The organism is Stenotrophomonas humi (assembly GCF_001431415.1).
Classification (GTDB): domain Bacteria; phylum Pseudomonadota; class Gammaproteobacteria; order Xanthomonadales; family Xanthomonadaceae; genus Stenotrophomonas; species Stenotrophomonas humi.
In genome coordinates, this window is the sequence record NZ_LDJI01000026.1 from 57,463 (window position 1) to 114,118 (window position 56,656).

54 protein-coding genes (2 of these 54 running past the window's edge) are annotated in these 56,656 nt (G+C 64.5%); 26 read left to right on the forward strand and 28 right to left on the reverse strand.

The window, feature by feature from the left end; translation table 11 throughout:
• The 5 genes from ABB26_RS13670 to ABB26_RS13690 form a co-directional block, all read left to right on the forward strand.
• On the forward strand, window positions 1-923 hold the end of the coding sequence (locus tag ABB26_RS13670; RefSeq protein ID WP_057635073.1) for a CocE/NonD family hydrolase. It extends 1,312 nt beyond the left edge of the window; 923 of the gene's 2,235 nt are visible here — the last part of the coding sequence; its start codon lies beyond the left edge, outside the window; it ends in the stop codon at window positions 921-923.
• Window positions 924-939: 16 nt separating this feature from the next.
• Entirely contained in the window at window positions 940-1,356 is a 417-nt protein-coding gene (locus ABB26_RS13675; protein ID WP_211261972.1) for a hypothetical protein, read from the forward strand.
• Between the two features lie 45 nt (window positions 1,357-1,401).
• On the forward strand, window positions 1,402-1,740 hold the full coding sequence (locus tag ABB26_RS13680; protein WP_057635077.1) for a tRNA-binding protein: 339 nt from the start codon (window positions 1,402-1,404) through the stop codon (window positions 1,738-1,740).
• A 95-nt stretch (window positions 1,741-1,835) separates the two neighbouring features.
• Window positions 1,836-2,267: a DUF1801 domain-containing protein gene (locus tag ABB26_RS13685; RefSeq protein WP_057635078.1), complete on the forward strand. Its 432-nt coding sequence runs from the start codon at window positions 1,836-1,838 to the stop codon at window positions 2,265-2,267.
• Window positions 2,268-2,430: 163 nt separating this feature from the next.
• On the forward strand, window positions 2,431-2,943 hold the full coding sequence (locus ABB26_RS13690; protein ID WP_057635080.1) for a DUF1993 domain-containing protein: 513 nt from the start codon (window positions 2,431-2,433) through the stop codon (window positions 2,941-2,943).
• A 102-nt stretch (window positions 2,944-3,045) separates the two neighbouring features.
• On the opposite strand, the gene ABB26_RS13695 is transcribed toward ABB26_RS13690, so the two are convergent.
• Together ABB26_RS13695 and ABB26_RS13700 are read right to left on the reverse strand one after the other, a co-directional pair.
• Window positions 3,046-4,878, reverse strand: a complete 1,833-nt coding sequence (locus ABB26_RS13695; protein WP_057635083.1) for an ABC transporter ATP-binding protein — start codon at window positions 4,876-4,878, stop codon at window positions 3,046-3,048.
• A gap of 154 nt (window positions 4,879-5,032) precedes the next feature.
• A complete protein-coding gene (locus ABB26_RS13700) occupies window positions 5,033-6,577 on the reverse strand; it encodes a serine hydrolase (protein ID WP_057635245.1) in 1,545 nt (514 codons plus the stop codon).
• 143 nt (window positions 6,578-6,720) lie between these two features.
• Here ABB26_RS13700 and ABB26_RS13705 point away from each other — a divergent pair, with 143 nt between their 5' ends.
• The 3 genes from ABB26_RS13705 (at window position 6,721) to ABB26_RS13715 (ending at window position 9,159) form a co-directional block, all read left to right on the forward strand.
• The gene (locus tag ABB26_RS13705) at window positions 6,721-7,164 is read left to right on the forward strand and encodes a VOC family protein (RefSeq protein ID WP_057635085.1); all 444 of its coding nucleotides are present in this window, start codon (window positions 6,721-6,723) and stop codon (window positions 7,162-7,164) included.
• 209 nt (window positions 7,165-7,373) lie between these two features.
• Window positions 7,374-8,201 carry a DUF72 domain-containing protein gene (locus ABB26_RS13710; RefSeq protein ID WP_057635248.1) on the forward strand — a complete coding sequence of 276 codons (828 nt, stop codon included), beginning with the start codon at window positions 7,374-7,376 and terminating at the stop codon, window positions 8,199-8,201.
• 46 nt (window positions 8,202-8,247) lie between these two features.
• Window positions 8,248-9,159, forward strand: a complete 912-nt coding sequence (locus tag ABB26_RS13715; protein ID WP_057635249.1) for a DMT family transporter — start codon at window positions 8,248-8,250, stop codon at window positions 9,157-9,159.
• Here ABB26_RS13715 and ABB26_RS13720 read toward each other — a convergent pair whose 3' ends face one another.
• The 5 genes from ABB26_RS13720 to ABB26_RS13740 form a co-directional block, all read right to left on the reverse strand.
• Window positions 9,160-10,320, reverse strand: a complete 1,161-nt coding sequence (locus ABB26_RS13720) for an AAA family ATPase (RefSeq protein WP_057635087.1) — start codon at window positions 10,318-10,320, stop codon at window positions 9,160-9,162. It abuts the gene before it with no gap.
• 77 nt (window positions 10,321-10,397) lie between these two features.
• Window positions 10,398-11,462 carry a GGDEF domain-containing protein gene (locus tag ABB26_RS13725; RefSeq protein WP_057635089.1) on the reverse strand — a complete coding sequence of 355 codons (1,065 nt, stop codon included), beginning with the start codon at window positions 11,460-11,462 and terminating at the stop codon, window positions 10,398-10,400.
• A 91-nt stretch (window positions 11,463-11,553) separates the two neighbouring features.
• Window positions 11,554-12,276 (reverse strand): pseudouridine synthase, encoded by a 723-nt coding sequence (locus tag ABB26_RS13730; protein WP_057635091.1) that lies wholly within the window; start codon window positions 12,274-12,276, stop codon window positions 11,554-11,556.
• A 48-nt stretch (window positions 12,277-12,324) separates the two neighbouring features.
• Entirely contained in the window at window positions 12,325-14,001 is a 1,677-nt protein-coding gene (locus ABB26_RS13735; RefSeq protein ID WP_057635093.1) for a sensor domain-containing diguanylate cyclase, read from the reverse strand.
• 300 nt (window positions 14,002-14,301) lie between these two features.
• Complete coding sequence (locus ABB26_RS13740) at window positions 14,302-16,257, reverse strand: DEAD/DEAH box helicase (protein WP_057635094.1); 1,956 nt, start codon at window positions 16,255-16,257, stop codon at window positions 14,302-14,304.
• A 187-nt stretch (window positions 16,258-16,444) separates the two neighbouring features.
• Here ABB26_RS13740 and ABB26_RS13745 point away from each other — a divergent pair, with 187 nt between their 5' ends.
• Window positions 16,445-16,657 (forward strand): RNA-binding S4 domain-containing protein, encoded by a 213-nt coding sequence (locus ABB26_RS13745; RefSeq protein WP_057635096.1) that lies wholly within the window; start codon window positions 16,445-16,447, stop codon window positions 16,655-16,657.
• Window positions 16,658-16,832: 175 nt separating this feature from the next.
• Here ABB26_RS13745 and ubiM read toward each other — a convergent pair whose 3' ends face one another.
• The 3 genes from ubiM to ABB26_RS13760 all read right to left on the reverse strand — a co-directional run bounded on the left by ubiM (window position 16,833) and on the right by ABB26_RS13760 (window position 20,051).
• Window positions 16,833-18,068, reverse strand: a complete 1,236-nt coding sequence (gene ubiM / locus ABB26_RS13750) for a 5-demethoxyubiquinol-8 5-hydroxylase UbiM (protein ID WP_083490851.1) — start codon at window positions 18,066-18,068, stop codon at window positions 16,833-16,835.
• A 236-nt stretch (window positions 18,069-18,304) separates the two neighbouring features.
• Window positions 18,305-18,817, reverse strand: coding sequence for a DUF4019 domain-containing protein (locus ABB26_RS13755; RefSeq protein ID WP_425477263.1), 513 nt, complete (start codon window positions 18,815-18,817; stop codon window positions 18,305-18,307).
• 100 nt (window positions 18,818-18,917) lie between these two features.
• Entirely contained in the window at window positions 18,918-20,051 is a 1,134-nt protein-coding gene (locus ABB26_RS13760) for a COG3904 family protein (protein WP_057635251.1), read from the reverse strand.
• Window positions 20,052-20,215: 164 nt separating this feature from the next.
• Between ABB26_RS13760 and ABB26_RS13765 the strand changes: the two genes are divergently transcribed.
• The 3 genes from ABB26_RS13765 to ABB26_RS13775 all read left to right on the forward strand — a co-directional run bounded on the left by ABB26_RS13765 (window position 20,216) and on the right by ABB26_RS13775 (window position 23,532).
• Window positions 20,216-21,679, forward strand: a complete 1,464-nt coding sequence (locus tag ABB26_RS13765) for a DNA-3-methyladenine glycosylase 2 family protein (protein ID WP_057635099.1) — start codon at window positions 20,216-20,218, stop codon at window positions 21,677-21,679.
• A gap of 1 nt (window position 21,680) precedes the next feature.
• Window positions 21,681-22,187, forward strand: coding sequence for a methylated-DNA--[protein]-cysteine S-methyltransferase (locus tag ABB26_RS13770; RefSeq protein ID WP_057635101.1), 507 nt, complete (start codon window positions 21,681-21,683; stop codon window positions 22,185-22,187).
• 94 nt (window positions 22,188-22,281) lie between these two features.
• Entirely contained in the window at window positions 22,282-23,532 is a 1,251-nt protein-coding gene (locus tag ABB26_RS13775) for an alkaline phosphatase family protein (protein ID WP_057635103.1), read from the forward strand.
• A gap of 356 nt (window positions 23,533-23,888) precedes the next feature.
• Here ABB26_RS13775 and ABB26_RS13780 read toward each other — a convergent pair whose 3' ends face one another.
• A complete protein-coding gene (locus tag ABB26_RS13780) occupies window positions 23,889-24,794 on the reverse strand; it encodes a DnaJ C-terminal domain-containing protein (RefSeq protein WP_057635105.1) in 906 nt (301 codons plus the stop codon).
• Window positions 24,795-24,922: 128 nt separating this feature from the next.
• Entirely contained in the window at window positions 24,923-25,354 is a 432-nt protein-coding gene (locus ABB26_RS13785) for an Hsp20/alpha crystallin family protein (protein WP_057635253.1), read from the reverse strand.
• Between the two features lie 148 nt (window positions 25,355-25,502).
• Here ABB26_RS13785 and ABB26_RS13790 point away from each other — a divergent pair, with 148 nt between their 5' ends.
• Together ABB26_RS13790 and ABB26_RS13795 are read left to right on the forward strand one after the other, a co-directional pair.
• Window positions 25,503-25,985 (forward strand): peroxiredoxin, encoded by a 483-nt coding sequence (locus tag ABB26_RS13790; RefSeq protein WP_057635107.1) that lies wholly within the window; start codon window positions 25,503-25,505, stop codon window positions 25,983-25,985.
• A gap of 27 nt (window positions 25,986-26,012) precedes the next feature.
• Entirely contained in the window at window positions 26,013-26,591 is a 579-nt protein-coding gene (locus ABB26_RS13795; RefSeq protein ID WP_057635109.1) for a ferritin-like domain-containing protein, read from the forward strand.
• Window positions 26,592-26,719: 128 nt separating this feature from the next.
• On the opposite strand, the gene ABB26_RS13800 is transcribed toward ABB26_RS13795, so the two are convergent.
• Window positions 26,720-28,813: a M13 family metallopeptidase gene (locus tag ABB26_RS13800; protein ID WP_057635255.1), complete on the reverse strand. Its 2,094-nt coding sequence runs from the start codon at window positions 28,811-28,813 to the stop codon at window positions 26,720-26,722.
• Between the two features lie 206 nt (window positions 28,814-29,019).
• Between ABB26_RS13800 and ABB26_RS13810 the strand changes: the two genes are divergently transcribed.
• Entirely contained in the window at window positions 29,020-31,590 is a 2,571-nt protein-coding gene (locus tag ABB26_RS13810) for a mechanosensitive ion channel family protein (RefSeq protein ID WP_161809058.1), read from the forward strand.
• A gap of 80 nt (window positions 31,591-31,670) precedes the next feature.
• On the opposite strand, the gene ABB26_RS13815 is transcribed toward ABB26_RS13810, so the two are convergent.
• From ABB26_RS13815 to arsH, 6 genes are all read right to left on the reverse strand, one after another.
• Window positions 31,671-32,774 carry an MFS transporter gene (locus tag ABB26_RS13815; protein ID WP_057635116.1) on the reverse strand — a complete coding sequence of 368 codons (1,104 nt, stop codon included), beginning with the start codon at window positions 32,772-32,774 and terminating at the stop codon, window positions 31,671-31,673.
• A 94-nt stretch (window positions 32,775-32,868) separates the two neighbouring features.
• Complete coding sequence (locus ABB26_RS13820) at window positions 32,869-33,657, reverse strand: DeoR/GlpR family DNA-binding transcription regulator (RefSeq protein ID WP_057635118.1); 789 nt, start codon at window positions 33,655-33,657, stop codon at window positions 32,869-32,871.
• Between the two features lie 279 nt (window positions 33,658-33,936).
• Window positions 33,937-34,386: a nuclear transport factor 2 family protein gene (locus tag ABB26_RS13825; protein WP_083490843.1), complete on the reverse strand. Its 450-nt coding sequence runs from the start codon at window positions 34,384-34,386 to the stop codon at window positions 33,937-33,939.
• 70 nt (window positions 34,387-34,456) lie between these two features.
• On the reverse strand, window positions 34,457-35,371 hold the full coding sequence (locus ABB26_RS13830) for a type 1 glutamine amidotransferase domain-containing protein (RefSeq protein WP_152982687.1): 915 nt from the start codon (window positions 35,369-35,371) through the stop codon (window positions 34,457-34,459).
• Window positions 35,372-35,441: 70 nt separating this feature from the next.
• Window positions 35,442-36,512, reverse strand: a complete 1,071-nt coding sequence (locus ABB26_RS13835; protein ID WP_152982688.1) for a helix-turn-helix domain-containing protein — start codon at window positions 36,510-36,512, stop codon at window positions 35,442-35,444.
• 290 nt (window positions 36,513-36,802) lie between these two features.
• Window positions 36,803-37,522 (reverse strand): arsenical resistance protein ArsH, encoded by a 720-nt coding sequence (gene arsH, locus ABB26_RS13840; RefSeq protein WP_057635127.1) that lies wholly within the window; start codon window positions 37,520-37,522, stop codon window positions 36,803-36,805.
• A 45-nt stretch (window positions 37,523-37,567) separates the two neighbouring features.
• On the opposite strand from arsH, the gene ABB26_RS13845 reads away from it, so the two are divergent.
• From ABB26_RS13845 to arsB, 4 genes are all read left to right on the forward strand, one after another.
• Window positions 37,568-37,897: an ArsR/SmtB family transcription factor gene (locus tag ABB26_RS13845; RefSeq protein ID WP_057635129.1), complete on the forward strand. Its 330-nt coding sequence runs from the start codon at window positions 37,568-37,570 to the stop codon at window positions 37,895-37,897.
• 9 nt (window positions 37,898-37,906) lie between these two features.
• Window positions 37,907-38,386, forward strand: coding sequence for an arsenic resistance N-acetyltransferase ArsN2 (arsN2, locus tag ABB26_RS13850; RefSeq protein ID WP_057635131.1), 480 nt, complete (start codon window positions 37,907-37,909; stop codon window positions 38,384-38,386).
• Between the two features lie 66 nt (window positions 38,387-38,452).
• Window positions 38,453-38,971, forward strand: a complete 519-nt coding sequence (locus ABB26_RS13855; protein WP_057635133.1) for an arsenate reductase ArsC — start codon at window positions 38,453-38,455, stop codon at window positions 38,969-38,971.
• 13 nt (window positions 38,972-38,984) lie between these two features.
• Window positions 38,985-40,022, forward strand: coding sequence for an ACR3 family arsenite efflux transporter (gene arsB, locus ABB26_RS13860; RefSeq protein ID WP_057635256.1), 1,038 nt, complete (start codon window positions 38,985-38,987; stop codon window positions 40,020-40,022).
• Window positions 40,023-40,202: 180 nt separating this feature from the next.
• On the opposite strand, the gene ABB26_RS13865 is transcribed toward arsB, so the two are convergent.
• Window positions 40,203-41,420, reverse strand: a complete 1,218-nt coding sequence (locus ABB26_RS13865) for an MFS transporter (RefSeq protein ID WP_057635135.1) — start codon at window positions 41,418-41,420, stop codon at window positions 40,203-40,205.
• A 68-nt stretch (window positions 41,421-41,488) separates the two neighbouring features.
• On the opposite strand from ABB26_RS13865, the gene ABB26_RS13870 reads away from it, so the two are divergent.
• On the forward strand, window positions 41,489-42,292 hold the full coding sequence (locus tag ABB26_RS13870) for an AraC family transcriptional regulator (RefSeq protein ID WP_211261973.1): 804 nt from the start codon (window positions 41,489-41,491) through the stop codon (window positions 42,290-42,292).
• 84 nt (window positions 42,293-42,376) lie between these two features.
• Here ABB26_RS13870 and ABB26_RS13875 read toward each other — a convergent pair whose 3' ends face one another.
• From ABB26_RS13875 to gpmA, 5 genes are all read right to left on the reverse strand, one after another.
• Complete coding sequence (locus tag ABB26_RS13875) at window positions 42,377-43,894, reverse strand: serine hydrolase domain-containing protein (protein WP_057635139.1); 1,518 nt, start codon at window positions 43,892-43,894, stop codon at window positions 42,377-42,379.
• An 86-nt stretch (window positions 43,895-43,980) separates the two neighbouring features.
• A complete protein-coding gene (locus ABB26_RS13880) occupies window positions 43,981-44,799 on the reverse strand; it encodes a helix-turn-helix transcriptional regulator (RefSeq protein WP_152982689.1) in 819 nt (272 codons plus the stop codon).
• Between the two features lie 274 nt (window positions 44,800-45,073).
• The gene (locus tag ABB26_RS13885; RefSeq protein ID WP_245626226.1) at window positions 45,074-45,763 is read right to left on the reverse strand and encodes an alpha/beta hydrolase; all 690 of its coding nucleotides are present in this window, start codon (window positions 45,761-45,763) and stop codon (window positions 45,074-45,076) included.
• Window positions 45,764-45,947: 184 nt separating this feature from the next.
• Complete coding sequence (locus tag ABB26_RS13890) at window positions 45,948-46,832, reverse strand: alpha/beta hydrolase (protein WP_057635142.1); 885 nt, start codon at window positions 46,830-46,832, stop codon at window positions 45,948-45,950.
• 165 nt (window positions 46,833-46,997) lie between these two features.
• A complete protein-coding gene (gene gpmA, locus ABB26_RS13895; protein ID WP_057635144.1) occupies window positions 46,998-47,747 on the reverse strand; it encodes a 2,3-diphosphoglycerate-dependent phosphoglycerate mutase in 750 nt (249 codons plus the stop codon).
• A gap of 105 nt (window positions 47,748-47,852) precedes the next feature.
• Here gpmA and nfi point away from each other — a divergent pair, with 105 nt between their 5' ends.
• From nfi to ABB26_RS13915, 4 genes are all read left to right on the forward strand, one after another.
• Complete coding sequence (gene nfi / locus ABB26_RS13900; RefSeq protein ID WP_057635147.1) at window positions 47,853-48,503, forward strand: deoxyribonuclease V; 651 nt, start codon at window positions 47,853-47,855, stop codon at window positions 48,501-48,503.
• A gap of 160 nt (window positions 48,504-48,663) precedes the next feature.
• Window positions 48,664-49,524, forward strand: coding sequence for a pirin family protein (locus ABB26_RS13905; RefSeq protein WP_057635149.1), 861 nt, complete (start codon window positions 48,664-48,666; stop codon window positions 49,522-49,524).
• Window positions 49,525-49,795: 271 nt separating this feature from the next.
• Window positions 49,796-50,515, forward strand: coding sequence for an aquaporin Z (gene aqpZ / locus ABB26_RS13910; RefSeq protein WP_057635150.1), 720 nt, complete (start codon window positions 49,796-49,798; stop codon window positions 50,513-50,515).
• A 215-nt stretch (window positions 50,516-50,730) separates the two neighbouring features.
• Window positions 50,731-51,219, forward strand: coding sequence for a hypothetical protein (locus ABB26_RS13915; protein WP_152982691.1), 489 nt, complete (start codon window positions 50,731-50,733; stop codon window positions 51,217-51,219).
• A 169-nt stretch (window positions 51,220-51,388) separates the two neighbouring features.
• On the opposite strand, the gene ABB26_RS13920 is transcribed toward ABB26_RS13915, so the two are convergent.
• Entirely contained in the window at window positions 51,389-52,237 is an 849-nt protein-coding gene (locus ABB26_RS13920; protein ID WP_057635152.1) for a pirin family protein, read from the reverse strand.
• A 237-nt stretch (window positions 52,238-52,474) separates the two neighbouring features.
• Between ABB26_RS13920 and ABB26_RS13925 the strand changes: the two genes are divergently transcribed.
• Entirely contained in the window at window positions 52,475-54,541 is a 2,067-nt protein-coding gene (locus ABB26_RS13925) for a carbon starvation CstA family protein (RefSeq protein WP_057635154.1), read from the forward strand.
• Window positions 54,541-54,765 carry a YbdD/YjiX family protein gene (locus ABB26_RS13930; RefSeq protein WP_057626620.1) on the forward strand — a complete coding sequence of 75 codons (225 nt, stop codon included), beginning with the start codon at window positions 54,541-54,543 and terminating at the stop codon, window positions 54,763-54,765. The genes ABB26_RS13925 and ABB26_RS13930 overlap by 1 nt, the downstream gene beginning before the upstream one ends.
• 156 nt (window positions 54,766-54,921) lie before the next feature.
• Here ABB26_RS13930 and ABB26_RS13935 read toward each other — a convergent pair whose 3' ends face one another.
• Together ABB26_RS13935 and ABB26_RS13940 are read right to left on the reverse strand one after the other, a co-directional pair.
• Window positions 54,922-56,172, reverse strand: coding sequence for a DUF819 family protein (locus tag ABB26_RS13935; RefSeq protein ID WP_057635157.1), 1,251 nt, complete (start codon window positions 56,170-56,172; stop codon window positions 54,922-54,924).
• 160 nt (window positions 56,173-56,332) lie between these two features.
• Window positions 56,333-56,656 carry the final stretch of a DUF819 family protein gene (locus ABB26_RS13940; protein ID WP_057635262.1) on the reverse strand. Its footprint extends 921 nt past the window's final position, so only the last 324 of its 1,245 coding nucleotides appear in the window; the start codon falls outside the window, past its right edge; it ends in the stop codon at window positions 56,333-56,335.

Sequence of the window (56,656 nt, forward strand, 5' to 3'; positions counted from 1 at the left end):
CCGGCTACTTCGATGGTGCGCAGATCGGCGTGCTGCACTATTTCCGCGAGCACCTGCGGCACCATCCAGATGCCGACCATACGCTGCTGATAGGTCCCTACCAGCACTTCACGATGCAGACCGGCGTACCGTCAACGGTGCAGGGCTACACCACCGATGCGTCGGCACGCATCGACCTGCAAGCACTGCGCCTTGCCTGGTTTGACCATGTGTTCAAGGGTGCGGCCAAGCCTGCACTGCTGGCCGACCGCGTCAACTGGCAGGTGATGGGTGCCGACACTTGGCGCCATGCGCACACGCTGGATGCCATGCCCGCACAGATGCTGAAGCTGCACCTGGTACCCGGAACCGAAACGGACATGCATCTGTTGGCGACGCAGGCACAACCCAATGAAGAGATTATGCAGCGCATCAATTTCAGCGACCGCAGCGATGCTGCCAAGCCGATGCCAGCGGATTCGGTAAACACTCAACTGGACCCGCGTGCGGGACTGGTATTTGCCAGTGCACCGATGGCGCAGGACACCGAGCTGGCTGGCGCATTCAACGGGGTTCTGGATTTCAGCATCAACAAGCACGATGCCGATATCGTCATCGGCATCTACGAGCGCAATGCCCAAGGCGAGTATCTCGATCTTGGCTGGTGGCTGCAGCGTGCCAGCTACAACGCCGACCGCCGCCATCGGCAGCTGCTGGAACCGGGTGTGCGGCAACAGCTGGAAGTGAAGGACACCCGATTGCTCGGCCGAAAACTCCCAGCAGGCAGCCAATTGGTGGTGTCACTGGGCGTGGCCAAGCAAGCGGACCGGCAGCTCAATCTTGGCAGCGGCAAGGAGCCGGCCGATGAAACCATCGCCGACGCCGGTGCGCCAATGGAGATCCGCTGGTACGGCAGCAGCTATCTTGAGCTCGGCGTGCGCTGATGCACTGCGGACCACCTTGCACCCCCACTTCTGCTTCAACGGCTTACCAATGCGCAAGCAATATCACTTCAGACAATCCGCAGATGGCCTGCTGGCCTGGGACGTTCATCGCCTGATCGATCTTGCGGCCCCCCTGCCCATCGAGCAGCTTCCCGTGAATGAAATCGCCGAGCTGGACGAACCTTATTGGTACGACAACGAAGGTGACACGCCCAGCGGGCGCTCCATCGCGATGCACATGCAGCTGGTGAATGCGGCCGACCTGGCCTACCCGATCATCCTTTGTCCGCAGGGGCGGCTGATGGACGGCATGCACCGTGCCGTCAAGGCGGTGGTGCTTGGCATCGACAGCATCCAGGCCCACCGATTGACGGTGCTTCCCGCGCCTGACTTCATCGGCGTCGATCCAGATGACCTTCCTTACGACGATTGACCTGCCCCTGCCGCCACAACGAAATTCTCAAACGACAGATCTTTCATGCAAACCATCGATTGGAATGACTTCACCAAAGTAGAGCTGCGCGTCGGCCGCATCACCGCCGCCGAGCCGTTTGCCGAAGCCCGGAAGCCGGCCTATATCCTGCAGGTGGATTTCGGCCCGGAGATCGGCACCCGCAAATCCAGCGCACAGATCACCGCGCTCTACACGCCTGAACAGCTGCTGGGTCGGCTGGTGGTGGCGGTGGTGAACTTCCCGCCCAAGCAGATCGGCCCGATCATGTCCGAATGCCTGGTGACCGGCTTCCACAACAGCGACGGCCACGTCACGTTGTGCATCCCTGAACACGACGTCGCCCTTGGTACGCGCTTGCTGTGAGCGCACTCCGCTGGCGTGACCGAATAAACACAATCGATCACGGCAACGCGGTATAAAGCCGCGATCCTCCCTTCGCCGCATGCACTGGAGCTGCCATGTCCAAGTCTGATGGATTCACCGCCGAAGAACGCGCCGCCATGAAAGAGCGTGCCAAGGAACTGAAAGCCGAGGCCAAGGCAGGCAAGCTCAAGGCTGAAGGCGAAGCCGACATCATGGAAAAGATCGGGCAGATGCCATCGGCCGAAGGCAAGATGGCCCGTCGCCTGCACGACATCATCACCGCCACGGCTCCCACGCTTTCACCAAAGACCTGGTACGGCATGCCGGCATATGCCAATGCGGACGGCAAGGTGGTGGTGTTTTTCCAGGGGGCGAGCAAGTTTGGCGCGCGGTACTCCACGCTGGGCTTCAATGACACCGCCATGCTGGATGATGGGCAGATGTGGCCAACGGTTTTCGCACTGGTCACGCTGACGGCGGAGGTCGAAAAGAAGATCACCGCACTGGTAAAGAAAGCCGTGCGCTGATTCCATCCGGCACTGAACCTGGGCGGACCATGCATCGCACGCGCCGCTACGGCATGTATGAACCGTAGCGGCGACAGGGCGGCAGCGGACGGCCTATGCTAGCGGGGTTTCAGCATGCGCGTGGCAGCTGCCACGCCAGTCACCCCTCCAACGGAATTCCATCATGTCCCTTTCCATGTACAGCGCCTCGATTCCCGTTCTCAAGCAGATGCTCTCGGCCTTGTCCGACGTGCTGAACAAAGCCGAAGCCCACGCCACTGAAAAGAAGATCGACCCAAATGCGTTCCTCGGTGCGCGCCTGTTCCCGGATATGTTCCCGCTGGTGCGCCAGGTGCAGATCGCAGCCGACTTCGCCAAGGGCATCAGCTCGCGCCTGTCCAACACCGACGTGCCGTCTTGGCCGGACAACGCCGATGCCGGTTTCGCCGAGTTGCAGGAACTGATCGCCAAGGCACTGGCGCATGTCAGCGCCTTCGCACCGGAGCAGTTCGACGGCAGCGAATCGCGCGAAATCGTGCTGCGCGCCGGCACGCCGAAGGAAAAGAAGCTGCAGGGCAATGTGTACCTGCTGCAGTACGGACTGCCGCAGTTCTTCTTCCACGTCACCACCGTCTACGCCATCCTGCGCCACAATGGCGTTGATATCGGCAAGCGCGATTACATGGGCAGCTACTGAGTCTTCCCGTAGAACGGGACGCCGCCACGCGGCGTCCTTTGGCGCTTCAGAAGCAGGCCGATGCGGTTGTCCCGCATCGGCCTCTCCGTAAAAGCAGAAGCATCAGCCGTCGACGGCCACGAATCCACCGGTCTGCCGCGCCCAAAGACGGGCATACAGGCCACCGGTCGCGACCAACTCGGCATGCGTGCCCGTTTCAACGATCCTGCCCTGGTCCATCACCACCAGCCGGTCCATGCGCGCGATGGTGGAGAGGCGATGCGCAATCGCGATCACCGTCTTGTTGCCCATCAGCTCGTCCAGGCTGTCCTGGATGGCGGCTTCCACTTCCGAATCCAATGCCGAGGTCGCCTCGTCCAGGATCAGGATCGGCGCGTCCTTGAGCAATACGCGGGCAATGGCAATGCGCTGGCGCTGGCCACCGGACAGCTTCACGCCACGCTCGCCGACATGCGCGTCGTAGCCCCGCCTGCCCTGCCCGTCCACCAGCGCGTCGATGAAGCCATCCGCGCGGGCCTTGGCCACGGCAGCACGCAGCTGTTCGTCCGTGGCATCCGGGCGCCCGTACAACAGGTTGTCGCGGATGGAGCGATGCAGCAGCGAGGTGTCCTGCGTCACCACACCAATCTGCGCACGCAGGCTTTCCTGGGTGACGCGGGCGATGTCCTGGCCGTCGATCAGGATCTGCCCGCTTTCCAGGTCATACAGCCGCAGCAGCACGTTCACCAGGGTGGACTTGCCCGCGCCGGAGGGCCCGACCAGTCCGATCTTCTCGCCCGGCTTCACCGCCAGATTCAGCCCGGCCATCACCCCACCGCGCTTGCCGTAGTGGAAGTGCACATTCTGGAAATCCACCGCGCCGGCCGTCACCTTCAAGGGCGCGGCGTCGCTGCTGTCCTGCACGGTCAGCGGCTGGGCGATGGTCTCCATGCCGTCCTGCACGGTACCGATGTCCTCGAAGATGCCGTTCACCGTCCACATGATCCAGCCGGACATGTTGTGGATGCGGATCACCAGGCCGGTCGCCAGGGTGATGGCGCCCACGCTGATCAGGCTGTCGTTCCACAACCACAATGCCAGGCCACACGTTCCGACGATCAGGAAGCCGTTGAGCACCGCAATCACCATCTCCAGGCCGGTGGTGATACGGGTCTGCCCACGATGCTTCTCGGCAAGTTCCTGGATCGCATCGGCCACATAACGCTGCTCATGGCCGCTGTGTGCGAACAGCTTGAGCGTGGCGATGTTGGTATAGCCGTCGACGATGCGGCCCATCGCCTTGGAGCGCGCTTCCGAGGCTATCCATGCGCGCTGCTTCATGCGTGGCACGAAGTACACGCCGATCCCCACGTACGCCACCATCCATATCGCCAGTGGCAGCATCAGGCGCCAGTCCACCTGCGCGAACAGATACAGCGCGGTACCGGTGTAGACCACGATGTACCAGAGCGAATCCACCATCTGCACGGCCGATTCCCGCAGCGACGTGCCGGTCTGCATCACCCGGTTGGCGATGCTGCCGGCAAAATCGTTGTGGAAGAAGCTCAGGCTCTGCCGCACCACGTAGTTGTGCATCTGCCAGCGCGAACGGTTGCTCAGCCCCGGCACGATGGACTGATTGACCAGCAGATTGTGCAGCGCCACCAGCAGCGGACGCGCCAGCAGAGTGATGCCGGCCATCCACAGCAGTTCACGGGCATTGCGCTGGAAGAAATCACGACCCGGATTGTCGGACAGCATGTCGACGATACGGCCCAGGAAGTCGAACATCGCCACTTCCACCAACGCCAGCAACAGGCCTGCGATCAGCGTGGCCAGCAGCACCGGCCACACCGGCGTGAGGTAATGCAGGTAGAAGCGCACCACACCGCGTGGCGGCTGGCGCGTATCAACCGGCGGGAATACGGGAATCAGGGATTCAAACCAACGCAACATCGCCACGGCCCGCAAAAACAGAACAGGCCGCGATTGTCCCATCGCGGCCTGTGTTGTGTCTGTCTACGTGGCAACCGCGAAGCTCGTATCGATCAACGATTCCGCCGGAAGCTTGATCGTCCAGCGTCCCAAGGCCGCTCCTGCGGCAGTAGGGTCACTCCGCCTTCGGCTTCAACAGCAGGTCCTGGAAATCGAAGCTGAAATCGGTCAGCGACGACACCGCCTGCATCCGCACCTCACGCACCTTGCCGTCCGGGTCCAGGCTGAAGTTGACGAAGGCATCCGCGTTGAGCGAGCGGTTGTCCCAGCGCACGATGAAGGTGTCGTGCTGCCAGTGCTCCATCGTGCCGACCAGGTCGGCAGTGGCGCCGAAACGCAGACGCAGCTTGCCAGCCTTCTGCTCGACGAACACGTCACCGTACCAGGCGTCACGGTAGGTGCCCGCATAGCCGGACAGACGCAGCGACGGTTTGGACTTGGCATCGCGCGCGGCCTCGTGCTTTGCCCAACCTTCATCGGCATTGCCCTGCGCCTTGGCCACGCTGGCCGCATAGGCCGCTACCCAGTCGTTGCCCTGCGCACCGAGCATGGCATCGAGCACGCTCATGGTGATGGCGTTGAACGCAGCGCCGGATTCCTGGTTGGTCAGCACCACCACGCCCAGGTTCTGGCCCGGCACCAACGTCAGGCGCGACACCTGGCCCGGCCAACCGCCGGTGTGCCAAACCAGTTTCTGCCCACGGTAATCGCTCAAGCTCCAGCCTTCCGCATAGCCTGCGAAGTTCGGGCGCGCCGCTTCAAGCTCCGGCACCGACGGCTTGGGCACCACCTGCGGGATCTGCATCTGCCACATCTGTTGCTGGGTCTTCTCGGTGAACAGCGGCGTGCCGTCGGCAAGCTTGCCTTCGGCCAGTTGCACGTTCATCCATTTGGCCAGGTCATGCACGCTGGAATAGATGCCACCGGCACCGGCGTTGTTGGACCAGGTCAACGGCGGCACCGGGCGCAGGTCGGTGAAATCGAACTTGGCATGGCCAACGGCGGCCTTGTCACCGGGCTTCAGGTGGTCGGCGTTGTAACGCGTGTCGGCCATGCCGACCTTGTCGAAAATGCGCTGCTGCAGGAAGTCGGCGAACGACTGCCCGGACACCTTCTCGATCACCTGCTGGGCCACCGCATAGAGGATGTTGTCGTAGGCGTAGCGGTCACGGAAACCATTCTTCAGCGGCACCTGCGCCAACCGCGCCACGACATCGGCATTGCTGTAGGTAGTGGTCGGCCAGAACAACAGGTCACCGGCCCCCAGGCTCAGGCCGCTGCGGTGTGAAAGCAGGTCGCGGATACGCATGTCGCCCGTGACATAGGGGTCGGACATGCGGAACGACGGCAGGTGGTCGATCACCCGGTCGTCCATCTTCAGCTTGCCGTCTTCAGCCAGCAGGTTCAGCGAGGTGGCGGTGAACGCCTTGGTGTTGGAGGCGATGGCGAACAGCGTGTCGGCCTGCACCCGCTCGGGCTTGCCCAGTTCACGCACGCCCCAGCCGCGCTCCAGCACCACCTTGCCGTCCTTGACCACGGCAATCGCCACGCCCGGCACATCGAACTGCTGCCGTACACGTTCAACCGTGGCATCCAGCTGCTGCAATTCCGCAGGCACTGCGGCCTGCTGCGCACCGGCCATGGGTGCCACCACGCCCATCGCGAGCACCAGCCCGCTCCCAAACCACTTGTTCAATGCACTCTCCCGTTGAATCCATGCCGCCCATGCCAGGGCCAGCCTTCTCGCGATGGTAACGCGGCCGCGCCCACCCTCGCCTCCTGCGCACTTGCCGGAGCACCGCCATGGACCTCGCCGCACACACCACCGCCACCATCATTCCCTGCCTGCGCTACCGCAACGCCCCGGCCGCCATTGACTGGCTGTGCAAGGCGTTCGGCTTCCAGCGGCATGCGGTGTACCAGCAAGGGGATGTCGTCCAGCATGCGCAGCTGGTGTTCGGCAGCGGCATGGTGATGCTCAGCTCGGTCACGCCGGGCGAATGGGGCAACAACATGATCCAGCCCGACGAAGTCGGGGGACAGGAAACGCAGAGCGCCTGCGTGATCGTGAGCGACGCCGATGCCCACTACGCACAGGCCAAGGCGGCCGGCGCGGAGATCCTGATGGACATCGCAGATCAGCACTATGGCGGCCGAGGCTATGCCTGCCGCGATGTCGAAGGCCATCTGTGGTGGTTTGGCACCTACGACCCGTGGAAGGAGCCGGCTTCCACGGAAACGGCGTAGGCCACGCGGCACACCGCGGCATGACCGGAAGGGCGCAACAGCGCCCCTCCGGCGTGCGCTTCAGGGCCCGGGTTACGTGCCATCCACCGAATGAGGAAACAGCGCGCGGCGCACGCGATTTCACGACGGAGACTGCTCCCATGGAAGCGCGACACGGGTACATTGCCAGCATCGCGGCCAAGCCCGCTCCCAACCCTGCAGGCCTTGCCTTGAACGATCTGTTCGCCCCCCTCCCCGGCAAGTCCGGCATCCATGCCGGCATCGGCGGCTGGGTCTATGCGCCGTGGCGCGGCGGCATGTTCTATCCCACAGGGCTGGTGCAACGCCGCGAGCTTGAATTCGCCAGCCGCCAGTTGACCAGCATCGAGATCAACGGAACCTACTACGGCACGCAGAAGCCTGCGGTGTATGCCGGCTGGCGTGAGGCGACGCCGGAGGGCTTCGTGTTTTCGGCCAAGGCACCCAAGCGCATCGTCACGGCGCGCAGACTCGCCGGCACCGGCGCGCAGATCGACGACTTCATCGACGGCATCAGCCACCTGGGCGACCGGCTCGGCCCGCTGGTATGGCAGTTCGCGGCCGGACGCACGCTGGACCGCGACGATGTCGCTGCGTTCCTGGCCTTGCTGCCGACGCAGGTGAACGGCCGCCGCCAACGGCATGCGCTGGAAATCCGCGACCCGGCCTTCCTCGACGCCCAGACCGTGGCCCTCGCGCGCCAACACAATGTAGCGCTGGTCTACACCGATTCACCCGAGCATCCCAATGCAGCCGACCTGTGCAGCGACTTCGTCTACGCACGGTTGATGCGCAGCCGCGACGAATACCCTACCGGTTATCCGCTACCCGAGCTGGCGCAATGGAACCAGCGCGCGCACGCCTGGCGCAATGGGCAGGATCCGCAGGACCTGCCGCATGTCGCCCCGCCTGCCGCCGCAGAAACACCGCGCGAGGTGTTCATCTATTTCATCAGCGCCGCCAAGCACCGCAACCCCGCCGCTGCCACTGAATTGCTGCGCCTTTGGGACCAAAGCTGAAGCACCGCGCGCGGCGATGAACAGGCACTTCGGCGACAATTCCCGCATGTCGAACCCTGATACGCGCAAAGCGCTGCTGCAAATTCATTTCTGTGTCCTGCTGTGGGGCATCACCGCCATCCTCGGCAAGCTCATCACTCTGCCCGCACTGCCGCTGGTGTGGTGGCGCATGCTGCTGGTGGTAGTGATGCTGGCGCTGTTGCCGCGCGTCTGGCGCGGGCTTTCCGCGCTTACGCCACGGCTGGCGCTGGGCTATGCCGGCGTCGGCGCGCTGGTCGCGCTGCACTGGCTGACGTTCTACGGCTCGGTGAAGCTGGCCAATGCCTCGGTCGCGGCGACCTGCATCGCGTTGGCACCGGTATTCACCTCGGTCATCGAGCCGTGGATCGCGCGTCGACCGTTCCAGATGAAGGAACTGGCATTGGCCATCGTGGTATTGCCGGGCGTGGCCCTGGTGGTCGGCGGCGTGCCCGACGGCATGCGTCTGGGCGTTGCGGTGGGCGCAGCGTCGGCATTGCTGGTTGCCCTGTTCGGCTCGTTCAACAAGCGTCTGGTCAGCCATGCCGACCCACTGACCGTCACCGCGCTGGAGCTGGGCGCCGGTACGCTCACCCTGACGTTGCTGGCGCCGGTCTTGCCGCTGTTGCTGCCTGCCCTGGCCAGCAACCTGTGGGTACTGCCCAACCTGCATGACGGGATCCTGCTGCTGGTGCTGTCCGGTCTGTGCACGCTGCTGCCGTTCGCCCTGGCGCTGGTCGCCCTGCGTCACCTCAGCGCCTATACCGTGCAGTTGGTGACCAACCTGGAGCCGGTCTATGCCATCGTCCTGGCCGCAGTGTTCCTGAGCGAACAGCACGAGCTGACGCCACAGTTCTACCTGGGCGTGGCCATCATCCTCGGCGGTGTGTTCCTGCACCCGCTGCTCAACCGTCGCCGCCCCGCAGTCGTGGCCGACTGATCAGCGCTGGGGCCAGTACCACGCAGGCGCATCGAGATTGCCCATGCCCAACACCCGGGTCTGGCTGAACTCCTTGTGCAGCCGGATCGCGTTGCAGGCAGGGTCCTCCTGCAACGCGGCGATCAGCCGCGACGCATGCGACACCACCCACAGCTGGCTGCGCGCGGACGCCTTGATGATCAGCCGCGCCAATGCCGGCAGCAGGTCCGGATGCAGGCTGGTTTCCGGTTCGTTGAGCACCATCAGCGGCGGCGGGCGTGGCGTGTACAGGGCCGCGATCAGCAGCAGGTAGCGCAGGGTGCCATCGGACAGCTCACTGGCCGCCAGCGGGCGCAACAGGCCCGGCTGCTGGAACTTCAACGACAATCGGCCGTCCCAGCCTTCGATCAACACCCGCGCGCCGGGAAACGCGTCGTCCAGCGAGCCCTGCAGCCCCGCCTCATCGCCGATCTCGATGATGGTCTGCCAGGCGGCAGCCAGGTCATGGCCGTCATCGCTGAGCACCGGCGTACGAATGGCCATGCACGGCTGCCGCGCTGGCGCCGCAGCGTCCGAGCGGAAGTGATCATGGAACCGCCAGCGCCGGATGTATTCGCGCAGCGCCAGTACCTCGGGCATGCGCTGCGGGTCGGCCAACTGTCCGAACACACTGTCGAACGATGACAGGTGCTCTTCCACCACCTCCCAGCCACGCCCGGCACGTCGTCGCACCACGCTGCCACGGCGCTCGACCAGTACATTGCCGGCGCGCAGAAACGGGCCCGCCCACAGGCTTTCGCACTTGATCTGAGGATCGCGGTCGAACATCGACGCGCTGGCCACCGGCAGTCCCAGATCAATCGCATAGCCGAAATCCTCGGCGGAAAATCCCAGCCGCAGTGATACCGGTTCACTGCGCGCAGTGCCCTGCACCGGCACCTCGCCCATGACCATACGCCGGCTGATCCGCTCCGGCCCCGCCCACAACGCAGACGCCAGTCCGCCCTCGCCGGCCAAAGCACTGGCCACCCCATTGCGTGCGGTCTGCGCCAACAGACGCAACGCGCGGTAGAGATTGGATTTGCCGCTGCCGTTGTCGCCGGTGACCAGATTCAAGCGGGTCATCGGCACCACCAGTTCATGCAACGAGCGATAGTTGGCAACCGCCAGGGTCTGCAGCATCGGAGTTTCTCGACACACCGGGAATCACCGCAGCGTAGTGGCCCGGGGTCGCAGCAACCGAGATCGCGTGGCCGGCCTCAGTCGGCCACCACCACCCGGTCGCGGCCCTGGTGTTTGGCCTGGTACAGCGCGGCATCGGCGCGCCGCAGCGTGTCCTGTGCCGTCTCACCCGGGCGGTGCGCGGCCAGACCAATGCTCAGCGTGATCGGCAGGCCGACCGGCAGCAGGCTCACCGATTCGCGCAGGTACTGGCACTGCAGCTCGGCCTGCTGCATCGGGGTTTCCGGCATCAGGATCACGAACTCCTCGCCGCCATAGCGCGCGGCCATGCCACGCCCGGCGAACTGGGAACGCAGGGTGCCGGCCAGTTCGGTGAGCACCCTGTCACCCTCGTCATGCCCATGGATGTCGTTGACCATCTTGAAGTGGTCGATATCGACGATGGCCACTGCAGGGGTAACCGCCATGCCGCGCTCGATCGCTTCGGACAACGCCGCCGCCAGCGCGCGGCGGTTCGGCAACCCTGTCAGCGGGTCGGTGCGGGTCTGTTCGGACAGCTCCATGTTGAGCTGCTCAAGCTGTTGGTAGTACTGGGCCAGGTGCGCCTCGTACCAATCATGCTCGGCCCGGTGGTGGTCGATCTGCTGCCGCAGCACCCGCATCTCCAGCAGCTTGCCGACCTGTCGCGACAAGGCCTGCAGGGCTTCGGCCTGCTGCCCGCCAAGCACCCCGGGGATCGAGTCGAACACGCACAGCGAGCCCAGCGCATAGCCGTCGCTGCTCAGCAGCGGCGCGCCCGCATAGAAACGGATGTGGGGCTCCCCCAGCACCGAGGGATTACCGGAAAAGCGCGCGTCCTGGAGCGCGTCCTCCACCACCGTCAACTGCAGCGGCTGCAGGATCGTGTGCGCGCAGAACGCTTCCTCGCGCGGTGTCTGGATGCCTTCCAGGCCCTGCAGTGCCTTGAACCATTGCCGGTCATGATCAATCAGCGTCACCGCGCCCATCCGGGTGCCGCACAGGGCGCGGGCAATGGTCACCAGATCATCAAACCCCTGCTCGCGGTCGGTGTCGAGGATGCGATAACGCTGCAGGGCAGCCAAGCGCTCGGCTTCATTGACGGGCATCGAGGGTTTGATCATGCGCAGCTCCCGGCTCTGGTGAAGGGGGCACCTTCTGAACGCGGAAAAGTCTAGCCGCACCGCGTGCAAGGCGCGGTGAGGCGGTCACACTTCACCACTCGCGCTGTTGCGGCAGCAGGCCGCGCAGCTCCTGCTCGGAGAGGTTGCGCCACTGGCCGGGCTTGAGTGCGCCGATCTTGACGTTGTCGATGCGCACGCGGCGCAACTGGGTGACGCGGAAACCGAACTCGCTCGCCATCATGCGGATCTGCCGGTTCAAGCCCTGCTCCAGGATGATGCGGAAGCCGAACTTGGCGATGCGCGAGGTACGGCACGGCAGGGTCATCTGGTTGTGGATGCGCACGCCACGGGCCATGCCACGCAGGAATTCATCGGTGACCGGCTTGTTCACCGCGACCAGATATTCCTTCTGGTGGCCGTTTTCGGCGCGCAGGATCTGGTTGACGATGTCGCCATTGCTGGTCATCAGGATCAACCCTTCCGATTCCTTGTCCAGGCGGCCGATCGGGAAGATGCGCTGCTCATGGCCGACGAAGTCGACGATGTTGCCCTTGACCGCGCTTTCGGTGGTGCAGGTGACGCCCACCGGCTTGTTCAGAACGATGTAGACGTGCTTGCGGCCGGTGCTTTTCTGGACCGCGCGCGCGCGCAGCGGCTGGCCATCCACACGGACTTCATCCCCCTCGCCCACCACCGCACCGGTGCCGGCAGCGATGCCGTTGACGGTGACGCGGCGTTCGCCGATCAACCGATCGGCCTCGCGGCGGGAACAGAAGCCGGTTTCGGCAATGTGCTTGTTGAGTCGAATTGTCATCGGCGGATTATCCGCCATCGCCACCGGCCCGAACAGCGCGCGGCGTGTTCAGTCGGCCAGTGGCGTGTCGCGCGCATCCACCACGCGGTTGCGGCCACTGCGCTTTGCCCGGTACATGGCATTGTCGGCACGGCGCAGCAGCGCGGCAACGTCGTTGTCGTCTGGGCGCAGTTCGGCAAGGCCGATGCTGGATGTGACCACCAGGCCATCGTGGTCCAGCCCGGCCGCCTGCAGGCTCACCCGCTCACGCAGCTGCTCCAGTCGCGGCAGGGCGACATCGGCGCTGCTGCCGGGCAGCAGGATCAGGAACTCCTCACCGCCCATGCGGATCACGTCACTGCGGTTGCGCACGCCCGATTCCAGCGTGCGGGCCACCGAGACCAGCACCTGGTCGCCCACATCGTGCCCGTAGCGGTCGTTGATCTGCTTGAACAGGTCGATATCCAGGAAGCCGATCGACAGGGGCTGCCCGTTCAAGCGCGTTTCCAGCAGGTACTGCTCCAGCTGGCGTAGCCCGGCTCGTCGATTGGGCAGCCCGGTCAACATGTCGGTATCGGCCAGCTGGCGCATCTCATCGCGCTGTTGGCGCATGTGGCCAAGGCTGCGGTTGAGCGAATAGGCCGACATCATCAGGAACCAGGTCACCACCAGCTGCGCCGCTTCGACGCGGTATTCGACCAGCAACCGGTTCCCTGAAACGTCGGCCAGCATCAACATCAGCAACGGCACCACGGCGACGATTCCGTCCACCACATGGTAGTGACCACGTCGCAGCGACACGAAGCCGACGCCCAATGCGATCACGCAGGCCGCGGCGAACACACCGTCCAGTGCAACCGCCGTCACCGCCAGCATGTGGTGGGACATGAACGGCGTCAGCAGCGCCACCAGTCCCAGTGCGGCGGTCATCCAGAGCATTGCGCGGCGCGAATTGCGCACCGCTCGACGACCGCCACACAGACGCCACAGCATCCAGATCATCACTCCGTAGCTCAGCGCGGAGATGGCCACCATCCACACCGGGGCAGCGCGCCCCACCGGCAGCCATGGCTCCGGGTACCCGCTGAGCCCACTGAGTATCGACTGCCAGACCACCAGCAATACGCAAACCAAGGCATAGGTCAGAAAATCCCGGCCGCGGGTGGTGAAGTACCCCATCAGCGCCGACAACGCCAGCGCCAACGCGATGGCGATGCAAGCCGTACGAATCAGCAGGCGGGCGGTATCGCTCTGCTGCACCGGACTGGGCGCGCCCAACCGCACGGTGGGAATCCAGCGCGATTTGAGCGGCGGCTCCCACGCCACCAGGATCGGATCGGTATTGCCCGCTTTGGGCACCATCACCATGCCGATGCCGGCACGGAACCGCGAATCACGGGTGCGCGCATCCTGCATGTGCCCACACACCTGGCGTTCGCCGTGGGAAATCATCACCTCACCGGCAAACACATTGAACACATCCAGGGCCTGCGGTGCTCCGGGCCAGCCGCCCACCGGCGGCTGCACCTGGATGACATGGGTCAGCCGCGCCAGGATCTCGGGGGTACAGACACGCACCGGCGCCTGTTGGTCGGTCGCCTCGCCCAACAACAGGAAATCACGATCAACCTGCAGCGCCTGCGCCATGCCGGCCACCGGCCACAGCAACACCAGAAGCAGTATCAACAGCCGCACCGCCCAGGCGCGACTGCTGCGCCCTCCTTTTGCCCCCCCGCCGTCCGCCATGACTTCCCTTCTGCGTCCCCCGACGCAATCGGGCGGATTATCGCAACAACACGGTGATGGCGATATGTGAAGACGCGAGGTGTGTTCAGCATGCCCCGGCATCGGACGGGCCTCTCACACGTCGTCCGCCGCCCGTCGATCGCCGCCAAGCTGCGCCGTGCCGGCACCGGACAGTGTGCGGCACTCCCCACCACCCGCAGGGAAGCCTCCTGAACACCGCGCGGAACAAAAAAGCGAGAGACAAAAAAAGACAACCCCGCGGATGCGGGGTTGTCCTGGTCAGCCGGGTTGTCGCCAGGCTTAGAAGTTGCGCGGACCGCGCGGCTTGAAGCCGTCACGACGCGGATGCGCTGCCGGCGCACCCGGACGCAGACCCGGGCGACCGCCCGGCTTCTTGTCGAAACGCGGCTTGGACGGCGGCGCGGAACCTGCGTCCTCACCCTCTTCCAGACGGCGCATCTGCAACTGCTGGCCGGACACCCACACCTTCTTCAGGTGCTGCAGGACGTCGCTGGGCATGTCCGCCGGCAGGTCCAGCACCGAGTGGCCATCATGGATATCGATGCGACCGATGTAGCGGCTTTCCAGGCCTGCCTCGTTGGCGATGGCGCCGACGATGTTGGCCGGCTTCACGCCGTGGGTGTGGCCCACTTCGATGCGGTAGGTCTCCATGCCCGATTCCGGCGCGCTGCGCGGTGCCATTTCGCGACGCGGACGCTCGTTGAACTCGCCTTCGGCACGCGGCGGGCGCGGTGCGCGCTCGCCACCGGCGTCATGACGCGGGCCACGCTCAAAACGCGGCTCGAAGCGTGCGGGACGTTCACCGCGCTCGCCACGGTCATCACGACCACGCGAGAAACCACCGTCACGGTCACCGCGCTGCTGACGCTCCGGGCGATCGTTGTGCGAGGGCTGGCGCTCACGCACCTGCGGGCTCAGCAGGAACGGGGCATCGCCCTGCAGCAGCTTGGCCAGCGCAGCGGCGACTTCGACCGCCGGCACGTTGTTTTCGTTCTCGAAACGCTGCACCAGGTCGCGATAGAAATCGGTATCGCCACTGGCCAGCGTCTGGCTGATGCGCTCCATGAACTTGGACACGCGGGTGTCGTTGACCGCATCCACGCTCGGCAGCTGCATTTCCTCGATCGGCTGGCGGGTCGCGCGCTCGATCTGGCGCAGCATGCCCTTCTCGCGCGGGGTCGCAAACAGGATCGCATCACCGCTGCGGCCAGCACGGCCGGTACGGCCGATACGGTGCACATAGCTTTCGGTGTCGTACGGGATGTCGTAATTCAGCACATGGCTGATGCGCTCCACGTCCAGGCCACGGGCAGCCACGTCGGTGGCGACGAGGATGTCGAGCTTGCCTTCCTTCAGCTGGGCGATGGTGCGCTCGCGCTGGGCCTGCTGCATGTCGCCATTGATGGCGGCGGCGGCCAGGCCACGGGCCTGCAGCTTGCCGGCCAGTTCTTCAGTGGCAGCCTTGGTCCGCGCGAACACGATCATCGCGTCGAACGGCTCCACTTCCAGGATGCGGGTCAGCGCATCGAGCTTGTGCATGCCACTGACCCACCAGTAGCGCTGGCGGATGTTGGCCGAGGTGGTGGTCTTGGAGGCGATGGTCACTTCCACCGGGTCACGCAGGTAGGTCTGCGCGATGCGGCGGATCTGCTGCGGCATGGTGGCCGAGAACAGCGCGACCTGACGGCTTTCCGGCAGCTTCTTGAGCACGGCTTCGACGTCGTCGATGAAGCCCATGCGCAGCATTTCGTCGGCTTCGTCCAGGACCAGCGTCTTCAGCTCGGACAGGTCCAGGGTGCCGCGATTGAGGTGATCGATCACGCGACCCGGGGTACCGACCACGACGTGCACGCCGCGGCGCAGGGCCGACAGCTGCTGGCCGTAGGGCTGGCCGCCGTATACCGGCAGCACGCGGAAGTTGGGCATGGCCACCGAGTAGCTCTGGAACGCTTCAGCCACCTGGATGGCCAGCTCACGGGTGGGGGCCAGCACCAGCACCTGCGGCTTGGTGGCGGAAAGGTCGATGTTGGACAGCACCGGCAGCGCGAAGGCACCGGTCTTGCCGGTACCGGTCTGCGCCTGGCCGAGCACGTCGCGACCTTGCAGCATGGCGGGAATGGTGGCGGCCTGGATGGGCGACGGCGACTCGTAGCCAACAGCGGCTACGGCTTTCATCACAGGCTCTGAGAGGCCGAGATCTGCAAACAGCAGCGGCGCGGGGGATTCTTGGGTCATGGGAACTCCGGGGGCACCGCCGCGAACGGGCGGGCGAAAAGACGCATATTGTGCGCCCTGAAACCCCTTGCTGTCGCGTGGGGGCCGAATGTCCGTTCAGCTGGCGCCCACGCCCCAGCCGCTGGGACGCCCCGATGGGCGGACCATTGGCGCACAATAGCGCCCGATTTTCTCCCTGTGAAGACCCATGCAGCGCATCGATTTCGAGCTTGACCGTGAATACGTGGAACTGAAGCAGCTGCTCAAGCTGACCGACCTGGTCTCCAGCGGCGGCGAAGCCAAGATGATCATTGGCGAAGGCCAGGTGACCGTCGATGGCGAGGTCGAACTGCGCAAAGCCTGCAAAATCCGCACCGGCCAACGGGTTGTGCTGGGCGAAGTCGAGATCCACGTGGTGTGACCGGCGGGCAATGGGGAGCCGGAAATGAAGGATCCCGCCGCCGTTGTACGCGTGCGGCCCGGCCTACGCCCTGCCCACGCGAACGACACTGTATCCAGCCATCCTCCATTTACGGCATCGAGCAGGGAATGAAAGATCCACCGCCTGCCCGCCCGTGCAGCGCGCGATCCATTCCCTAGCCCTGCAATCGGCTCCGCACCCAGCTTTCCACCATTCCCGGTTCCCGGTTGCCCGCCCCCTGCCGTTGCGTCAAATGGCCGGCAATCAGTTTTCTGAACGGCACGACCCCGTGCGCGGCCCGCAATGCGGCTCCGCGCAGCAGCCGGGCCGGCAGGCGGCAGTCGTTGTACAACGCGGCGATGGCATTGGTGGCCTCGTACAACGGCCGCGTCGCCAGCCGGTGGCCGCGCTCGTAGCGGGCCAGCGGCGCCGCCGCACCGATATCACTGCCCTGCCCTGCGGCCTCGTTGATCAACTGCGCCAGTCGCTGTTGGCTTTGCAGGCCGAAGTTGAAGCCGTGCGCGGTGACCGGATGCATGCCCACCGCCGCATCCCCCACCAGCGCGTAACGAGGGCCGACGAAGTGATGCGCATACACGCCGACCAGCGGATAGACATGACGGGTCCCGAGCGGCTGCATGTCGCCCAACCTGCGCTCGAAGAAACCGGTGACGGTACGGCCGAACGTGGCCTCATCCATCGCCGCCAGCTCCTGGATCTGCTGCGGCGGCAGGGTGATCACCGCCGACGCCTGGTTGCGCGGCAGCGGCAGCATGGCCAGGGTGCGGCCATAGCCGAACCACTCCCAGGCTTCATTGCGATGCGGACGTTCGCACTGCAGGCGGCACACCATCATCGACTTGCCGAAATCACGCATCTGCGCGCCGATGCCCATCATCCGTCGCGTTGCGGAGAAGCGGCTGTCGGCGGCCACCACCAACCGCGCCATCAGACGACGGCCGTCGGACAGGGTGACGGTGTTGTCCGTGCTGCCGGTTTCAATGGCGGTGACCGAGGTGCCATCCAGCACTTCCAGGCCGGCCTGACCCTGCACCGACTCCCACGCGGCACGCCGGATCAGATGGTTGGGCACCAGCCAGCCAAGCTGGTCCACGTTCTCGCGCTCGGCGGCAAAGCCCAGCGCGAACGGCGATGTGCCGTTCATGACCCGGGCACTGCGCAGCGGTGAGATTTCCGCCGGATCAATGCGCTGCCACAGCCCCATGGCCTGCATGAGCTGGTGCGAGGCATGGGTGAGTGCGATCTCACGGCCGTCAAAGGCCGGCTCCGCCAACGCAGCGGCCGATTGCGGCTCGACCACGACCACCGACAAGCCACTGCCCGCCAGGCTGCGGGTCAGGCTCAATCCGGCCGGGCCGGCCCCCACCACCAGTACATCCACCTTGCGCATTTCAGACTCCGCCATGGCATTGGCGCCCAGCCTAAACAGGCGGGTGTAAGGAAACATTGATCTGGATCAGGTACAGCGCAGAAGGAAGCCAGTGAGCAGGCGCGAGGAATGAGCAGCGGCATCAGCCGGCCTCCCGCTTCTACGGCCGGGGCAAGCGCCGCCACGGCGATGCTCACCCTACGAAAACGAAACGGGCACCTTGCCGGTGCCCGCTCCCGAACCGGTGGCGCCTGCGATCAGTTGTTTGCGGCGCGGAGGCTGTAACCGGAGGCGCGCCAGACTTTGTCTTCGTCCAGGCGGAATGACACCAGTTCGCGTACCGGCTGCGCATTGTTGGCAAACCGCGTGGGGAAGCTGACGTTGACGTAGATGCCTTCAGGCACCGCCGCGCCGGCCGGGTATTGCACCCGGGTGATCGAGGGCTTGCCCCGTGAAACCAACGTACCCAAACGGTTGCGATCCGCGCTGACGTTGCTGGCGAACTGATCGCGTGTCACCGCCTTGCGGGCCACCGCCGATGCGCCGTCCCAGACCTGCGCGGCCTGGTTGGAATCGACCAGCTGCGCCACCCGCTGCGCAGCAAGCCCCATTTCCTCATCCTGCCGGGCCAACTGCGCCTGCTGGGCCGCACTCAGGACCGGACCCGGACGCGCGGAGGCCGCTGCGGCAGGAGCAGGAGCCGCCTGAGCCGGTGTTGTCGGTGTCTGCGCCATCAGCGCTCCGACTGGCAGGCAAAAGGACAGGACCATCAGCACACAACTGGGACGCATAGCTCTCTCCACGACGCTGTCAGTTGAACGGAAGCGCCATCCAATCACGAAATCGTGCCCTTCACACAAACAGCGAGGTTCAGTTCCGCTGCGGGGGGACAGCCAGCTGCGCGGCGGCCGGTGCCGAGGTGGCCGATTCCGCTGAGGGTATCGCCACCGGCTCGGGTACCAGCAAGGCCGTGCCGATCTCCGACAACGGGCTTTCGTCCGGGCACACGTCGTCCGGGAATCCGAAGCGTTCCTTCAGGGTCTGGCCGCAACTGTTGACCGTCTCCAGGTCGACCCCTTCCACCTTGCATTCGCGATCGAAGGCAACCAGGAACGCATCCTTGCGACGCACGAAATCGTCACCGCATTTGCGCATCTGCTTGATCCGCTCCAGATCGTCCTGCACGGCATTGGTGCCGTCCAGGCCGAACTGCTTGAGCTCATCATTGGTCAGCAGGCGCAGGCTGCGGTTGGGTACGGTCATCATCAGATCGGCCACCCCCACCGCCACGCCATTGCGCTGCAGATAATCCTTCACGTTGTCGTAGACCTCGTGCAGCTCCTTGTTCAATTCCGCACGCGACGAGGCGGTGGAGCTGATGCGCATCATCCTGTGGATGCCCACCTTGCCGGAGATCAGCCGGTTGTCGCCGGCGGCCAGCACGAACACGCAGGCGCTGTGACAGATGGAGCCTTCGCGCACCCAGATGGTCCAACCCGATGCACCGATGTTGTCGCCGGCGACGATGGCGGCTTCCACCTGGCCGCCACTGGAATCCAGGTCAAGGATGCGACGGCTGATCTTCATCGCGTCCGCCACCACCGCCAGCCGCGACACCAGCGCCGTGAAGGACGGGTTGATCTTGCCGGCGTAGCGCACGCGTACCAGTCCACGTTCCTGACAGGGTGCCAGGGCCGCATCCACCGACGCGCGGTCCAATGCCTCCAGCGCGATGCCATCGCCGGCCTCGCCTGCGTAATCGGTATCGCAGCTGACCCAGGCCTTGCCGTTCTCCAGTGCGACCTCAGGCCATTCGCGGCCCTTGCTCGGCAACACCGGCGCGACCGGCGCGGGCGCATCCGCCGCATTGATCGAGACCATATGGTCACCATCGGCGGCCAATGCCGCGGCAGCATCCGCCACCGGCTTGGCCACCGGTTCCTGACGATTGCAGGCCACCAGCCCGAGACACAACAACGACAACCAGCAGAATCTGGGCAACATGGCGCGCAAGAGCTTCCCTACTACGGCGCAACGGGCGCCGGAAAGCACACAGTCTAGTGCGGCTGGCCGTTCCCGCTGCAATCCTCGCTAAACAACGGATCGTCATGAGCATTGATGTCCGGAATTGACCAGTGCAGCGCGCGCAACGGGCCTAGACTGGCCGCATGCACACACCGTCCATGCCCACCCACGATCAATGCGAACAGGCCCGACTGGCCCGCGATGCGCGGTTTGACGGGCTGTTCTTCACCGCCGTGCGCTCCACCGGCATCTATTGCCGGCCGGTGTGCCCGGCGCCGCCGCCGCGCCCGCGCAATGTCAGTTACTACCCGAGCGCCGCCGCTGCCACCGCCGCAGGCTACCGGCCCTGCCTGCGTTGCCGGCCGGAACTGTCGCCCGACGACGCCAGCCTGCTGCAGGACCACACCCTGCACCGCGCCCTGACCCTGCTCAACGAGGGCATCCTGCAGGACCAATCGGCCGCGGCACTGGCAACGGCGATGGGCCTGAGCGCACGCCAGCTGCAACGCCTGTTCGTCGCCCGTCTCGGCGCCACCCCGGCACAGCTGCATTCCACGCGGCGCCTGCTGCTGGCCAAGCAATTGCTGACCGAAACCGCCTTGCCGGTCACCCAGATCGCCCTGGCAGCTGGCTTCAACAGCCTGCGTCGCTTCAACAGCGCCTTCCTGGAAGGCTGCGGCATGCCGCCCAGTGCGCTGCGCTGCCAACGGGGCGTGGTCAACGGCGGCGAGCCGACCCTGCGCCTGGCTTATCGGCCGCCACTGGATTTCAGCGCGATGCTGGCGTTCCTGCGCAAACGCTCACTGCCGGGCATCGAATGCATCACTGAAGACAGCTACCAGCGGGTGATCGTGGCCAACGGCAGCGCCAGCCTGATCCGCGTCACCGCCGACCCGAAGCGCCCGGAGCTGCGCCTGCAACTGGGCACCACCGATCCACGTGCCATTCCCGCGATCGTCGCGCGCGTGCGCAGGGTGTTCGATCTCGATGCCGACCTGACCACCGTGCATGCCAGTCTCATGCACGAGCCATTGCTCGCGCGCGGCATCGCCCAGCGCCCCGGCCTGCGCATTCCCGGCGGCTGGGACGGCTTTGAAGTGGCCGCACGTGCGGTGCTCGGCCAGCAGGTCAGCGTGGCGGCGGCCACCACCTTGGCGCGACGGCTGGTGGATCGCTTTGGCGACCACTTGCCCGGCATGCCGGAAGGCCTGGACCGCCAGTTCCCGGCGGCGGCCACGCTGATGGAGGCACCGCTGGAATCCATTGGCCTGCCCCGCACCCGCGCGGCCACTCTGCGCGCGGTGGCACGTGCCTGCGCCGAGGGTCGCCTGGATTTCAGCCGTGCGCAGACGCTGGAGCATTTCGTCCAACACGCCACGGCCCTGCCCGGCATCGGCCCGTGGACCGCGCACTACATGGCACTGCGGGCGATGGGCATGCCCGACGCATTCCCCGCCGGCGACCTGGTGCTGCAACAGGTGCTGGGCGAAGGCCAGCGTCTGAGTGAACGTGCCACCGAGGCACGCTCTCAGGCCTGGCGCCCGTGGCGTGCCTACGCGGTGTTGCACCTGTGGCATTTGTCTGCCGAACCGACCAAGGAGTCCTGACATGACCCTCTATTACGACCGTTTCGATACCCCCATCGGTCCGCTCACGGTTGCCGTCGATGAGAACGGCGTACGCCACATCCTGTTCGCCGAGAACCGTCATGACGCCAAGGGGCGCGAGCAATGGCAGCGCGACCCGGAGGCCGTGGCCGAGCCGCGTCGACAACTGCTGGAATACCTGCAGGGCAAGCGTCGTCAGTTCGACCTGATCCTTGCGCCGGCAGGCACCGATTTCCAACTGGATGTGTGGCAGATGCTGGCGCAGATCCCGTTCGGCGCCACCTGGAGCTACCGGGAACTGGCCGAACGCATTGGCAAACCCACCGCCACCCGCGCCGTTGGAGCCGCCAATGGCCGCAATCCGCTGCCCATCGTGCTCCCGTGTCACCGGGTGATCGGCAACAACGGCGCGCTTACCGGCTTCGGCGGCGGCTTGCCAACCAAAGCTGCGCTGCTGCGACTGGAAGGCGTTGGCGTCGAAGCCCCGCTGGCGGATCTTTTTTCCTGAGTTGTTCGCCTGAAGCGAGTGACCAGCAGTCCCGGGACAGCAGGAGTAGGCGCAGAAGCGCCAAAGCGTCACGCGCCCGATTTATCATGGCGCGATGATTTCGATACGTTTTCCCATTGCTGCACTGTCCTGTGCCCTGCTCGCTGCATGCGCCTCCTCACCTGCGCCAGTCGCTCCGTCACCGACGCCGCCAACCGTGCTGCTGCTGTCCATCGACGGCTTGCGTGCGGACATGCTCGACAGCGGCAACAGCCCCAACCTGTCGCGACTGGCACGCGAAGGGGTGCGCTCGGTGGGCATGCGCCCGTCCTATCCGTCATTGACCTTCCCCAACCATTACACGCTGGTCACAGGCCTGCGCCCGGACCGCCACGGCATGGTCCACAACAGCATGAATACCGACGCGCTAGGCAACTTCCGCGTCGAAAGTCGCGAAGCCGTACGCAACCCTGCCTGGTGGGAGGGCGGTGAGCCACTGTGGGTCAGTGTCGAGAAGGCCGGTTACAAGAGTGCCACCTGGTCCTGGCCCGGCAGCGAAGCACCGATCCACGGGCTGCAGGCACAGCAGCGCCATCCCTATGACGACAGCGTGCCACTGCCCGAACGCATGCAGCAGGTGCTGTCGTGGCTTGAGGGCACGCCGGACGCGATCAAGCCACGCTTCGTCGCCGCGTACATGGAGCATGTCGACAAGGCAGGCCACAGGTACGGCCCGGACTCCCCCGAGTACACCGCCGCGCTGCGCCAGGTGGATGCCGCCATCGGCCTGTTGATCGACGGCATGGCCGCTGACGGCTCACTGGACAACACCAACATCATTGTCGTCTCCGATCACGGCATGGCCACGGTCAAGCAGGACCAGGTGATCACCCCGGCCGACATGATCGCGCCGGAACTCGCGCGTACGGTTTCCGTTGGTCAGTCGATTGGTTTCGCCCCCCTGCCCGGCAAACACGCCGAAGCCGAAAAAGCCCTGCTCGGGCGCCATGCGCACTACCAGTGCTGGAACAAGGCGCAGCTGCCCACACGCTGGCACTACGGCCACAACCCGCGTGTGCCGCCGATCATCTGCCAGATGGACGAAGGCTGGGATGCGGTGACCCCGGCCATGCGCGCCAAGCGCGCACCCGGCAACAGTGGCTCGCATGGCTATGACCCGGCACTGCCGTCGATGCAGGCGGTGTTTGTCGCGCGTGGCCCGGCGTTCGCACAGGGCAAGCAACTGTCCGCATTCGACAACGTGGATGTCTACCCGTTGTTGACCCGGCTGATCGGGATCCCTGCGCAGCCGAATGACGGTGACCCAAAGGCACTGGAGCAGGCGTTGCGCGTATCGGACATGTGAGGCCGCTTTAAAAGCCCCGCTCCTGCCTGCGGGTTGAGGGGCAACGGTTGCGAACCACTGGTTCGCTGCCCCACGAACCGCCTGGCGCTGGCGCAACGGCTGGGGTGAGGGCGCTTTTGGAGCCCGTAGCGCAAAAGCCCCTCATCCGCCCCTTCGGGACACCTCGCTCGGCGCCCCGGCCGCACACAGCGTGCATGGCGTTCAGTCGTGCATAAGCCAGTGGCGCGCAAGCCCCATGCCTTCACCACGCAGGCGGGAGAAAGGAAAACTCCGGGCTCAGGTCAGCCGAACGTCTGCTCCCGCTACGCTCAAGCATTCACTGCGCCCGCCTTCATCCACATCTCAGAACGTCACCCTCAAACGCTATCGCCGAACGCCTTCGCCAGCTCACGGTAAGCCGCATGCTGCGCCTCGTTTTCCGGCACCGGCGCGATGACTTCAAGTTCAACAATCTGGTCACCGTCAGTCGGCTTGCCCGGCAGGCCACGGCCACGCAGACGCAGCTTGCGGCCGCTGTCCGAATCGGCCGGCACCTTCAATTCCACCGGACCACCGAGCGTGGGCACGCTGATGCTGGTACCCAATACCGCCTGCCATGGCGTGACCTGCAACGTGTACAGAATATTGCGGCCGTCCACCTCGAACTGCGGGTGCGCGGCGTACTCGACTTCCAGCATCAGGTTGCCGCCACCGCTGCCCTGCCCGGTCAGACGGATCACCTGGCCCGGGCGGATGCCCTTGGGCACGCGCACATCCAGCTGACGACCATCGACGGTGATGCGCAGAGTCTCGCCGTTGTAGGCTGCCTCAAGCGGCACCGACAGCTTGGCGCGGGTGTCGCGCATCGGCTGCGGGCCGGCGCTTCCGCCAAAACCGTTGCGGCCGCGCGGGCCACCACCACCGCCGCCACGCTGACGGGCGAACAGGCTTTCAAAGAAATCACTGAAGCCGCCGCCGGCTCCACCGCCGCCGAACACCTCCTCGAAATCAAAGCCCTGACCACCCCCGAAATCCGGCGGTGCCTGGAACTCCTCGCCCGGCCGATAACCCTGCGCACGCAGCTGGTCATATGCCTTGCGCTTGGCCGGGTCACGCAGCGCTTCATACGCCTCGTTGACGGCCTTGAATTTCTCTTCCGCGCCGGCTTCCTTGCTGACGTCCGGGTGGTACTTGCGTGCCAACCGCCGGTAAGCAGTCTTGATCTCCGCATCGCCGGCGGTGGGCTCCACGCCCAGCGTTGCGTAGTAATCCTTGAATTCCATCCTTACACCTCTGCAAAAAAGTCAGGCCCGCCGCCTTTCGGCAACGGGCCGTCATGCAACCGGCAACCGCCGTGGCGCCATTCTAGCGGGCCACGACGGTCATGCTGGTGGAAAGATGCTCACACCGCTCAGGCAGCGGTCGCCGATTCCACCTGGATGCGCCGGGGCGCGGCCTCGCTGTGCTTGGGGATGCGGATTTCCAGCACACCGTTGTGGCTGCGCGCGACAATGCCCTCCGCATCGGCGGTATCAGGCAGCGTGAACCGGCGATTGAAGGCACCATGGCCCCGCTCACTACGCGAAAACAGCTCACTTTCGCCGGCCGCAACCGCAGCACGTTCACCCTTTATCGACAGCACGCCCTTGTCCATCTGCACCTCGATGCCGGACGGCTCCACGCCGGGAAGATCGGCCAGCAGCACGAACTGTGACGCTTCTTCGCGGATATCCACGGCAGGCACCCAACCCTCACGCGCCATGGCGGGTGTTTCCAGCAATGGTGCAAGCAAGTGGCGGATCTCGGACTGCGTCGGCCACTGGCGGTAACGTACGATGCTCATGATGTCCTCCTGCTTGGTAGCGGCCGGCAGACCACTGCGGTGCTGCCGTTCCATGCCCACCACGTATTGTGTGAAGGTGGCCTTTTCAAGCCGTTGACGCTGCGCTTCCCCCGCATCACTAAACTTCAATTCAGATTAGGAGTCCGCAATGTCCATCCAAGTTGGCGATCGTGTTCCGGAAGTCACCCTCAAGCGTCTGCGCGAAGGCCTGGAAACGATTGACACCTACACCCTGTTCGACGGGCGCAAGGTCGTGCTGTTTGCCGTGCCCGGCGCGTTTACCCCAACCTGTTCGGCACGTCACCTGCCCGGCTATGTCGAGCATTTCAACGATTTCCGCAGCCGCGGCATCGAAGTGTTCTGCATGGCGGTCAACGACCCGTTCGTGATGCAGGCCTGGGCCAAGACGCAATCGGTGCCGGATGGCCTGCAGATGCTGTCCGATGGCAACGGTGAATTCACCCGGGCATTGGGGCTTGAGATGGACGCCAGCAGCTCCGGTATGGGCATCCGTTCGCGTCGCTTTGCGCTGTATGTAGAAGACGGCATCGTGCGCGCCAGCTTCATCGAGGAGCCCGGCCAGTTCGAGGTTTCCTCCGCCGAGTATGTGCTGGAGCACCTGCCCGGATAATTCCCCAAACAGAAGGAATGGCCAGCCATGAGCAAGCAGCCCGCCACCAGGAAGACGCCTTCAACCGCACTCCCTGCAGGCATCAGTGATCGCAGGACCCTGCGGGCCAACGCCCGCAAACGCATTGAAGATGGCGCTGTCACGCCCACTTACAGTGCTGATCGCAAAGCGGTGATCAAGCTGCTCAATGATGCGCTGGCCACCGAGTGGGTCTGCGTGCTGCGCTATTACCGGCACTACTACATGGCCAAGGGCATGCTCGCCGATTCGGTCAAGGCCGAGTTCCTGGAGCACGCGCAACAGGAGCAGGCGCATGCCGGCCTGCTCGCAGAGCGCATCGTGCAACTGGGCGGCGAGCCCGATCTTGACCCGGACACCCTCACCGCCCGCTCGCATGCCGAGTACAAGAAAGGCGGCAACCTGCGCGACATGGTGCGCGAGAACCTCATCGCCGAGCGCATCGCCATCGATAGCTACCGCGAGATGATCAACTTCATCGGCGACAAGGACACCACCACCAAGCGCATCCTCGAGCAGATCCTGGCGCAGGAAGAGGAACACGCCGACGATTTCGCCGATCTGCTGGAAGGCTGGATCGGCGAGTAGTCGCGACGGGTCAGCGCGCAGTCAACATGCCTCAACCCGGGTACGCTGCGTGCAGCAGCCCCTAAAAAAGCAGAAGGCCCGGCAATGCCGGGCCTTCTGTGTCTTTCAGCAGATAACCATCGCCGCAATCACCAGATCACAACGCGCTTGTCGTCGGCGCGTACCATCGCATCGCCGGCCTTGCACTGGAACGCTGCCGCGTACGACGGCATGTTCGACGGGGCGCCGTTGGCACGGAAGTTGGCCGGTGCGTGCGGATCGGTGTTCAGACGCACGCGCAGCTCGCCGTCGGTGAAGTTGCGGCGCCACACGGTCGCCCAGTTCATGAAGAAACGCTGATCCTGCGTGTAGCCGTCCACCGGCACGTTGACCTTGGCATCTTCCTTCAGCGCCATCTGCAGCGCGTCGTAAGCCACGGTCAAGCCACCCAGATCGCCGATGTTCTCGCCCAGGGTCAGCTTGCCCTTCACGTTCACGCCCGGCAGCGATTCGTAGCCATCGAACTGCGCGACCAGCTGGTCGGTGCGACTGTTGAACGCGGTGCGGTCGGCATCGGTCCACCAGTTGTCGAAGTTGCCGTTGGCGGCGAACTGACTTCCCGAGTCGTCGTAGCCGTGCATCATTTCGTGGCCGATCACCGCACCGATGCCACCGTAGTTCAACGCCGGGTCGGCCTTGGCGTCGAAGAACGGCGGCTGCAGGATGGCGGCTGGGAACACGATCTCGTTCTTGGTGGCGTTGTAATAGGCGTTGACGGTCTGCGGGGTCATGCCCCACTCGGTCTTGTCCACCGGCTTGCCGATCTTGCCCAGCATGTAGCGGTAGTTGAACGCCTGCGCGGCCTGCATGTTGCCCAGGTAGCTGTCGCCATTGGTGGTCAGGCCCGAGAAATCACGCCACTTGTCCGGGTAGCCGATCTTCGGGGTGAAGCTGGCCCACTTCTCCAGCGCCTTCTTCTTGGTGTCATCCCCCATCCACGGCAGACCTTCCAGGCGTGCCTTCAGTGCCACCGACAGATTCTCCACCAGGTGCTGCATCGCCACCTTGGATTCGGCCGGGAACACCGCGTCCACGTACAGCCGGCCCAGTGCTTCGCCCATCGAGCCGTTCACCGACTCCAGCACGCGCTTCCAGCGCGGCTGCATTTCCTGCTGGCCGCGCAGGGTCTTGTTGAAGAAATCGAAGTTGGCCTGTTCGAAGTTCTTGCTCAGGTATGGCGCGGCGTTGTCCACGGTGTGGAAGCGCAGGTACGCCTGCCAGGTGGCGGCCGGCACGTCGGCCAGCATCTTGTCCACTTCGCCGAAGAAGCCCGGCTGGGCCAGAGAGAACTTGTCCTTGGCCGGGATCTGCAGCGTGTCGAACAATGCGGTCCAGCTGAAGTTCGGGGTCTGCTTGTCGGCGTCGGCCGCGCTGACCGGGTTGTAACGCTTGGACGGATCACGCAGTTCGATGCGCGACAGCGAGGCCTTGGCCAGGCGGGTTTCGAAATCCATCACTGCCTTGGCCTGCTCCTTGGCCTGCGCGGCATCCACGCCGGACAGGGTCAGCAGCTGCTCGATGTAGGCCACGTAGGCGTCGCGGATCTTGGCCTGCGATTCGTCGAAGTAGTAACCCTTCTCCGGCAGGCCCAGGCCGCCCTGGCCGACGTAAGCGATGACGTTGGCCGAATCCTTGAAGTCCGGGCTGGCGTACAGCGCGAACAGGAAGCCGTTGCCCTGCGCGTAGCTGTCACGCAGGTAGCCGCTCAGCGCGGCGCTGTCGTTCAGCGCGGCGATCTTGTCCAGTTCCGGCTGCAGCGGCTTGATGCCGGCCGCCTCGATGGCCGCCTCGTCCGAGCCGGTCTTCCAGATGTCGCCGATCTTGGCTTCGTTGGAACCTGCCGCAGCCTTGCCAGCGGCGGCCTGCTGCACCAGTGCGTGCTGCACTTCCAGCGAGCGCTCGCGCAGGATCTCGAAGCTGCCCCAGGTGGTCTGGTCGCCCGGTACCGGGTTCGCGGTGAGCCACTTGCTGTTGACGAAGCCGTTGAGGTCGTTACACGCCTGCACGGCCGGATCCAGATCCGCGGCGTTGAGCGAGATCAGCTGGGTCTTGATCTGCGACTGATCGAACGCCGCCTTGGCGGCTTCCGCCGGTGCAGCGGGCGCTTCGGTCTTGCCGCAAGCGGCCAGCGAGGCGGCGATTGCAACCGTCAGGGACAACGGGACGAGCTTGGAAAACGACATGGACATCTCCGGCCAAACAGGGAAAAAGGCCATGCAACTGCATGGCACAACCGTTGAGCGTAGGTGATCACGGCCACAGACGGATAGGCCAAAGGTCACGCAGCAGCGTCACGGCAGACGCCGCAAAGTGCCACCTAAGCCAACAGAGCACTGGCGTCCTGGCACGAGGGCGGCCACACATGCCGCCCTCCACCAACAGCCAGACCATGAGCACTTCCCAACACTGGCTGGCCATGCCCGCACCCGCCGAACGCACGCTGTGCCAAACTCCGGCAACGTGGATCGGAGCGTCCACCTGCCGGGAGTCGCCCATGCATTGGCTACGCGCAGTTGTGTTCTGTTTCGCGGCGGCCTGCTGCCATGTCGCCCACGCACAGGCAACGAATCCGCCCGTCCCGAGCACGACGGTCGCGCCTGCATCGCCGACGGCAATCACTCCCGAACCCATCGATGCCGCATTGATCGTGACCCGCGCTGATACCGACGAGCGCCTCGCGATCTCGGCCATCGAGCTGGCCGGCCAACCTGACCCCATCATCGCGCTGGCATCCCCACTGGAGGCGATCACCCGTTCAGTGGACCAGCGTCGACAGGCCTTGTCCCCTGCCCAGCTGCGCAGGGTGCCGATCATGCGCCTTGAAAGCCTGGATCGACATTGGCAGTTCGACAGCAAACGGTTCGCGCGCTGGCGTGATTCGCTGCAGATTGCCACCACCCCCTATGCCGAGGACGCTGCCGAACTCGCTCAACGACGTGCCAGCTGGCAAGCCACGCGGCAACAGCCGAGCGCCATTCCACCGCTGCTGCTCAGCCGCATCGACGCCTTGATAACCCGCTTGACCGAGGCCGAGCAGGCACTTGCAGGCCCGCTCGCAAGGCAGATGGAACTCAGCGCGCGCGCCAATGCCATGGAAGCACGCCTGCAATCAGGCCACGCTGCGGTCACCGATGCCATCGGCTATCTCGACCATCAGCTGCTGCAGGTCGACTCCCCACCGCTCTGGCAGATCGATACAGATTCTCCCGACCAGCGCGCAGTGGCCAGCGACGCGCTCAGCTCGGGCTTGCAGATCGAACTCGAATTCAGCCGTGCCTATCAAGGCGAGCACCGCCACACACAATTCCTGTTCCACGCCATCCAGATACTGCTGCTGCCGTTGCTGCTGTGGGCCCGGCGCTATGGTCGCCGGGCGGAGATCAACAACAGCATCGAAGCCGCCACCCAGCGCGTGCTGGCGCGGCCCTGGTCAACCTGGCTACTGATGTCCACGGTCGCAATGCTGGCACTGGAACCCGATGCGCCACTGCTGACCCTGCAGGCGGGCATGTTGTTCGCATTGATCCCGGTGCTGCGCCTGCTGCCGCCCGGGAGCAAGCGTCTACTTGGGGACTGGCCTTTGGTCGCATCGCTGCTGTATCTGCTCGCAGGACTGGGCTTCTTCTTCCTGTCGAGCAATGTAGCTTTCCGCCTATATACGCTGGTGCTGACCCTCGTGGCCATGTTGTTGACCGGTTTCGTGCAATGGAAGGCATACCGCGCCGGTCACGCACGCACAACTGGAAGGACCGGGCAGCTACTACGTGCAGCGGCGTGGGTCGCGCAAGGCCTGTTCGCGCTTTCCCTGCTTGCCAATATCATTGGCAACCGCACGCTGGCGGAAATGCTGACCAACGCGATCATCGACAGCGCCTACTTCGGCCTGCTGCTCTATGTCGGCATCGCGGTCTTGCTCAGCTTGTTGCACCTGCTGCTGAGCAGGCCCAGCCTGGCGCGTTACCGGCTTACCCGCGATCACGCGCCACCATTGCTTTCACTGCTGGCTCGACTGGGCGTTTTTGTGGCCATTGTCGGTTGGATGATCTATACGATGGACAGCTTCCGCATCCTGCGGCCGACCTATGCAATCCTCGGCAAAGTGCTGTCGCATGAATTCTCCTTTGGAGAATTCAGCTTGTCGCTTGGCCATGTACTGGCCTTTGTCGCGGCAATCACCATCGCCTTCTGGGCGGCCCGGGTTACCCGCCTGCTGCTGCAGGACATACTCCAGCATGGCACCAGCGTGTCGCGCGGCATCGGCAACAGCATCGCCTCCCTTGCCTCGTATGCGGTATTGATGCTGGGCGTTGTGATCGCGCTGTCAGCGGCTGGCTTCAAGGGCAGCCAGCTGGCGCTGCTGTTCGGCGCATTGGGCGTTGGTATCGGGTTTGGCCTGCAGAACGTGGTCAACAATTTTGTTTCTGGCTTGATCCTCATGTTCGAGCGACCGATCCAACCCGGCGATGTGGTCGAGGTCGGTCCCATCAACGGCCGCGTCCGTGATATCGGCATGCGTTCCACCCGCATCAAGACCTTCGAGGGCGCCGACGTGGTGGTGCCCAATGGCACTCTGCTGTCCGAACCGCTGGTCAACTGGACGCTGCTCGACCGCAATCGGCGCATGGAAGTGAATGTTGGCGTTGCTTACGGCAGCGATCCGAAACAGGTGCTTGAACTGTTGTCCCGCTGCGCCGAGCAGACGCCCGGTGTCGCCACCGAACCTGCAGTCGTCGCGTTGTTCGTCGGCTTCGGTGCCAGCTCGTTGGATTTCAGCGTGCGCGCCTGGACGCGCGACTATGACCACTGGCTCAGTATCCGCAGTGCGCTTGTCACCAGCATCCACACCGCCTTGCAAGAGGCCGACATCGAGATCCCTTACCCGCAGCAGGATGTACATGTGCGCAGCCTGCCGACGACACCACCGGTCCCATCGATCGACCCGCCGCCAGCGACTGCGTGAAGGCGGCCCCGACTGCAAGCTCAAACCCCGTCCACAGCCACCTGCACCGGTATAGGCACTGCCCGACCAGATAACCGTGCTCAACGCAACCGCAGCAACGAACCAGTCACCGCAACAATCGCAAGCGCTGCCGCAGCCATCAGGAACGCGGCCTGCAGCGACCACTGCTGGGCGATGAAGCCAATCGCTGCGGGGCCCAGCAGTACGCCCGCGTAGCCCATCGTGGTGACTGCCGGGATGGCGACGCTCTCCGGCATGCGGGTCTGCCGCCCGGCCAGACTGAACATCACCGGCACGATATTGGCGCAGCCAATGCCGACGAGCGCGTAGCCCAGCAAGGCCACGCTGAAACCCGGCACCAGGGTAGCCAAGATGAAGCCAGCACATGCCAGCAGACCGCCCACCAGTACCGCAGCACTCGGGCCAAGCCGGTTCACCAGCCGATCACCGAACAGGCGTGTGGCCGTCATGGCGATGTTGAACGCGACAAATCCCCACCCCGCGTGCGCCAGTTTCACGCCGCGCACCTCATGCAGGAACACCGCGCTCCAATCCAGCATCGAACCTTCGGCGAGAAAACTGATGAAGCACACTGCGCCGATCACGATCACCACGCCGCGCGGCAACGCAACGCCGGCTCCGCCCTGCTGCGCACGCTCGCTGCGCCACCACCGCGATGACGACACGGTGAGCGCCACCACGCCGGCAGCCACCACGCCGGTCGCCAACAAGGCGCCAGCACCGATCGACAACAGCAGCGTCACCAGCGCTGCGCCGGACAAGGCACCAATGCTGTAGAAGGCATGGAAACCAGACATCATCGCGCGCCCGGATTCGCGCTCCACCACCACTGCCTGGATGTTCATCACACAGTCCATTGCACCGATACCGGCGCCGAACACCAGCAACACGATGCCAATGCCAAGTGGCGTTGCCGCTACCGCCAATAGCGGCAACGTCATGACCATCATCAGCACCGTCACCAGCATCACCGGCCGACAGCCATGGCGGGCAGCCAGCATGCCGGCCAGCGGCATGGACAACAGCGAGCCCAGGCCAAGACACAGCAGCAGCACACCCAGCATCGCGTCATCAAGACCCGCACGGGCCTTGGCAAAAGGCACCAGCGGTGCCCAGCATGCAATCGCAAACCCCGGAATGAAAAAGGCGGCACGCGTGGCCATCTGCTGGCTGCGCTGTAGAGATGGCGAATGGGTCACGTGTGGTTCCTGGACTATGGACTGCTGCTGGCGCTTGTGGACGCAGGGAAAGGCTGAATCAGGCCTTGGCCACGGGCACACGTCCCAGGCGGGGCGCAACAGCTGCCAGCCGCTCCTGCATTTCGACCGCGACGCGGTCACTGATCAACAACTGATCGACCTGCTCGATACCCGCAATGCGGAAGCTGCCGCGCGCGCCGACTTTTTCGCTGGCGGCGACGATCAACGTCATATCGCTGGCGCGCAGCATTGCCTGTTTGAATGCGCACTCTTCGGCATTGATGCCCCAGATGCCGGTCTCCGGATCCAGCGCGCACACGCCGGGAATGCAGACATCGGCCTGCAGTTGGGTCAGCTGCTGCAGCGCGATGGATCCGATGGCAGCACCACTGCGCGGATCGATCCGCCCGCCAATCATCATCACCTCCGCAGCCTGCGCACCAGCCAGGGCATCCGCAACGGCGGGGGAATTGGTGACGACCGTCAGCGCGGTGCCACGCAGCGCGCGGGCGATCTCGACATTGGTGGAACCGGCGTCCATCAGCACCACCTGCCCGGGCAGCAACAACGATGCGGCGTGTACGGCCAAAGCGCTGCGCTCCGGATCATGCCGTCCTACCCGCTCAGGCAAGGCATCGAACTGCGGCGTCGGCAGCAAGGCACCGCCGTAGACACGCCGACACAGTCCTTTACTTGCCATCTCGCGCAGGTCACGGCGGATGGAGTCCTCGGAGACGCCGAATGCGGCAACCAGCTCGCTGGCCACCACGCGGCCATGGCTGCGGAGCTGGTCGAGGATGCGCTGCTGGCGCTCCTGCGGGAGTACGTCGGGGCGGGAAAGGGTCATTGTTCACGGGGTTTGCGGCGGCTCAGCTGCAAGTAAGCCGGCAAGGCACGCAACGATCTGATGTCGGCTGATGCCGACAATCATGCACAAACAATTAAAACCGTGCAACAAAATGCATAGAACCCCTAGCCGAGCCCCGCCTGCCCACCACGTGATCGGCAGGGAACCCGACTGATTCAGAGCCCCACTACCGGTTCAGGCGCGCCTGAAACACCGCGCCCACCACACTTTCGGTCGGGCACGGTGTTTCAGCGCAATGCGCTGGGATCAGTAAATGCCCTACGGCGCCGCCGGCTTGGATTGGCCGCTCCACGATTTGCTCACGATCATCCATTTCCCGTCGATCTTCGACAAAGCCAGGTAGTCCAGCCCATCCCATCGTGGATAGTCCAGCGTCACTTTGACGATTGCCGCATCCCGGCCCACCTCCAGGATTTCGTAGCTGCGCTTGCGCAGCGCTTCGTCGGCTGCGGGCTTCCCCGTGAATCCGTTTGCCCACTCTTCTGCGGACTGCGTGACCACGCTGCCCCGCGGGGCGGAGTAACCAACCACCACGCCGTCCCGTCTAAGCACTTCAAGGATCAGATTGGGGTCGCCTGACTCAAACCCACGCATCATCTTCTGCATTACCTGGTCTACTGCGTCACGCTCGCTGTCATTGGCGAGCGCCGACACGGAAAGGAGAAGGAGCGCTCCTGCAAGAACCATGGATTGGATCGGTTTTTTCATGATGTTTCCTGGAGTTGTTGGGGTACGACGCTTGGCCTGCCTCACCCGGCATCGGGTGACGTGTCACAGATCAACCTTTCACCGCACCGCGGCCTGACTGCTGCCCGGTTAGTCTGCGAAGAACATCGACGACGGCCTCCGCTACCGGCTTTGCGGATGCGTAGTTCTGGCCAGTAACCACTCGACCATCGATCTCGATGTACGGGTCCTCACTATCCAGCGCATGGAACACGCCGCCGCGGTCTTCGACCGTTTTCCGGATCAGGAAGGGAAATTCCTTGAAGTAGGCAGCGTCCTGCCTTTCGTGCTCTTCGGGAAAGCCGCTGATGCGCTTGCCTGCCACCAGGTTCTGCCCGCTGGCGAGCTTGAGGTTCACAAGTCCCGCCGTGCCGTGACAAACGGCTGAGATCACGCCGCCATTGCGCTCGTAAACATGCATGGCGATGCTCTGCAGGACGGAATGCTCGGGCACGCCGTAGATCGCGTTGCTGCCGCCGACGTAGTACACCGCACGGTATCGGGCGGGGTCGATCTGTTCGGGCTTGGCCGTATTCCTAAGCCCACGCATGACCTCCTCGTCCTCGATGCGAGAGGCAACATCCTCGCTGACATACTCATCGAGGATCGGCACGTCGCCACCGTCGGGTGAAACGAAGTCCACCACGTACCCAGCGGCCTTGAACGTATCCCACGCATGCACAACCTCACCGAAGCTGATGCTGGCCGGCAGCAGCGATGTGCCATGGACCTTGCTGCTGGCAAGGATGAACAGGATGCGCCCCTGACTGTCGCCGGCGGCAGCCGGGATGACGGCCTTGGCGACAGGCTGGATCGTGCCCGCCCACGCGGCCGGAACACCGGCCTGTGTTCGACCGGAAGTGACCTGCCCTGCGACGGCACTACCCGCATGGGCGTCGGAAACACCGCCCAGCCAAGCGGTCAGCAGAAGCAGGAGTGTGTGTTTGATGAAGCGGGAAGTGTGCATGTACGCCAGCTCGATGGTCGGAGCGGCGACTCTATGGTGTTCCTTTGAAATCAATGTGTTGCATTTTAGTTCAGGAGTGCTGGAATCGATTCCCGGAGTCGTTTCCGGCCGCCCGGAACGCCGCAGGCGTGACCCCTCCCCACTTCTTGAAGGCGCTGTGGAAGGTTGACATCGATTGGAAGCCTGCTTCTTCGGCCACCGCTTCGAGAGGCTTGGTGGGCGACTGTCGCAACAGCCGTTTTGCCTCGACCACGCGAAGTTGTGTCAAGTACTGCTTGAAGGAGGTCTGGTTGTTGTCGTTGAGCAGCTGCGACAGCCGGGTTTGGGGCATGCCCAGTCGACGGGCAAGCCGGGGCAGGGTCAACCCCGGGTCCAGGTGCAGCCGCTCCTGCGCCATCAACTCGGCCAATGCCTGCAACTGCACGGTCGCCTCTGATTCGGGAATCCGGCGATCCTGGTAGGGCTCGATCGGCGCCTGCCCGGAACGCAGGCGCAGATAGACAAGGACGCTCGAAGCCAGGATGAAAGTGAAGGACAACGCACCCACAATGTAAGAGGTGTAGCCAGCGGTGTAGTACGCCGCCCAGATCAACCAGATGCTTACCAGCGCCCCCAGCATCAGCCGGCCGGATGCGGTGCCTGCAAGCCGTGTGCGATGCAGATACACCTGGATGGTGGCAAGCAGCAGATAGCCCAGCCACGCGTAATTGATGCCCGGCGTTATGACATGACGCCACAGCTCGGCATTACCGGTATAAGGCAGGAAAACGTTCACCGCCACGATGAGCAGCAGCAAGCCGGCGATGTGCCAACGGTCTGCACGTCCGAGGCCGGGGCTATCGCTCTGGCTTGAGCGCACCAGAAAGAACAGGCACGGCCCGATCATGAAACATGCAGTCAGGCCAACCTGGAGGACGACTCGCGGAATGTCCGACCAGAAATAGAAAGCCACGGATTTCCCGGTTCGCACCCCTACGGCCAGGATCAACAGCGACAGCCAACGTTGCGTGGGCTTGCCCTTGGCCTGCCACCAGAGGAACGAGGCTGCACCGACGCCACTGAAAGCGCCAAGCATGGCGAAGAAGAACAGGAAGTGCTGACTCAGCATGATCGACACGTCGAAGAAGAGGAATCTCGTCACGCTGTGATCGCACGGCGAAGCTGCGATACACCCTTGCGGCAAACGAGCAGAGGGACATTCTTACACTACGTCGATCAGTTGCATGCGCTGGCGCAGCTCCAGGAAGGCAAGCCACGGCATGTGTCGCATCCTGCTTGCCTGGGTGCTGCCCTGGCAAGCAGGATGGACCTGTCGGGGGTTGTTCGAGCCAGCACCATTCGAAACCGCCCTGCGCTGCCGCATAGTAACGATGCCCCGCAGAAACGCCCGACATGGGCCGGGCCTTCCGTGTCATCAGCCAGGCCGACCGCTCACTCTTCCATCGTCTCTATCACTCCCGCAGCGCGCGCCAATGCCGCGGCCTCGGCCGCTCCCTTGCGCTCGCTGTAGCGATCAACCAGGTAGTCGCTGCGACCCCGCACCATCAACGTGAATTTGATCAGCTCTTCCATCACGTCCACCACCCGGTCGTAGTACGGCGACGGCCGCATGCGGCCGTTCGCATCAAACTCCTGCCACGCCTTCGGCACCGACGATTGATTGGGGATGGTGACCATGCGCATCCAGCGGCCGAGTACACGCAGCGCATTGACCACGTTGAACGACTGGGAGCCACCGCTGACCTGCATCACCGCCAGCGTGCGGCCCTGCGTGGGGCGCACGCTGCCCTCCTCCAGCGGCAGCCAGTCGATCTGGTTCTTGAGCACGCCAGTCAGCGTGCCATGCCGCTCGGGTGACACCCAGACCTGCCCTTCGGACCATTGCGACCATTCGCGCAACTGCTGCACCTTCGGATGATCCTTGCCGCAGCTGTCGAGCATCGGCAGCTCGTGCGGGTCGAACACCCGCGTTTCGGCCCCGAGTTGGCGCAGGATGCGCTCGGCTTCCAGTGCCAGCTTGTGGCTGTAGGACTCCGGCCGCAGCGAGCCGTACAGCAGCAGGATGCGCGGGCGGTGGCCGGGACCGTTGTCGGCCAGCAACTCGGCTTCCGGGTCAGGAAGATGCTCAAACAGGATGTTGGGAAGATTCATGGGGGATATCTTGTTGCGCCTCGATAGTTCGACTATTCTAGAAACATGGAAATGAATCAGGCAATAAGCGCGCTCAACGCACTCGGCCAGGCCACCCGCCTGGCCGCTTACCGGCTGCTGGTGGAAGCCGGCCCGGACGGGCGCATGGCAGGCGAAATCGCCCAGGCCCTGTCGGTGCCCAACGCCACGCTCTCCTTCCACCTGAAGGAGCTGCTGCAGGCCGGCCTGATCCACAGCGAAAGCGTCGGCCGCAATGTCTGCTACCGGGCCAACTACGACGCCATGAACGCGCTGCTCAGCTATCTCACCCACAACTGCTGCGCCGGTACGCCTGCCGCCGACTGCGACGTTGCCACCAGCAATAACTGCTGCTGAGCCAACCCCATGACCGCATGCATCCGCGCCGCTACGCCTGCTGATCTGGCTGCGCTGACCGCGCTGCTGGCGTCAGCATCCCTGCCCGTTGCGGACCTGGACGGCCAGCGCATCCACTTTCTCGTCGCCGAGATCGATGCCCAGTTGGTTGGCGTCATTGGCGTGGAAGCACTGGTTCCGGAGGGATTGCTGCGCTCGTTGGCGGTATCGCCGGCCCTGCATGGCAGCGGCCTTGGCAGGCGATTGGTGCAGGCACTGGAAGCTCATGCCGCACATCACGGCATCGAGCACCTGACGCTGCTGACCGAAACCGCTGCACCGTTCTTCAGCCGCCTGGGTTACCTGCAGCAGCCCCGCGAGCAGGTCACCGAAGCCATTCGTACCACCTCCGAATTCCGCGCCCTCTGCCCTGCTTCGGCGATCTGCATGCACAAGCAACTGGATCCGGCGCGGAGCGCCCCTGACATATCCGCAGCAGCTCCGCGCTGACGCCTGCACAAGTCCCGCTGGCACGCGTGCGGGAGTGAAGCTTTCCCCATCACTTCTGGAACCACCATGACCATCAATGTTCTTTTCCTGTGCACCGGCAACAGCGCACGCAGCGTGCTGGCCGAAGCAACATTGCGCGCCTGGGGCGGCAGTCGTTTCGCTGCATTCAGCGCCGGCAGCCAGCCCACCGGCAGGGTCAATCCGCTCGCGCTGGCCCAGCTCTCGGCCGACGGCATCAGCAGCACCGGCCTGCGCAGCAAATCCTGGGATGAGTTCACCGCTGCCGATGCACCGCGCATGGAGCTGATCATCACCGTTTGCGATTCCGCTGCGGCGGAGAGCTGCCCGGTCGTGTTCGGTGACTTTCTGCGTTCGCATTGGGGGCTGCCCGACCCCGCTGCGGTGGAGGGCAGTGACGCCGACAAGCAACAGGCTTTCGCGCAGGCCCACGACATCGTCAAGGCGCGCCTGCGGGCACTGCTGGCACTGCCTGCGGAGATATGGACGGACCGCACGCGCTTGAAGGCGGCGTTGGACCAGATCGGATTGATGCAGCCGCAAGGCGAGGCCGACGGCCATGTCTGATGCGGCACCGCGCATGGGAGGCTTCGAGCGCTACCTGACATTGTGGGTCGCCGTGTGCATCGTCGTCGGCACCGCGCTCGGCCACATCTTCCCTGCCCTGTTCGCACGTCTTGGCGGCATGGAAGTGGCCCGGGTCAACCTGCCGGTGGCGGTGCTGATATGGCTGATGATCATCCCGATGCTGCTGAAGGTGGACTTCGGTGCCATGCGTCAGGTGGGCCAGCACTGGCGCGGCATCGGCGTCACCCTCTTCATCAACTGGGCAGTCAAGCCGTTCTCGATGGCTTTGCTGGGTTGGTTCTTTCTGCGCCACGTGTTTGCCGCGTGGCTGCCCGCCGGACAGATCGACTCGTACATGGCCGGGCTGATCCTGTTGGCGGCAGCGCCGTGCACCGCGATGGTGTTCGTATGGAGCAACCTGTGCCGCGGCGATGCCAATTTCACCCTGAGCCAGGTGGCGCTCAACGACGCGATCATGGTGCTGGCATTCGCGCCATTGGTGGCATTGCTGCTGGGCCTGTCGTCGATCACCGTTCCGTGGGCGACGCTGGTGTTGTCGGTGACGCTGTACATCCTGATCCCGATTGGATTGGCGGCAGGGTTGCGGCACTGGCTACTGGCATGTGGTGGCCCTGAACGCCTGCAAGGCGTGCTGCATCGTCTTGGGCCCATCTCGCTGAGCGCATTGCTGCTGATGCTGGTCCTGCTGTTCGGTTTCCAGGGACGGCAGATCATCGAGCAACCGCTGGTCATCGCCATCCTTGCCGTACCCATCCTGCTGCAGGTCTATTTCAACGCCGGGCTCGCCTACCTGCTCAATCGACGCCTCGGTGTTGCCCACTGCGTGGCCGGGCCATCGGCGTTGATCGGCGCCAGCAACTTCTTCGAACTGGCCGTTGCCGCTGCGGTCAGCCTGTTCGGCGTGCACTCCGGCGCCGCGCTGGCGACCGTGGTCGGCGTGCTGATCGAAGTGCCGGTGATGCTGACCGTGGTGGCCATCGTCAACCGCTCGCGTCGCTGGTATGACGCAGGAGTCGTCCCCCGACCGTAACGTGCTTCGCGGCTCACGTTGCTCCTGCAAGGAATGCATCCCCCGCAGGTGCAGCCTTGGCCGCGAAACTTGTGATGCCTGATCAACAGCGCGGCCAGCAATCTCTTGATTGCTGGCCGCATGACGACTCGACCGCAAGGTGCTTCGCGGCTCACGCCGCTCCCACGAGGCAGCGCCGGATCAGGAACTGCGGCGATTGGGCAGGAACGCTGCCACCATGCCCAGTAGCGGCAGGAACGAAATCACCTTGTAGACCCACAGGATGCTGGTGTGATCGGCCAGCACGCCGAGCACCGCGGCACCCAGGCCGCCCATGCCGAACGCGAACCCGAAGAACATTCCCGACACCGCACCGATACGGTGTGGCATCAGTTCCTGCGCGTAGACCAGGATGGCCGAGAACGCCGAGGACAGCACGAAGCCGATGATCAAGGTCAGCACCGTCGTCCATTCCAGGTTTGCGTAAGGCAGGATCAACGCGAACGGTGCCACCCCCAGAATCGACGCCCAGATCACCGGCTTGCGGCCGATGCGGTCGCCCAGCGGGCCACCGAGCAAGGTGCCCGCGGCCGATGCCGCCAGGAACCCGAACAGGTGCAGCTGCGCGCTCTGCACGGTGACGCTGAACTTCTGCATCAGGTAGAACGTGTAGAAGCTGCTCAGGCCGGCGATATAGAAGTACTTGCTGAAGATCAGCACCAGCAGGATCGCGATCACCCAGGCCACGGTGCGTGACGGCAACCGTGATTCGGTATTTGCCATGACAACCTTCGGCTTGGCTGCACTGACCACCAGATGCTGCTGGTACCAGCGGCTCACATACATCAGCAGGCCAATGCCCAGCAGCGCCGCACCGCTGAACCACGCCACGCTGCGCTGTCCATTGGGTGCGATCACCGCCGCCGCCAGCAGCGGACCAATGGCCGTGCCCGCATTGCCACCCAACTGAAACACCGATTGCGACAAACCATGGCGGCCACCCGATGCCAGGCGCGCGATGCGCGAGGACTCCGGATGGAAAATGGCCGAGCCGATGCCCACCAGCATCGCCGCCACCAGCACCATGCTGAAGTTCGGCGCGTAGGCCAGCAGCAGCAATCCGCACAACGTCGAGGTCATGCCCATCGGCAGCGAATACGGCGCAGGCTGCTTGTCGGTACGCAGGCCGATCAGTGGCTGGAACAAGGACGCGGTGAGCTGGTAGGTCAAGGTGATCATGCCTACCTGGGTGAAGCTCAGGTTGAACTGCAGCTTGAAGATCGGATACAGCGCCAGGATCAGCGACTGCATCATGTCGTTGACCAGATGCGAACTGCTGATCGCTGCGAGCACACCCACGGCAACCGGGCGACGCGAGCTGGCGGGTGACGCAGCAACCGATGGAGCGGGAGATGACATGGCAGAACCACGGAAGGGGGGAAGTCGGACGCATGGTAGAGTCGTCGCGAACGCCCTTCTTGCGCGATATGGTCATACACTCTCTCGAAAAGGACACCCCCCTTCGCGCCGGCAAGCGCCGCCCCCTGCCGGCCGGGCCGGAGACCGCGGTGTACTGCAAGGCCCGCGACTACAGCGCGGACACGGTCATTCCGCTGCATCACCATCCCGACCGCCATCAGCTGGTGTACGCCGAGTCGGGCGTATTGGTGGTGCGCGCGGGCATGGGCCGCTGGGTCGTGCCCAGCACCCGTGCCATCTGGATGCCCGCCGGAACCGGCCACCAGGTGCACTGCATCGGCTTGGTGCAGATGCGCAGCCTGTACATCTCCCCTGCGGCGATGTCACAGCCAGCGGCGGGACCTTCAGCGGTGTCGATCACCCCGCTGCTGGCCGCCTTGATCCGCACTGCGGTGACGGTCAAACAACCATATCGCGAGGACTCCCGCGATGGCCGCTTGATGCGTTTGATCCTGGATGAAATGCAGACCCTGCCGGTGCTGCCGCTGCACCTGCCCGAGCCCAGTGACAAACGGCTGCGCATGATCGCCCGGCAACTGGAGCGTCGCCCGGATGATGCGTCCACGCTGCAGGATTGGGCCGCTCGGTTGAAGGTGGATGTGAAGACCATCCAGCGCCTGTGCGCACGCGAACTGGGCATGACCTTCGGCCAGTGGCGGCAACAGGCGAGATTGCTGCGTGCATTGGAACGGCTGGCCATCGGTGAGAAAGTCATCGACGTTGCACTGGCGCTCGGCTATGAAAGCCCGAGTGCGTTCACCACCATGTTCAAGCGCCGCTTCGGGCTGACGCCGAGCCAGTTCTTTCGTTGACGTGACCGGCGCGGCGTCAGGGGCGCGATAGCAAAGTCGCTCCTACGTTTAATGCTGGCTTCATTGCCGAACCCAGCAGCTCGATCACCTCAGATAACGCTCACCATCAAATTCAAAGCCGTTCACCTGCCCCTGCGCATCACGAAGGAACCGCAACGGCTCCACCGCATCCAACGGCCCGCCCTGCGCACCGAACAGATCAACAACCGCCGGCTGCAGCTCACGTTCCAGTACACCGATCCGCAGGCGCAGGACACCGTCGTCTTCACTGATAAGCGCGTCAACCGGCAGCCGTTCACCACGGAAACGGCCGACATGGATCGCACGTTTCTCTCCGGTCGGCTGCCAGTTCCAGCCCTGCCAACGTGGATCGGCACGTTCCTTTTCCTGGCGTGCGCGCATGCCGGCAAGCTGCTCGGCAACCCGCTTCGGGTAGGTCTGCTGGCGTGTCTGCGCCCATGATGCGGCTTCCGAGTGATCCACCAGGTACTGGAAGAACTGCACCACCGTGCGCGATGTCAGCCACCCGGTAGCGTTGTCGGAGTTGGAAAACACGCCGATGCCCACGCCCAGGTCTGGCGAGAACGCCATCATGCTGCGGGCACCGGTGTAGCTGCCGCCATGGATGTAAAGCGTGTGACCTTCAAAATCACAGACGTTCCAGCCAAACGCATAACCGTTGCAGGGAAGTTCGTAGGCGTTGCGCGCTTTGGGGTCCACCTGCACCCCGATGACATGCGCCGCGTCGATCGCCTGCGCATTGAATCCCGCCGGCACCGGCGCGCCCAGCTGCACACGCAGCCAACGGCCAAGATCGCGCGGCGAGGTCATCATGCCGCCGGCCGAATGCATGATCGCGTCAGGTTTGGGCAGCACCACCTGCCAACCACGCTCCTGCCCCAGCCACTGGTGGTTGAACGCCAACTGCGCCGAATCGAATGCCGAGGTACGCGCTGCGGTCTCATGCAGCTGCAACGGCACGAACAGCTCTTCCTGCAACCAGTCCTGCCACCGCTTTCCGGTGCGCTGGTAAAGGATGGCGGCGTAGATGTTGTAGCCCAGGTTGTCGTAATCGAAACCGGCCGGGCGCGCGCTAGCCAACATGGACAACAGCTGCGGGTACAAGGCCGGGTCCGGTGCGCCGATGTAGGCCTCCAGCGTAGTGAGTGCATCGGCGCTCAACGGCACCCGGTGGTTGAGCAGGTCCGCCAACGTCCATTCGGCCGGATCGACGCCAGCGGGCAACCGCAGCTGCGGCCAGTGCTCGGCCAGGGTGCTGTCCAAGCGCAGCACACCGCGTTGATCCAGCAACTGTGCCAACAAACCCATGTAGGACTTGGTCTGCGAGGCGATATACATCGGCGTGCCCATTGTCAGCGGCGCGCCGCTGGCGACATTGCGCGTGCCTCGCACGTAACCCAGCAGCTGCCGTTCGCGATCAACTACCACCACCGCATAGCCCGGCCCCAGCGTGGGAATGCCGTCGAGGAAAGCCTGCAATTGCCGGGCGGCCTGTTCCGGCGTCGCCGCGGCAGCCGGTACTACGAAGGAGACAAGCGCCAGCACGAGCAGCAGGCAGCGATGGATGAGGCGCAGAGGCATGATGCGATTCCCGGAATACCTGCCACGATGCTGCCGGGGCGTGCCGCCCGGCGTATTGAACGGATTGAACCTGTCTCCGCGCGCGTTCACTCGCGCAACAGCGCGGCCAGCCGTGCCGGCGTCAACCCGCTGTGCTGCCGTGTGACCCGGCTCAGATGCGCCTGGTCGGCGAAACCGGCCTGGTATGCCGCTGTCGCCAGTGAGTGCCCCGCGGCAAGCAGCGGCAAGGCCCGCTGCAGTTGTGCACGCATGCGGAACGCCGATGGCGTGCAACCGATCCAGCGCGCGAACGCCCGCGTGAAATACACCGGATGCAGGCCCTGCTCGGCGGCCAGCGCCGCCAGCGATACCGGCTCCTCACGCAGCCGCTCGCAGGCCAATGCCAGCCAGCGTGGTGGCGTACCTGCCGGTCGCCGGCCAGCCGTCACCATCGTCGCCAACAGCTCCCACAGGCCGGCTTCGGCCTGCATCGCCGGCAGATCGTCCGTCAGCAGTTGCGCCAGCGTGGTGCCGCCGCGCGCCAGCACGGTCGATGCGGGTTGCTCACGCCATTGCCAGCCTTCCTCGATGCCAAGCCCACGCTTCAGATCGAAGCTGGTCGGCAGGTTGATGCCGAGGATCAGCGCGCCTGAAGGACCGTAATCATTCGCGTGCACCAAACCCGCAGGCTTGAGCCCGACGGCCGATGTCGCCAATCGGACTTCATGCTGCGGCGTCTGTTCGCCCAGCGTACCCAGCAACAACAAGGAAAGCTGATGGCAATCGTGCGTGTGCCGCTGCATGCGCTGGCCCGGCGCATACCAGCTCACCCGTGCCGACAATCGCTCGCCCGCGAACAACAACCGGCTGCGTGAGCCGCCGGTTGCGGTCGATTGTCGTGATGCGGCGCTGGCCGGCATTGCCATGATGGCCACTACGAGAGGGGACTATCGCAGTCTAGTCATCGTCGTCGGCGGCGCACCTGCCGTTGGTCGTGGTACTGCGCGCAATGTAAATGGCCCGCTGAAGGAGCCACACGCGCAAGTGAGAGCAATCCATTCATCTGGCACTCGGCACCTCCTCCCCCATTGGGACAAGGAAGCACTCTCCACGCAACGCAGGTCCTCTGCCGATTCCAGCAAACGTGCAAGGCGTGGCCGGGGCGCGCCCGGCCTCCCCGGCTGCCACCGATGAACCGACTCAGGCAGTCTGCTTTGCCGCTTCGTCGATCAATGCCGCCACCTCCACCGGATGCGAGGCCAGCGACGCGTGGCTGGCATCCAGGCTGAGCACACGGCGCGGCTTGATCCGCTCGGACATCGCCTTCTGGTTTTCCGGGGCGATCATCCGGTCGCGCGTGGAAAGCTGATACCAGCTTGGCTTGTGCTTCCACGCCGGGTCGCTGATGTTGTCGCCGAAGGTGCTGGCCAGCGGCGCCTTCTGGGTAACGCCCATCACGAAGCCTTCGTCGGGCGACAGGTCCTGGCAGAAACTCTCGTGGAACTTGGCCGGGTTCAACCACAGGTAGCCATCGCTGTCCGGCGCGAGGTTCGGTGCGGCCTCCGGCAGATGCTGTTGGGTGATGCCGCCAGCGCTTTCCCCGGCATCGGGGGCAAACGCGGCAATGAACACCAGCGCTTTCACGTTGTCCTGGTTGCCCGCCTGGCTGATCACCGCGCCACCATAGGAATGCCCGACCAGCACTACCGGGCCTTGTACCTGCGCCACCATCTTGCGGGTGCGCTCGGCGTCATCGGCCAATGACGTCAGCGGATTCTCCACCGCACGGATGTCGGTGTACCCCAGTTTCTTCAGCTCCAGAATGACCTTGGCCCAATGGGCCGCGCCGCCCCAGAAGCCATGTACCAGTACTACTGCCGGCTTGCTCATGATCTTGTTTCCTGTACGTGGGAAGAAGTCTCGCTGCCGGTACGCGCTCCAACGTGGGGCCGTATGCAACAGGATGGAGTGCGCAATTTTTCAGCTGCACCGTAAATGGCCCGTGAGGGTTGGGCGGGGCAAACAAAAAACCCGGCTTGCGCCGGGTTCCCGTGACCGATTCCAACGACGTGGCTTACTCGGCCTTGCTGGGGGATGCTGGCTGCGCGAGCAGGTACTCCAGCCCCTGCATGAATCCGCGCGGCGCGACGGTCAGGTGGTCTTCGTCGTTGAGCACATCCAGCTGCAGCTGCAGCGATGCGTACCGGCGCGATGCCAACACCTTCTGCATCCGTCGTGCATCCCCGACCATGTCCGCGTCGCCACCGTGCGCCGGCGCCTCACGCTCACCGACATACATGTAGATCCGTGCCGGCAGGTCACGATGCGCTGCCGCGAAACGGCTCTCCTGACGCTCCATCACATGCTGGTCGTACCAGTACGACGGGCTGCCGAGGATATAGCCGGAGAACAGCTGCGGACGCTCGAACAGAATCTGCGTACCCAGCAAGGCGCCGTAGGAGTGGCCGAGGAACAACCTGCGCTGTTCGTCGGTGCGGTAATGCTGTGCGATGAACGGCAGTACCTGGCTGTCCAGATAGCTCAGATAGGACGCACCACCACCGTGCACGCTATCGGCGGGCGTGCCGCTGGGGGCGTTGGGAGTGGGCGTGTAGTCGCGACGGCGGCTGGGCATGCCACCGTCACCCTTGGCATAGGACAAGCCCACCAGGATGAAGTCCTCGATGCGCGGCCCTTCCACGTTCAAGCGGCGCGCCATCTGCCGGATCAATGTAAAGGCGTAATCCGCATCGGTGACGTAAAGCACCGGATAGCGCCGGTCCGGGTTCTCGGCGTAGCCGGCCGGCAGGGCGACGAACACCTGGTAGACACGGGCCGATACCGGGTCCGGCACATCCCACACTTCACTGCCGATGACTTCGTAGGGCTGGCCACCACCACGCTGCTCAACCTGCAGGGTTGGCGGGACCGATGTGACGGCCGGTGCGGTCGCCGCCATTGCACTCCCTGCCAGCAGCAGGGCAAGACATCCCAAGATCACCTTTCGCCTCACGCTTCACTCCTGTGTTTTTTCCGTGCCCGATCATGGCACAGGGCCAACCACGGCCACAAAACAGAACACCCGGCACAAGGCCGGGTGTCCAGGAGAAACGTGGGTGCCGGCTTACTTCGCCTTGCCCTGGTTGGCGACGGCCTCGGCGGCCTTCTTCGCCGCTTCCGGATCGCCCAGGTAGCGGAACGACTGCACGGTCAGATCGTCGTTCAATTCGAACAGCAGCGGAATGCCGGTCGGAATGTTGAGCTCCAGGATCTGCTCCTTGCTCACGTTGTTGAGGTACTTGTACAACGCGCGCAGCGAGTTGCCATGCGCGGTGACCAGCACGGTCTTGCCGTCCTTCAACTGCGGGGCGATGGCGTCATGCCAGTACGGCAGCACGCGGTCCAGCGTGGTGGCCAGCGACTCGGTACCCGGCAGCGCGTTGCGGTCCAGGCCGGCGTAACGACGGTCGTGGATCGGGTGGCCCGGGTCTTCCAGGTCCATCGGCGGCGGCGGGATGTCGTAGGAACGGCGCCACACCTTGACCTGCTCCTCGCCGTGCTTGGCGGCGGTCTCGGCCTTGTCCAGGCCCTGCAGGCCACCGTAGTGACGCTCATTCAGGCGCCACGACTTGCTGACCGGCAGCCAGTCCTGGTCCAGTTCGGCCAGGGCGCCCTGCAGCGTGTGGATGGCGCGCTTGAGCACCGAGGTATGGGCGACATCGAACTGCAGCCCTTCTTCCTTCATCAGCCGGCCGGCAGCAGCGGCTTCGCGGCGGCCCTGCTCGGTGAGGTCCACGTCCACCCAACCGGTGAAACGGTTGTCGAGGTTCCACTGGCTCTGGCCATGGCGCAACAGCACGAGTTTGCGGGTCACTGCGGATATCTCCGGTTCGGGGAAGGAAAGAGGTCGATTGTAGCCGGTCGCCGCAGCCCTCGCCCCGCACGCCGCGACGACCTGCAAGCTGGCACGCTTGTCGGCATGAATTCGATTTCCCCCAACTACGCCCAGCTGCGCCAACAGCAGCTGGCATTGGCGGCACGGGTTGACCTGAGCGATGCACTGGCAAGCCTGCCTGCCCGGATTGCCGGTATCGACAGCGGTTTCGAGGACGGCGGCCGCACCACGCTCTCTGCGGCCGTGTTGTTGGATGGCGCCAGCCAGCAACCACTTGAAACAACCGTGGCGCGACTGCCCACCGCGCTGCCCTATATCCCCGGCCTGCTCAGCTTCCGCGAGTTGCCCGCTGCCCTGCAGGCGCTTGCGCAGCTGTCGCAGGCGCCGGAGCTGGTGATGGTCGACGGCCACGGCATCGCACATCCACGCGGACTCGGCATCGCCGCGCATCTGGGTGTGCTCACCGGTCTGCCCAGCATCGGGGTCGGCAAAAGCCGGCTGGTGGGTGACTTTGACGAGCCCGGCCCGCTGCAGGGTGATCATTCCCCGCTGATGTTCAAAGGCCGGCAGGTGGGCTGGGTGCTGCGCAGCAAGCCGCGATGCAGGCCCTTGTTCGTGTCGCCGGGGCATCGCGTCTCGGTGGAAACCTGCCTGCCATTGGTACTGGATTGCCTGCGTGGTTATCGCCTGCCCGAGCCGACACGGCTGGCGGATCGACTGGCATCGCGGCGGTAGCGCTCAAGCACTTCAGCCCTTCCTGGTCATTCCCCTTGGCGCTGCCCAAGGGTGGGGGTGAAAAGCCCAACCCGACAAAACAATCCGTTGCCACACTGGTCACGACGCACTCTCGTTACCCATGCCATCCTGCCGCCCAGGTTCCCAGCATGGAGACATCATGACCACCATCATCAGCCCACGCGTTCATGACCTTGGCGGCTTCCAGGTCCGCCGCGCAGTGCCCTCGCTGCAGGCGCGCAGCGTCGGGCCATTCGTATTCGTGGATCACATGGGGCCGGCCATCTTCAGCCCTGGCCAAGGCATCGACGTGCGCCCGCATCCACACATCGGCCTGGCGACAGTGACGTTTCTGTGGGCCGGGCAGATCGGCCACCGTGACACGCTCGGTTCGGAGCAGGTGATCCGTCCCGGCGACGTGAACTGGATGACCGCCGGCCGTGGCATCGCCCATTCCGAACGCACCCCCGCCGACGTCCGCGTGCATGAGCAGGCGGTGCACGGCATGCAGACCTGGGTGGCCCTGCCCAGAACGCACGAGGAAACCGACCCGGCCTTCTTCCACTTCCCCGCCGCGCAGTTGCCACAACAGCGCCGGGACGGTGCCTGGCTCCGGGTGATCGCAGGCCGCGCCTATGGCGAGGAATCCCCGGTGAAGGTCTTTGCCGATACCTTGAATGTCGCCATCGACCTGGACCCCGATGCCGAGATCGATCTGGACACCTCGCATGTGCAGCGCGCGCTCTACATCCTGGAAGGCGATGCGCAGCTGGATGGCATCGACATCCCGGCGCAGCACCTGGTCATTCCCGAACCCGGCGCGCGTGGCCGGCTGCGTGCCAAAACGCCGGTCAAGGCGATGCTGATGGGCGGCGAACCGTTGGACGGCCCACGCCACCTGTGGTGGAACTTCGTGTCCAGCTCCAAGGAACGCATCGAGCAGGCCAAGGACGATTGGCAGAACGGCCGCTTCGGCACCATCCCCGGGGACGACAAGGAGTTCATCCCGCTGCCTGGCTGAGCGGCTTCCGGGTGGGATCAACAACTCCGGTTGATTGCATCGACCGGGCCCCATCCCGACGGCGTCAGCGGCGGAGGTCGTGGTCCGATCGCCGCTTCAATGCAATCGGCGACATGCAGGCACCGCTGCCAGCCTTGGCGCAGCACGGCTGGTGGGACACCGCCAGCCGGCACACGCCAAACCACGCCCTACCGCCGATTTCGATTCACCTACGCAGGTTATTCGGCTATTTTTTGTACGCCCGTTCGGGGTCAATAAGGAAACAACACTCATGAGCATGGGAAAGCGACTAACTGCCGAGTTCCTCGGCACCTTCTGGCTGGTGCTGGGCGGCTGCGGCAGTGCCGTGCTGGCAGCGAACTTCGGTGGTGACGGCAATCCGCTGGGCATCGGCTTCGTCGGCGTGGCACTGGCCTTCGGCCTGACCGTGTTGACCGGCGCCTATGCCTTCGGCCATATCTCCGGCGCGCATTTCAACCCGGCAGTGAGCATCGGCCTGTGGGCGGGTGGCCGTTTCGCCGGCAAGGACCTGGTGCCCTACATCGTGGCGCAGGTGCTGGGCGGCATTTTTGCCGGCTTCATCCTGCTGCAGATCGCCCAGGGCAATCCCAACTTCCTGATTGACGGCAGCCAGGCCGGCGCCTTCGCCAGCAATGGCTACGGTGCACTGTCGCCCGGCGGCTATGCCGTTGCAGCGGCCTTCCTGTGCGAAGTGGTGCTGACCGCCGTGTTCCTGGTGGTGATCATGGGCGCCACCCATGGCCGCGCCCCGGCCGGCTTCGCCCCCATCGCCATCGGGCTGGCGCTGACCCTGATCCACCTGATCAGCATCCCGGTGACCAACACCTCGGTGAACCCGGCCCGCTCCACCGCCGTGGCGGTGTTTGCCGGCTCCGGCGCGCTGGGCCAGCTGTGGCTGTTCTGGGTGGCGCCGATCCTGGGCGCGATGATCGGCGGCATCGCCTACAAGTGGATCGGCAACGACAAGTAAGCCCCCCACTTCCGGCAACCTGCAAACGGCCCCCTCGACGGGGCCGTTTGCATATCCGGCAACATCTTTTTGCCAGCGAGGTGGATTCTGTAATAACGTCGGGTCTGGCCGGATACGCATGGGGATGCGTTGACGGGGCGAGGGGAACATTGCCTACCGGCCAACGCTGCTGCCTTCAGAACCATCCACGACTGTCGTCGTGCCGATCACGGCCGATGTTTTATGGGGAATGTGAAGTGAAGACTGTCCGTATTGTTTCCGCCGCACTGTTGCTTGCCGCCTGGGGTACCGCCTGGTCGCAGCAGGCTGACCAGTGCCCGACCCTACCGTCCGACAGCGGCCTGCACTGGGAACAACAGACGCAGAGCGCGTTCATCGTGTGCAAGGCCACCACCGGCGATGGCCGCGCCGTGTTGAACCTGATGCTGACCACGCGCGACCCGGACCTGCTGTTGAACCGCTCCCTGCGCGCGGAGAAAGGCACGTTCGCTGGCGAATCCCTGCACTGGTACAAGCTCGACATGGGGGGCCGCGACCTGCCGGGGCTGGAGTCGCGCCGCATCACCACGGTCAAGCTGGACAAGAACCGCTTCGCGCAGATCTGGATCGATGCCGCCGACACCGGCGAGCTGGGCAACCTGCAGAACCTGACGCAGACGCTCAACCTCAGCCCGTCCACCCTGGCCGGCGCCAACCAGGAGTGAGTGAAGCGACGTGAGCAGAGGCAGCCGTACCTGCGGTTGCCCCGCTTGCTTCGTCCGCTCCACTGCACAGGCACATCAAGAAGCCGGGCACGCACCCGGCTTTTGTCGTGATCGTGGCATTGGTTCCAGGATCACGCATGCGCCGGATGCGCCGACGCACGCCCGCGCTTCAGAACTTCCCTTCCTGGTAGTCGACGAAGGCCTGCATCAGTTCTTCGCGGGTGTTCATCACGAACGGGCCATGGCGCGCCACCGGCTCGCGCAGCGGACGGCCCGCGACCAGGATCAGGCTTGCGCCGCCGGTACCGGCGGTCAGGGCCAGGTGGCCGCTGCTCAGCACTGCCAGTTCGTGCTGCACCACCGTTTGTGCATCCGTGCCGTCACCCAGCGTCGCAGCCCCTTCGAATACATAGGCAAACACGTTGTGCCCGGCCGGCAACGGGTACGACCAGCGGCTGCCCGCGGTCAGCGAGACATCCAGGTACAGCGGATCGGTGGCCGGCTGCACGATCGGCCCGCGCACCTCATCCACCTGCCCGGCGATGACCTTGACTGTGACCCCGTCGGCCGGCGAGAGCTGCGGGATGCGGTCAGGCGCGAATTCTTGATAACGGGGCGCGGTCATTTTGTCGCGCGCCGGCAGGTTCACCCACAACTGGAACCCACGCATGCGCCCGGATTCCTGCTCGGGCATCTCCGAATGCACCAGCCCTCGCCCGGCGGTCATCCACTGCACGCTGCCGGGAGTGAGCAGGCCCTCGTTGCCGTGGTTGTCCTTGTGTCGCATGCGACCATCGAGCATGTAGGTGACGGTCTCGAACCCCCGATGCGGGTGGTTGGGAAAACCGGCGATGTAGTCCTCCGCGCGGTCGGTACCGAACTCGTCCAGCATCAGGAACGGGTCCAGCTCCGGCAACGACGGGGTGCCGATCACCCGGGTCAGGCGCACACCCGCGCCATCGGAGGTCGGCATGCCACGCAGGGTGCGCAGCACGCGGGCAGATTCTTCACTGCGCATGGCAGGGTCTCCTTCAAGGTTCCAACGACAATGGCGGTCGCAGGCCGCCGCGCCAATCATTACCCGTGCAACCGATCGTTCCAGACAGTGTGTCGGCGTGGCATGCAGGTTGCGCGCAGTCAGGCTTGGCAGGGCACCGTCCTACTACCAAAGTCTCATCCGCTTCACCTGCCATACACGTTGACCCCTGCCCTGCATGGGTAGAACCTTGCCTGCATCTCCCTGCGAGGCGACTCGATGAAAGGTTTTTCCAAAGCCGGCTGGGCGCTGCTGTCCCTGATCGGCGCATTCTGTCTAGGTGTTGTGGCCCTGCGCCGCGGCGAACACATCAATGCTCTCTGGATCGTGGTGGCAGCCGTTTCGCTGTACCTGGTCGCCTTCCGCTACTACGGCCTGTTCATCGCCAACAAGGTGCTGGGGGTTGATCCCACCCGCGCCACGCCCGCGATCATCAACAACGATGGCCTGGACTATGTGCCCACCAACAAGCACGTGCTGTTCGGCCACCACTTCGCCGCCATCGCCGGCGCCGGCCCGCTGGTCGGCCCGGTGCTCGCCGCGCAGATGGGCTACCTGCCCGGCACGCTATGGCTGATCGCCGGCGTGGTGCTGGCCGGTGCGGTGCAGGATTTCATGATCCTGTTCATCTCCACGCGCCGCAACGGCCGTTCGCTGGGCGATCTGGTGCGCGAGGAAATGGGCCCGGTGCCCGGCACCATCGCGCTGTTCGGTGTCTTCATGATCATGATCATCATCCTGGCGGTGCTGGCGATGATCGTGGTGAAGGCGCTGGAAGGCAGCCCCTGGGGCATGTTCACCGTCATCGCGACGATGCCCATCGCCATCCTGATGGGCGTGTACATGCGCTATATCCGCCCCGGCAAGATCGGCGAGATCTCCGTGGTCGGCCTGGTGCTGTTGATCGCCGCCATCTGGTACGGCGGCAAGGTCGCCGCGGACCCGGTGATGGGCCCGATGTTCACCTTCACCGGCGTGCAGATCACCTGGATGCTGATCGGCTACGGCTTCGTCGCCGCGGTGTTGCCGGTATGGCTGCTGCTGGCCCCGCGTGACTACCTGTCCACCTTCCTCAAGATCGGCACCATCGTCGGCCTGGCCATCGGCATCCTGATCGTGATGCCGGAGCTGAAGATGCCGGCGCTGACCCAGTTCACCGACGGCACCGGCCCGGTGTGGAAGGGCAGCATGTTCCCGTTCCTGTTCATCACCATCGCCTGTGGCGCGGTGTCCGGCTTCCATGCGCTGATCAGCTCCGGCACCACGCCCAAGCTGCTGGCCAATGAAGGCCACATCGCCTACATCGGCTACGGCGGCATGTTGATGGAATCGTTCGTGGCGATCATGGCCATGGTGGCTGCCTCGATCATCGAGCCGGGCATCTACTTCGCCATGAACAGCCCCGCTGCGATCATCGGCACGGACGTGGTCCACGCCGCGCAGGTGGTGACCAACTGGGGCTTTGCGATCACCCCGGACCAGTTGACCGCCACCGCCGCTGAAATCGGCGAGCACTCCATCCTGTCGCGCGCCGGTGGCGCACCGACGCTGGCGGTGGGTATCGCGCAGATCCTGCACGCCGTGCTCCCGGGCGACGGCATGATGGCGTTCTGGTACCACTTCGCCATCCTGTTCGAAGCACTGTTCATCCTCACCGCGGTGGATGCCGGCACCCGTTCGGGCCGCTTCATGCTGCAGGACCTGCTGGGCAACTTCGTGCCGGCGCTGCGTCGCACCGACTCGTGGGTGGCCAGCTTCATCGCCACCGGCGGCTGCGTCGCACTGTGGGGTTACTTCCTGTACCAGGGCGTGACCGATCCGCTGGGCGGCATCAACATGCTGTGGCCGCTGTTCGGCATCGCCAACCAGATGCTGGCCGGCGTGGCATTGCTGCTGTGCACCGTGGTGCTGTTCAAGATGAAGAAGGACAAGTACGCATGGGTGCCGCTGATCCCGGCCGTCTGGCTGCTGATCTGCACCACCGCTGCAGGCTTCATCAAGATCTTCTCCAACGAACCGGGCGTGGGCTTCCTGGCACAGGCACACAAGTACCGTGACGCCATCGCCAATGGCAACCTGCTGCCGCCGTCGAAGAACTTCGACCAGATGCAGCAGGTGATGGTGAACAACTACATCAATGCCGGCCTCACCGTGCTGTTCCTGTTCGTGGTGTTCGCGGTGCTGGTGTACTCGGTCAAGACCATCGCTGCCGCCCGCCGCTCGTCGGTGCGTACCGATCACGAAACACCGTACGTCGCCCTCAAGCCACACGAGATCGATCTGTAATGGGCACCGAGCTGGTCCCCGTTGGTCAGTACCAGACGTTCCGCCGCACCTGGCGGCGTCTGGTGCAGACCGCACGCCTGTGCTGCGGGGTACCGGACTACGACAACTACGTCCGGCACATGCGCGAGAAACATCCCGACCGCGAGGTCATGGATTACAAAACCTTCTTCCGCGAGCGTCAGGAAGCCCGCTTCGGTGGCAGGAGCGGTTTCCGCTGCTGCTGAGTTGCAGGTGTTGGAACGAAAAAAAAGGCGGGGCCGATGGCCCCGCCTTTTTCATTGCAGTCCGCAGGAGCGGACTCGGCCGCGAAGCCGGCCAGTCGACAGATCACAGGCTCTTCCACGGCACCGGAGTCCGTGGTTTCGCCGCTGAACTCGCTCCTACGCGCCGGCCATCCACTTCAGCATCAGGCCAGTCATGTAGGCGATAACGGTACCGGTGGCGTAGCCCACCGTGCCAAGCAGCACACCCACCGGCGCCAGGGTCGGATGGAATGCGGCAGCGACCACCGGTGCCGATGCAGCCGCGCCGATGTTGCCCTGCGAACCAATGGCGAAGAAGAACAATGGTGTACGCAGCAGACGGCTGACCAGATACAGCAGCCCGATATGCACGCCCATCCAGATCACGCCCAGCAGGAACAGCCATGGGCGATCAATCAGCGATAGCAGATCCATCTGCATGCCGATGCAGGCAATCAGGAAGTACAGGAACAACGTGCCAATCTTCGAGGCACCGGCGGCTTCCAGATTGCGCACGCGGGTGAAGCTCAGCGCCAGACCGATCAGGGTGGACAGCATCACCACCCACACGAAGGATGAATTCAACGAGGCCTTGCTGGCCCAGCTGACGTTCTCCCCAAACCAGGCCGCCAACGGTGTGGCCAGCGCATGCGCCAACCCCACCACGCCCAGGCCGACACCGACGATGACCATCAGATCGGTCAGGCTCGGATTACGCGCACTCTTGGCTTCGTACTCGGCGATACGACGCTTCATGTCGTCGATGGCCGTGGTATCGGCACCACTCTTGGCATCAATGGCCTGCGAACGCCCGGCCAGCCACAGCAGCACTGCCATCCACAGGCTGGCACACGCCACATCGACCACGGCGAACTGACCGAAGGTGGTGGCATCGACATTGAAGGTCTCGCGCATGGCGGCCATGTTGGCGCCACCACCGATCCAGCTGCCGGCCAGCGCGGCCATGCCGGCCCAGGTATCGCCGGCCACGGTTTCCGGGTGGATCAGCTTCATCACCTGGAACGACACCGCCGCACCGAGCACGATGCCGACCGTGCCGGTGACAAACATGATCAGCAGCTTCGGTCCAAGGCGGATGATGCCCTTCAGGTCAATGGACAAGGTGAGCAGTACCAGCGCTGCCGGCAGCAGTACATCGCGTGCGATGGGGTTGTAGAGTTTGGTGCCGTGGCCATCGATCAGACCCACGGTGTTGTAGATCGCCGGGATGAAATAGCACAGCAGCAGCGCCGGCACCCAGGTGAATACTTTCTTCCACAGCGGTGTTGGACCGCTAGCCAACCAGAAGATCAATGCCAGCGTGGCGGCGATGAGGCCAAGCCCGACGATGTCGTTGGTAATGAGTGCGGGGGTGTTTTCGGTCGGCATAAGGCCTGTTCCTGTCGATCGAAGGGAAATAAAAACGCCACGTTGGTAGCGTGGCGTGGGGAGGCGCAGAGCCTAGCATGCTGGTGTCGGTGACGGGCTTCTGGTCAGCGCCGCTGCAGCTGAATCCGGGTGTTTATCCCGATGTTTTTGCGCTGTCATCTCATCCTGCCATCGCCCGCAGTGCGATGCCGACAACGTAAGCCGCGCCGGTACCCACCGCATAACCCAGCGTACCCAGCAGCACGCCGACCGGCGCCAATGCCGGATGGAATGCGGTGGCCAGCACCGGAGCCGATGCGGGGCCGCCGATATTACTCTGCGAAGCAATGGCGAAATAGAAGAACGGCACGCGCAGCAGTTTGCCCACCAGCCATAGCAACACGATATGCACGCCGATCCAGATCACGCCCAGTGCGAACAGCCAAGGCTTTTCCAGCAGCGCCAGCAAGTCCATCTGCATGCCGATGCAGGCGATCAGGAAGTA

Excerpts from the sequence above, each read along its gene's own strand:
- ABB26_RS13680 (WP_057635077.1), top strand. The coding sequence starts at position 1,402 with ATGCAAACCATCGATTGGAATGACTTCACCAAAGTAGAGCTGCGCGTC.
- ABB26_RS13685 (WP_057635078.1), top strand. The coding sequence starts at position 1,836 with ATGTCCAAGTCTGATGGATTCACCGCCGAAGAACGCGCCGCCATGAAA.
- ABB26_RS13690 (WP_057635080.1), top strand. The coding sequence starts at position 2,431 with ATGTCCCTTTCCATGTACAGCGCCTCGATTCCCGTTCTCAAGCAGATG.
- ABB26_RS13695 (WP_057635083.1), bottom strand. The coding sequence starts at position 4,878 with ATGTTGCGTTGGTTTGAATCCCTGATTCCCGTATTCCCGCCGGTTGAT.
- ABB26_RS13700 (WP_057635245.1), bottom strand. The coding sequence starts at position 6,577 with ATGGGCGTGGTGGCACCCATGGCCGGTGCGCAGCAGGCCGCAGTGCCT.
- ABB26_RS13705 (WP_057635085.1), top strand. The coding sequence starts at position 6,721 with ATGGACCTCGCCGCACACACCACCGCCACCATCATTCCCTGCCTGCGC.
- ABB26_RS13715 (WP_057635249.1), top strand. The coding sequence starts at position 8,248 with ATGTCGAACCCTGATACGCGCAAAGCGCTGCTGCAAATTCATTTCTGT.
- ABB26_RS13720 (WP_057635087.1), bottom strand. The coding sequence starts at position 10,320 with ATGCTGCAGACCCTGGCGGTTGCCAACTATCGCTCGTTGCATGAACTG.
- ABB26_RS13725 (WP_057635089.1), bottom strand. The coding sequence starts at position 11,462 with ATGATCAAACCCTCGATGCCCGTCAATGAAGCCGAGCGCTTGGCTGCC.
- ABB26_RS13730 (WP_057635091.1), bottom strand. The coding sequence starts at position 12,276 with ATGACAATTCGACTCAACAAGCACATTGCCGAAACCGGCTTCTGTTCC.
- ABB26_RS13735 (WP_057635093.1), bottom strand. The coding sequence starts at position 14,001 with ATGGCGGACGGCGGGGGGGCAAAAGGAGGGCGCAGCAGTCGCGCCTGG.
- ABB26_RS13740 (WP_057635094.1), bottom strand. The coding sequence starts at position 16,257 with ATGACCCAAGAATCCCCCGCGCCGCTGCTGTTTGCAGATCTCGGCCTC.
- ABB26_RS13745 (WP_057635096.1), top strand. The coding sequence starts at position 16,445 with ATGCAGCGCATCGATTTCGAGCTTGACCGTGAATACGTGGAACTGAAG.
- ubiM (WP_083490851.1), bottom strand. The coding sequence starts at position 18,068 with ATGCGCAAGGTGGATGTACTGGTGGTGGGGGCCGGCCCGGCCGGATTG.
- ABB26_RS13755 (WP_425477263.1), bottom strand. The coding sequence starts at position 18,817 with ATGGTCCTGTCCTTTTGCCTGCCAGTCGGAGCGCTGATGGCGCAGACA.
- ABB26_RS13760 (WP_057635251.1), bottom strand. The coding sequence starts at position 20,051 with ATGTTGCCCAGATTCTGCTGGTTGTCGTTGTTGTGTCTCGGGCTGGTG.
- ABB26_RS13765 (WP_057635099.1), top strand. The coding sequence starts at position 20,216 with ATGCACACACCGTCCATGCCCACCCACGATCAATGCGAACAGGCCCGA.
- ABB26_RS13770 (WP_057635101.1), top strand. The coding sequence starts at position 21,681 with ATGACCCTCTATTACGACCGTTTCGATACCCCCATCGGTCCGCTCACG.
- ABB26_RS13775 (WP_057635103.1), top strand. The coding sequence starts at position 22,282 with ATGATTTCGATACGTTTTCCCATTGCTGCACTGTCCTGTGCCCTGCTC.
- ABB26_RS13780 (WP_057635105.1), bottom strand. The coding sequence starts at position 24,794 with ATGGAATTCAAGGATTACTACGCAACGCTGGGCGTGGAGCCCACCGCC.
- ABB26_RS13785 (WP_057635253.1), bottom strand. The coding sequence starts at position 25,354 with ATGAGCATCGTACGTTACCGCCAGTGGCCGACGCAGTCCGAGATCCGC.
- ABB26_RS13790 (WP_057635107.1), top strand. The coding sequence starts at position 25,503 with ATGTCCATCCAAGTTGGCGATCGTGTTCCGGAAGTCACCCTCAAGCGT.
- ABB26_RS13795 (WP_057635109.1), top strand. The coding sequence starts at position 26,013 with ATGAGCAAGCAGCCCGCCACCAGGAAGACGCCTTCAACCGCACTCCCT.
- ABB26_RS13800 (WP_057635255.1), bottom strand. The coding sequence starts at position 28,813 with ATGTCGTTTTCCAAGCTCGTCCCGTTGTCCCTGACGGTTGCAATCGCC.
- ABB26_RS13810 (WP_161809058.1), top strand. The coding sequence starts at position 29,020 with ATGAGCACTTCCCAACACTGGCTGGCCATGCCCGCACCCGCCGAACGC.
- ABB26_RS13815 (WP_057635116.1), bottom strand. The coding sequence starts at position 32,774 with ATGGCCACGCGTGCCGCCTTTTTCATTCCGGGGTTTGCGATTGCATGC.
- ABB26_RS13820 (WP_057635118.1), bottom strand. The coding sequence starts at position 33,657 with ATGACCCTTTCCCGCCCCGACGTACTCCCGCAGGAGCGCCAGCAGCGC.
- ABB26_RS13825 (WP_083490843.1), bottom strand. The coding sequence starts at position 34,386 with ATGAAAAAACCGATCCAATCCATGGTTCTTGCAGGAGCGCTCCTTCTC.
- ABB26_RS13830 (WP_152982687.1), bottom strand. The coding sequence starts at position 35,371 with ATGCACACTTCCCGCTTCATCAAACACACACTCCTGCTTCTGCTGACC.
- arsH (WP_057635127.1), bottom strand. The coding sequence starts at position 37,522 with ATGAATCTTCCCAACATCCTGTTTGAGCATCTTCCTGACCCGGAAGCC.
- ABB26_RS13845 (WP_057635129.1), top strand. The coding sequence starts at position 37,568 with ATGGAAATGAATCAGGCAATAAGCGCGCTCAACGCACTCGGCCAGGCC.
- arsN2 (WP_057635131.1), top strand. The coding sequence starts at position 37,907 with ATGACCGCATGCATCCGCGCCGCTACGCCTGCTGATCTGGCTGCGCTG.
- ABB26_RS13855 (WP_057635133.1), top strand. The coding sequence starts at position 38,453 with ATGACCATCAATGTTCTTTTCCTGTGCACCGGCAACAGCGCACGCAGC.
- arsB (WP_057635256.1), top strand. The coding sequence starts at position 38,985 with ATGGGAGGCTTCGAGCGCTACCTGACATTGTGGGTCGCCGTGTGCATC.
- ABB26_RS13865 (WP_057635135.1), bottom strand. The coding sequence starts at position 41,420 with ATGTCATCTCCCGCTCCATCGGTTGCTGCGTCACCCGCCAGCTCGCGT.
- ABB26_RS13870 (WP_211261973.1), top strand. The coding sequence starts at position 41,489 with ATGGTCATACACTCTCTCGAAAAGGACACCCCCCTTCGCGCCGGCAAG.
- ABB26_RS13875 (WP_057635139.1), bottom strand. The coding sequence starts at position 43,894 with ATGCCTCTGCGCCTCATCCATCGCTGCCTGCTGCTCGTGCTGGCGCTT.
- ABB26_RS13880 (WP_152982689.1), bottom strand. The coding sequence starts at position 44,799 with ATGGCAATGCCGGCCAGCGCCGCATCACGACAATCGACCGCAACCGGC.
- ABB26_RS13885 (WP_245626226.1), bottom strand. The coding sequence starts at position 45,763 with ATGAGCAAGCCGGCAGTAGTACTGGTACATGGCTTCTGGGGCGGCGCG.
- ABB26_RS13890 (WP_057635142.1), bottom strand. The coding sequence starts at position 46,832 with ATGGCGGCGACCGCACCGGCCGTCACATCGGTCCCGCCAACCCTGCAG.
- nfi (WP_057635147.1), top strand. The coding sequence starts at position 47,853 with ATGAATTCGATTTCCCCCAACTACGCCCAGCTGCGCCAACAGCAGCTG.
- ABB26_RS13905 (WP_057635149.1), top strand. The coding sequence starts at position 48,664 with ATGACCACCATCATCAGCCCACGCGTTCATGACCTTGGCGGCTTCCAG.
- aqpZ (WP_057635150.1), top strand. The coding sequence starts at position 49,796 with ATGAGCATGGGAAAGCGACTAACTGCCGAGTTCCTCGGCACCTTCTGG.
- ABB26_RS13915 (WP_152982691.1), top strand. The coding sequence starts at position 50,731 with ATGTTTTATGGGGAATGTGAAGTGAAGACTGTCCGTATTGTTTCCGCC.
- ABB26_RS13920 (WP_057635152.1), bottom strand. The coding sequence starts at position 52,237 with ATGCGCAGTGAAGAATCTGCCCGCGTGCTGCGCACCCTGCGTGGCATG.
- ABB26_RS13925 (WP_057635154.1), top strand. The coding sequence starts at position 52,475 with ATGAAAGGTTTTTCCAAAGCCGGCTGGGCGCTGCTGTCCCTGATCGGC.
- ABB26_RS13930 (WP_057626620.1), top strand. The coding sequence starts at position 54,541 with ATGGGCACCGAGCTGGTCCCCGTTGGTCAGTACCAGACGTTCCGCCGC.
- ABB26_RS13935 (WP_057635157.1), bottom strand. The coding sequence starts at position 56,172 with ATGCCGACCGAAAACACCCCCGCACTCATTACCAACGACATCGTCGGG.